This is a genomic window from Salipiger sp. PrR002, assembly GCF_010500775.1.
Classification (GTDB): Bacteria; Pseudomonadota; Alphaproteobacteria; order Rhodobacterales; family Rhodobacteraceae; genus Salipiger.
Genome location: NZ_JAAGOU010000042.1, coordinates 1 through 42,400, shown reverse-complemented (window position 1 = coordinate 42,400; position 42,400 = coordinate 1). Strand labels below are relative to the sequence as shown.

Genomic DNA, 42,400 nt, shown 5'->3' with positions numbered 1-42,400 from the left:
CCGTCATCCACCTGCGATGTCGCTCAGCACTCAACTGCGATGTCGCGCCACAATCGCCTCCGCTTGGCAGATCAACGCATGGATGGCAGCCGCAGCATGGTCAGGCAACCGTTCCTGGTTCTCTCGGAAGGGGAGTGGACAAAACATGGGGGTCATGCGGCGCGTTTTCTGTTTGCGACGGTCAGCCGACCATCGAGAACTGCGGCCCTTGTGACGGCTACTCGGTGAGCCCCTTTGGGCGACCACCGCATCCTTCTGCGCTTTCCCATGCGGGCATTGGCAATGTCATCGACTGATCCTTCGGCACGAGATGACGAGATGGGCAGCCCGTTACGGTACCGTCGGCCATAGTCGACAAGGGATTCCATGTTGTTCGCGAGATAGGTGTACAGTGTCCCGCATCGGGCCTGCACACGAGCGGCAGCGGTGCGGACAGCCAAAGGTTCTTCCGCAAGGCGGGTGCAATCGTGCATGAGCCCTTTCAGATAAGTTTCCGCGACCCGTGCTCTGCCATGCCACAGCCACCAGCGAAGGCTTTTCGCGGGGCGCTGGAACAGCACCGGAATTCCAGTGAATCCCGGTATCTGGACCAGACCCTGAACGGCGGCCTCGACATGTCGAATACGCATCGAGATGTGCCACCAGTCGAGGATATGCTTCACCTGGCCGTCGCCACCCATGGCATTCCGTATGAGGTTCGGGAGAGCAAGCTCGCCATCAGAGATTACCGTCAACAGACGGCCCGGCTTCCATCCAAAGTCTGACAGCTCTTCTCGCATCCGGCTGCCTGGCGATGCCGTCGCATTGGCGACCAAGCCAAATCGTCGGCACATATTGCGACTTTCAATCTTACCGACCACAAGATCCAGGTGTCGCTGCTGATACTCCGGTCGACAGCGGATATGCGCACCGTCCAGAAAAACCGTCAAACCCCCTTTGGGAAGTGCTTCAGCGGGATCGCCTGATGCCCTTCGACTTTTCTCGAGCCCCGCGGCTACTCTTCCCAACCGGTCACGCACCGTGGTGTGATGGGGCGGATGGCAGGGGAGGAAGCTTTTCATCAGCCGCGCGGCTTCGCGAAAGGAATGCCGGGACCCGAGTTCCGCATGGAGCCGCTGCAGCTCCGGGGTAGCCCGGTCAGGAAAGAAATAGGCCAGCGGAGAAATAGGTCCGCCGGGCATCGCCGCTGACCTGGCATCACACGAACAGCGGCGCAAGCGCGCGGCTTTGACCCGAACCCGCCCAAAGAGCGTGTCGAGATCGCGCGTGCGATAGTCATGAATGGCACGAACCGAGGCGCAATCCGGGCATACGCGGCTTTCTCGGATGATTTCCTCAACCTGATCGCAAAGAATTGCCCGCTGAATCTGTTCGACAACCCTCTTCCCATCCTCGAGGCGCAACCCGATCCCGTCTGGACAGGTCACCCGGTAGGGTCGTGAAATGCCGTCAAGCTGATGAGTGCGCTTCTCCCCGTTGTCGAAGGTAGTTTCGATTGTAATCCGTACGTCCATGGCAGCCCCACACGCAAAGAACTCACCTTAGCACGGGCCGCAACGACGAAGATGACCCCCATGTTTTGTCCACTCCCGGCCTGCCCGGGGCAGGTCCGCACCCGATCATCTTGCACCTGTGACGGTGCACCGAACCCAAAAAGGGAAACGACGCCAGACCGAAAAGCCTGACGCCGCGCTAGAAGAACCCGTGAACAAGGATCTTCTAGCGCACTGTCCGAACCGCCGCAACCAGCAAAGTTGTTTTGCTGGCAAGAATGTTGTTTGCTCTCGGCATGGGGTCCTCTCTTATAGGAGACACCAACCATGGAACCCACGACCGGCCTGATCCTGAGACGGATCACCCAGACAGAGCTGTCTGTTTCCGCCCACAAGCTGGCGACCGTCATCCTCGACGCCATTGCGTGGAAGGAGGGTTACAACGGGCTGCCGCGCGGGACGGCCGCCTTCACCCTCGCCGACCTGGCGTCGAAGATGGGCATCTCCCGCCAGTACCTGACCGAGCTGCTGGCTGAACTCGAGGCTTCCGAGCTGGAACTGAGACGCGAGAAGCCCAACGGCAAGTTCGCCCCCTGGCTGTTTCGCTTCACGGCCTTCGATGCCGAGGACGGAGTTCAGGATGTTGCGTCAGGCACAGGCGACACATCACTATCTAGAGAAAGAAATAACAAAACTATTTTCTCGGGACAGATCACTATTTCTGAAGCCCCCAACGTCTTCCAGACTTGTTGGGCGGAGATGATCAAAGCTGCGAAAAGGGCCCTGCCCTGCTGGAACGTTGATACGCAGGTGATCTGGGACCGGTTCCTCGCTTTCAACCGGGCGCGCGGGAACGACAGTGTTCCCGCCGGCTACCTGCTGGGGTTCATGCGTCGGTGGCGAACCTCACCCGGTTCGGTAAGCCGACCAACGGAAGCGCCAACTCCGCAACAGGCGGCTGACCCACGGAAGCGGGAGTTGCACGCTCAGATCAAGGCCGCACCCAGCGGCAACCGGCAGTTTCACGCGTCAGACCTGTGTCGGCTCATCGGGCAGGCTGCCTACGACGCGCGGGTCGTCGATGTCATCCGGCAGTTCGGCTGTCCGAGGTTCACGGCTACGCTCGCCGTTCATGGGAGGGCCGTGATGGCTGGCGAGATTTCGCGATGACTTTGCGGTGCTCCTGCGACACCGCCTGTGCCGGCTCGCGTCATAGACCAGAGACGATTTCCTTCAGGCATCGGACGCATGGGCGTTGAGCAGATGGCCCTCGTGCGAATAACATCACGCTAAATATCGACCGAATGGTCACAATCACGTTCATCAACCAGGAGAAGCCATTGAACCTTCAACGCGCCATCGAAATCGCTGCGGAAGCCCATCGGGAACAAACTGACAAGGCCGGCGCGCCGTATCTGCTACATCCGCTCCGGGTGATGATGTCATTGGACACCGACGACGAACGGATCGTGGGCATTCTGCATGACGTGGTCGAAGACTGTCCAGGCTGGACATTCGATCGCCTTGAGGAAGAAGGGTTCTCGCCGATAGTGCTAGACGCCTTGCGTCTTGTTACGAAGCGGCCCGAGGATGAAGGCGACAGCGAGGCTGTCTACGTGGCCTTCGTTCGGCGCGCCAAGGGCAACAAGATCGCGCGTCGGGTCAAGACAGCCGACATCCTCGACAACCTGAATGCGTCGCGCTTGTCCGCGCTGACCGAAAAAGACATGCGCCGCATGAACCGCTACCTAGCTGCTCTACGGGAGCTGCGGGATGCAGACGCCTGACAGCGCTGTATTCGGGTGTCACTGGCGCCCGACCAGCACATCGTAGAGATCCTCGGCCAACTGGTCCTCATGCCTGTCGGGGATCGACCTGGCCTCTGTCGCCCGTGTCTCAACGATCCGCCACATGCGATAGCGCCCCTGCCCCGTGACCTCCCGGATCAGGCCCCGCTCCTCCATCCAGTCGATGTTGCGCTGAACCGTCGCCCGGTGCGCCCCCGTTAGTTTCTCGGCCATCTGTACTGAGACCAACGGCCAGCTTGTGAAGAGGTGCCGCAGCATCGGTGGAGTCTTGCCCGAGAGCGGCGCCATCGTTCGCTCCGCCGCCGCCGCCCAGGCTTCGATCTCCTCCAGCCTGCGCAGGGCTGCGAATGTCGCGCTCTCCATCGCACTCAGCCAGCGCGCTAACCGGGCGGGCGGGTCCCCGACTGCGCGGAAGCCCCCTCCCCCGCCCATGGCGATGGGTGCGAAGATTGCGCCCGGTGCGCTCCCCGACGGCGCGAGATCGGCGATCGCGACACGCGCAGCCGTCACCGCAGCCTCGAGCGGATCGTCGACCGGCGAAAGCTCCGCGACATGCCAGAGGTGGAACCCCATGCAGGCCCGCGTGACGGGGTGGAGGTCTTCGGCCTGATCCATCATCGCGAGCCATCCGGCGGCCCGGTCCTCGAAGGCTTCGCGCTCTGCCATCTCGACCAAGCGCGAGGGAGCCTTGGCATCTTCGAAACGCTCCCCCTGCCCCGTGCAGTTGCGCCGATCGAGAAAGGTTTCGAGGTCGCCAACACCCGACCGACGCGCCAACGGCGCGGGTCCGCCCGTCAGCCGCCGCACGGTCCAGCCGATCCGATACAGCGCCTGCGCATCATCCGTTACGGTCGAAACCCGCAGCGCCATGTAAAGGGACAACCGGTCGAGGCCGATCCGGTCCTGTGTAAGCCAGCTGAGATCCGATGCCTCGATCAGGGCGAGCCGTTGCCGCCAGCCAGCCGGGCCGCGGCGCAGGCGTTCATCGAGGACCCCCAGGCGCGCCGCAACACGGGCGAGCTGCGCCGCCTGCCCGGCCTCGGCCGCGCGCCAAGCATCGACGACTTCGAATTCCTTCGCCTCAGGCGCAGGTCCGGGAGGCAAGTAATCCGGTTCGTCCTCTATCGGCCCGGGCAGGAACCAGAGGTCAGCATCATCCGTGCCCTCGGACGCCTCCATGTCTTCGAGAGGCACCCCGTCGTCGTCCTTGTATGTTTGGCGAAATCGGTTCATGCGCGCATTATACGGCCATTATGCGCGCTTAGCGATGGACTTTGATGGCCTGCGTTTTCCTTCTACGATAGAGGCGGCCGAGGATCCTGTCTTCTTCATAGCGATGGAGCACCTCTCGTGGGCTTCAGCCCAGAGATACAAGGCTTCCCGAACTAAGCGCGACGAGGGAGACACCCCTTGCGCGCGTTTACAAACGGTCGTTTAATACCGGTATATGAAATTGCAAACGGCCGATTTTCATGCCCCTGATGGGCTATGCGCGCGTATCCACAGAGGATCAGACCCCCCTGCCCCAGTCTGAGGCCCTGCAAACTGCGGGATGCGTCGAGATCTTCGAAGAGCACGCCTCAGGCGGCAATCGTGCCCGGCCGGTGCTTGCCCGCTTGCTGGAGCGCATTAGCAAGGGCGACACGCTGGTTGTCGTACGGATCGACCGCCTCGCGCGGTCCCTGTCACATCTGCTGGAGGTGATCGAGCGGCTGGAGGCCAAGGGTGCTTTCTTTCGTTCCATTCAAGACCCCATCGACACCGGATCCCCGCAGGGCAAGTTCACTTTGCAAGTGCTGGGGGCTGCGGCCGAGTTTGAGCGCGCCCTTATCCGGGAACGAACCAAGGCCGGCCTCGCCAGCGCGCGCACAAAGGGCCGCGTGGGCGGGAACCCTGGGCTGCGGGCCAAAGACCCAGCCGCTCTTCGCAAGGTGCGGCTGGCGCGACAGGACGGCTACATGGAGCGTCTGAACGAGACGGCACAAGATTGGGTGCCCCATGTGCGCCGGTTACGCCCCGACTTGGCTTGGGAAGACGTGGTGCGCATCGTCAACGGCCCCTTGCCCGAGGCGCGTCGCTGGACCCAAAGCCGCCTGCTGCGCGCTGTGAAGGCCTATGTCCGCGACGGCTTCCTGCCTGCCGAGGTGCTGGCCCGCGCCGGGCGCCGCGAAACCGACGACCGCCTGCCCGCAATTATTGCTGGCATCAAGGGCGCAGATCCCGACATCACGCTTCAAGCGATCTGTGAACGGCTGGAATCTATGCGCGAACGCACGCCTCGTGGCCGAACAAGATGGCGGCCGTCTTCGGTGAAGATGCTGCTGGAACGGGCTGAGAGACTGGGAATGATTTAAGAGACTCAGATTCGTTCTTTGGAAGCAAAACCGCCTATGTGAATCGGGTACATCTTGCGTTTAAGTGATGGCAGCGACACAAGCACTTGACGCGCTGGATCCGCGAAATAAGATAAGTCATTGTAAATAAATGATTTCACCGGATACCGGCCCACCATCTGAAAAAATCCTTGCCTGTCAAACGCTTTCCTGACATTTTTGCGGAAGAACGCTAACCATCAGTTTCCGGCGGTTTTGCGTTCCTTCTCAAGATAGACTCGGAAGACGGGCGGCGGGACGGGCATGAACGAGCAGCGGATCAGAATGGATCAAAAGATCCAGACGATGGCGACACGTCTAAGCAAATCGCTTGATGTGAATATGCGCAAGTCGTTTCTACCTGATGAACGAAAGGCTCTCAGACGCTTCTCATCCACGGAAGTTGCCCAGATCCTCGGCGTAAGCCAAGATTTTTTGCGGAAGATGTTTTTCGAGGACAAGCTCGATCTCGGTGAAATCGAGACAGACGCCCGCGGCCGCAGGTTCTACACTGCAGAGCAAATCGATATAGCGCGCCACGAAATAGCCCGGTCAAGCACCAAGTTCCAGCATATCGTTCCTCGTCGTCGGGATGGGGAGCATATCCAGATCATTTCGATCGCCAACTTCAAAGGGGGCGCAGGGAAGACGACAACAGCGATCCATCTGGCCCAAAAGCTTGCCCTTGATGGTTATCGGGTTCTGGCAATTGATCTCGACCCACAAGCCTCAATGACCACCATGTTCGGTTTCCGGCCGGAAATCGACTTCCCTGAGGCCGGAACGGTGTACGATGCCCTTCGGTACGAGGACCCTATCCCCTTTAGAGACGTTGTGCGCAAAACGTATTTCCACAACCTCGATCTAGCCGCGGCCGGCTTGCTGCTCTCTGAGTTCGAGACCGAAACCGCACACGCCCTTCGAAACAATATCAGGCCGCCGTTCTATCAGCGGCTTGCCCTTTGCATTAATGAAGTCGAGACAGACTACGACATTGTCGTCATCGACTGCCCACCGCAACTCGGGTTTACCACACTATCGGCTTTGGTAGCGTCGACATCCCTAGTCGTCACTGTCATTCCAAGCATGCTTGACGTCGCCTCGATGGCCCAATTCCTGCAGCTCACATCCAGCCTCATGGCAACAATTGCTGATGTGGGCGCATCGCCCGACTGGGACTTCATGAGATTTCTAATCACTCGTTTCGAGCCCAATGACGGCCCCCAAACCCAGATGGCGGCATTCCTGCGGACCATGTTCACGGATGACGTTCTTACTCAGCCTTTCCTGAAATCCTCCGCAGTCTCTGACGCTGGGCTCACGCAACAGACACTGTTCGAGATCGCCAGAACGGATTTTCATCGCCAGACGTACGATCGGGCTATCGAGTCCATCAACGGGGTTGTGGCGGAGGTCGAAGGGCTCATCAAAACGGCATGGGGGCGCAAGTAATGGCCCGCAAAGTCACATTCGACATTCCCGAGGATGAAGAAAAGCAGCAGAGCTCGTCGATTTCTCCGACTCGAACCCAGTCACGAGCCCCTGCCCTTTCGGGAATGGCCCGTTCTCTTCAGGATGCGGCACAATCTTCAATTCAAGAAATCAGTACCGACCTTATTGATGATTCCGAGTTCCAGGATCGTCTGGCCCTGGATGACGAAGATGACATCAGGGAGCTGGCTGAAAGCATTGACAAGCAGGGACAGCTTATCCCGATACTTCTGAGCCCCGAAGGGGGGCGGTACAGGATCATCTATGGGCGCAGGCGATTAGCGGCCCTTCGACTTATTGGCAAGCCCGCAAAGGCTCTCATCAGAGGCTTGGATGAGGATCAAGCGATTCTTGCACAAGGCCAAGAGAACAGCTTCCGAAAAGACCTCAGCTGGATCGAGAAAGCCCTTTTTGCACGTTCTCTCATAGAGTCCGGCAAGGATGAGGGACTGGTCTGTGACGCCCTCAACATCGATCAGAAAGCCAGGAAAGCCGGTGACAAGCTCACGGGACTTGCTCGCATGAAACAAGTCACTTCCTGTATTCCGACTGAACTCATCCAAAAGATCGGGGCGGCACACGGGGTTGGACGGGATCGTTGGTATGCTGCCGCAAAGTCTTATGAGAGCCTTGGCTTCTCTGGAGGTGAAGGGTTTCCGGCCGGAAACCGAGAATTCCATGATGCTCTCATGGAATCCAGAGGTTCAGGCAAGACCTCCGACGAACGCTTTGCGATCTTCGAAGGGCTCCTGAAACAGCACAAGCCCCCTGCCCCATCGGCGATCAAGACAAAACTCGGGATGGTGAAGGTCACCAAAAGAAACGTGATCATCACCGTCAAGAACGGAGATGACGGGCTTCATAAGTGGATCTCTGAGAATCCAGAGGCCGCTCTTCTAGCGTTGGCGAACGCGAAGGCCGCTGGTCCAGGGCAGATCATTACCCCAGAGAAAATGGAACCCATAGGTAACCCAGTCTCCGGCAGGGATCAGGATCTTGATGGTCCTGACATAGACGATAACAAAAACTGAGCAGAAAGGAGGACAGGCCAGAAAAGGAAAGACCCCCCGAAAGCAGTGCTTCCGAAGGGCCTCGATTAGCTTAGACACCTGATTGATACCCCGAAGCCGAATCGTTTTCAACACCGTTCGCGGTGAACGGGGAAGCTTTTTCAGCCGAAATCATCATGAGACAGGTATTTTCTCACACACCCGCCTTGGCGGAACGATCGTCTGTACCCAGTACGAACCCGTACAGGGTAATCGAGCCGATCCGAGCGCTTCGCAAAGAACTCGGTCTGACACCAAATGACCTGGTAACACTGCAGGCCTTGATCAGCTTCATGCCGAAGAAGGCCGGACAAACAGCTCCAATGACTATCGTCTTTCCCTCAAACGCATCATTGTCTGAGAGAACGAACGGCCTGAACGAGAGAACGATTCGACGGTGTATCGGACACCTCGTGGATGCCGGGCTGATCCAGCGCAGGGATAGCGCAACCCGCAAACGGTTCCCTCTTCGCTACGGTGGATTGATCAGAGATGCCTTTGGCTTCGATCTGCAGCCAATGTATGATCGGGAAAGAGAGCTCACCGAACACGCAGAACAGCTTGTGGGCGATCAGGAAAAGCTACGGTCACTCAAGGCGGAGGCACTGGCTCTTCGTGTCGAGGCTTTGCGCCAAGCAAAGGATGTTGAGACTGTCTCATTTCTCCAGAACGTACGAAACATCCTACGCCGTGCAACTCTCAAAGCCGACGAAATCATAGAGCTTATCAAGAGGCTGGCAGAGTTGGTCGGAGCGACCATCAGAGAGTTTCCGGCCGGAAACCATGACGCTCAGGAAACAATGCCCGACCAAATGTCCGGCGACGACGGACAAAATGTCCGGCACGTAGAACCCACAAGATTGAATATAAAAAAAGATAGAGCAGATGCACACTGCACCTCTGGTTTTCAGGAACGCCGAGATCCAACAATTATGGCATGGACGGACCTGAAAAACGTATCGGACTTCTTCCCGCATGAACCAAGAGATCATCAATCAGTTCTCGAAATATTGGCCGATGTCGGAAGATTGCTAAGAATAGAACAGGGCAGGATCATGAAACACCTTAGAGAACGAGGTCCAGGGCAGCTCCTTATTGCACTCGACGAATTAATTTTGAGAGCCAGCACAGGACAGGTGAAAAACAACAACGCCTACCTCGACGCTATGATGAGGCAAGGGACGTGATGGTCTTATCACGCTCACTCAACCAGTTTGTAATTGAGCGTAGTCTTCGATCCTCCGGCAAATTTTCCCGGATAGTTCCAACCCTAAGGTCATCGAGAGGGAAAGGAGTGTTGGTTTGAGGGTGACGGGAAGTGAGATCGGGAGAGTGGCTTCCGGCGCCCGTCGAGGAGAAGATCTGATGACGAAAGCTGTCCAGAAAATCACCCTGTCCCCTTCGCGGGATATCCCTTTTGATAAGCTGGTGCTGAGCCAGTCCAATGTGCGGCGCATCAAAGCTGGCGTGTCCGTCGAGGAACTGGCCGAAGACATCGCTCGCCGCGGTCTCTTGCAGAGCCTGAGCGTGCGGCCCGTCTTGGCTGACGATGGGACCGAGACCGGCAAGTTCGAGATCCCGGCTGGAGGCCGCCGGTTTCAAGCATTGTCCTTGCTGGTGAAGCAGAAGCGTTTGGCAAAGACCACACCCATTCCCTGCATCGTCCGCGATGCTGCGTCCGACATCCTGGCCGAGGACGATTCCCTTGCCGAAAACATGCAGCGCGTCGCCTTGCACCCGCTCGATCAGTTCCGCGCGTTTGTGGCGCTGCGGGACAAGGGTCAGAGCGATGCAGAGATAGCTGCCGCCTTCTTCGTGACGCCGCAGATCGTGAAGCAACGCCTAAAGCTCGCCTCCGTCGCCCCTGCCCTGCTTGAGATCTATGCCGAGGATGGCATGACGCTGGAGCAGCTCATGGCCTTCACCGTGAACCCCGATCACGCGCGTCAGGTTCAGGTCTGGGATGTGATCCATTCATCCTGGAACAAGGAGCCATTCCAGATCCGGCGCATGCTGACCGAGACCTCGGTTCGGGCGTCAGACCGGCGTGCGGTCTTTGTGGGTATTGAGGCCTATGAAGCGGCTGGTGGCACGATGCTGCATGACCTCTTTCAGGGCGATGACGGTGGCTGGCTCGAGGACCCTGCCCTGCTCGATCGGCTGGTGACGGAAAAACTCCAGGCCGAGGCTGGGACGGTTGCGGTTGAGGGCTGGAAGTGGATCGAGGTCGCGCTTGACCTGCCCTACGGCTACAACCACGGCCTGCGGTCCCTGTCCGGTGATCCGGCACCGATGACGGATGACGAAGGTGCAGCTCATGCCAAGCTGCTCGCCGAGTACCGAGCGCTCGAGGAGGAATACGCGGATCAGGATGACATCCCCGACGAGATCGACACGCGGCTTGGCGTATTGGAAACGGAGATGGAAAAGATCGAGACCCGGCCGTTGATCTTCGACGCGGAGGAGATCGGGCGGGCAGGGGCGTTCGTCACGCTCGACCGCTACGGCGCGCTGGCCGTCTATCGCGGCTATGTGCGTCCAGAGGATGAGCCCGTTGACGAGACCGCGGTCCAGGATGGTACTGATCCTGCGGTGGCGGGGCGGGGGGATGATCGTAATCTCACCGATAGCCATGTCAGTGCCGCTCATGGCGGAACCGTCATCATGTCGGGTGGTCAGCCGATCGGAGCTGACTTGCCGGAGGATGAGGACGACGGGGCGTTGAAGCCGCTGCCCGAGCGGCTGGTCATGGAGTTGACGGCCCACCGGACGCTGGCGCTGCGTGAAGCGATCGGGCGCTCGCCGGATGTCGCGCTGACACTCCTGCTCCTGAAGCTGGTGACGGACACCTTCCGCACCTCATCTGCTTCGGGCAGCTGTCTCGAGGCATCCGTGCGTCAGGTCTATATGTCAGCGCAAGCGCCCGATCTGAAAGACAGCGTGGTGGCGAAGCTGGTCGACGAGCGTCATGCGGAATGGGAAGCCGATCTGCCGCTTGGCGATGATGCAGCGCTCTGGGACTATCTGACGGTCCTCGATCAGGGCAGTCGGTTGGCCTTGCTGGCGCATTGCCTCAGCTTCGGCGTCAACGCGCTGCATGAGAAGGTGAACCCATACGGTGCAGGCATCTCCGCAGGCGGTCTGACCCGGCGGATGGCGCATTCCGATCTCGTGGCGCGTGCCACAGATCTCGACATGGTCGAGGCGGGCTGGGAGCCGACGGTCGACACCTATCTCAACCGCGTGCCCAAGGCCCGCATCCTCGAGGCCGTGCGCGAAGCGAAAGGGGAGGGGACTGCCCAGCTCCTCGATCACCTGAAGAAAAGCGAGATGGCCAGTGAAGCCGAGCGCTTGCTGAAGGGCAGCGGCTGGTTGCCCGAGGTCCTGCGCCGGAACGATCTCGTGGCGCTGGACGGTGAGGACCGTGCCGAAGGCCAGGGGGCGGATGCCGAAGTGGCTGACAGCGTCAGTGAAGCTGACCTTCCTGCATTCCTGACGGATGACCTGCCTGCTCAAGGCGCATCGATGCTGGCCGCGGAATAACGTGATCCAGTGGGGGGCGGAGATTCCGCCTCCAATCACCCTATAACGTAACAATATCAATAAGATGAATGCGATTACTCGCATTCAGAATGAGGAATCATGTCTGCAACAACCATCATCGACACCGCCCCCCTCGGGGCGCTCATTCGCTACACTGACGGCAGCCCCAAGCCACCGGCACGCTTCACCAAGAAGCTGGCGGCCTGGGAGCGCTCGAACGGCGTCGGCCGCCTTGTGAAAAAGGAACCACCCCGGCTTTACGCGACCTGGACGGCACCCGCGTCGTTCACGCTGCATGAGGGCAACTTCTCCTCGGACGGGGTGATCCTCGTGACCATCATGCGCAGCCATTCTGCTGACAGCACCCTCGTCTTCGAGGTGGCCGAGGAACCGAAGCCCGGGCAGGTCCGCGTGCTTCTCGACTTCGGCGGCAACACGGAGCTGCTGCATCTGGCGGAGTCCGTCGCTGCGGCCGAGCTCTGGATCGCCAAGGAAGGATACAGCAATGCGCGGCTCGAAATCGTCGGCGATGAAGATGGAGAAAGGGCAGGGGGCGCGGACCTGGCCGCCTGAGTCCACCTGAAACCGAGCGGCCCGCCCAAGCGCGGGCCTCTCAACCATCACAACCTTGTCCTTCGAGTTCGCGGGGCGCCAAAGGAACCATCCCCAAGGAAGGACGTCTTCAACCAAGAGCCTGCCCGGGAGGCTGGCGGCGTTAGAAGCATCAGCGGGACAATCGGCTCCTGACTTTGGGGGACCATCCCCCGCTCGCCACTCCCTTGCTTGCCCCGAATCCCGTCTTCGAGATCAACCCGCGAGGGGTCGGACTACGGGCAAGCCCGTGCCGCCGGCCGGATTCGGAGCAAGTCCGAACGCACCCGGTGATGTCAGCCAGTATTCGGGCCTTCGAGGTCCTGTCGCGCGGGGGATGGTCCCCCGCCTCCAAGACAGGAGCCAAACAGATGTCCCGCAAAGATGCTCACGCCTTCGCCGCCTCCCTCGCCGCCACGCTCATGGTCTCGATCGTCGTCTTCCAGGCAGGAGATGGCACCTTCGGCGCCGTCCCCGCCGATGAAATCGACGGCGACGAGGTCGTGATCGTCTCGGAGTACGATCCCTTCGGGTGAGGCTTTGGCCTCACTTCCCGAAGGCCCGGGCACGGCGCAGGTGCGCCTCCGGGCCTATCGCCGACCAAGTGATCGGCGATGCCGATCTGAGGCACGCCGGTGTGCCACCCTGGCGCAGATCGTGGTGCGCACAGGCCGCTGGGAGCCGACCTTCACCGCGAAGCGCACGAATGGCAGCGCAAAGCAGCGGGCTGACACTACAACCATCGAAGCATCGGGAAAATTTTACTTGCCTTTAAGAAACACAACATCGTATGATGTAGAAAATCTTAAAGGGGCTGAGCATTGCCGTCATTCAACACCGTGATAGTCTCCACGCTGGTGGACGTTGAAACCCGCCTTGAGGACTTTGGCGTCACTCGCCAGCAGATCATGGCTATCGGACAAACCGCCCGCGCCTATGCGGACGACGCCAGCCCCTCCATGCCGCTCAACGCGGCTGGAATGTTGTCTTACATTCACGGCGTTGGCGAACTCCGCCAGCAGCTTGTCGGTCCTGACTACGTGCCGGACAGAACTTGCGGCATTGAAGCGGTTGTAAAACGTGATCGCACTGTCCGCATTGGCTTCCAGAACGTTGATAAATGCTGTGTCAATATGCCGCCCCTGCCACGCTCCGAAAAGGGTAGCGGCGCGGAAAGCCTTTCTGGACCCGATTTGTTCGTCAACGCAGGTATGAAACCCGGCCCCCTCACCGCCGTATTGAAGGACGGTATCCGTACCTACTATGTCATGGTTGGCCTTGATGGCAGTGTGGAACTGTCTTGTCCCGTGATCGAAAAGGGTAAGTTTGTTCACTGGATGGAACGGATATACATCTATTCGCCTGACAGCGACTGGGAGGCAGACCCGCAAACCGATACCGGCCCCATTGAAGACTTCGACATCACCGTTTCCTTCAAACACTAATGTTCAACGCAGATCGTCTCAAAACAGCCCGCGAACGGCGGATGCTGACAGCGAAGGGACTCGCAGAGCGCGTAGGCGTGTCTGCGGTCACTCTCTCAAAGTATGAAAACGGGCATCCGCCCGATGAAGCGACAGCGAAGCGCCTCGCGTTCGCGCTTTCCTATCCAATTGATTTCTTTTACCGGGAAGCGCCAGAGCGTATTGATACCGACGCCGTTAGCTTCCGCAGTCTGTCGCGTATGAAGGCCAAAGAGCGCCGAGCTGCAGAAGCAGCGGGATCGTTGGGAATCGAGCTTTACGAGTGGATCGACTCCCGCTTCAACCTGCCCGCCGCCGACCTTATCGACCTGAGCAAAGAGCGCAGCCGCCCGCATGTCGCCGCCCGCCTTCTGCGCCAGCATTGGGGCATAGGCGACAGGCCTATAGGAAACGTTCTCAAGCTGATCGAGTCAAAGGGTATTCGCGTCCTTTCCCTGTCGGAAGCGACCAAGCATGTTGACGCTTTCTCGTTTTGGCGCGGGGAACATCCCTATGTTTTCTTGAACCAAGAGAAGACGGCGGAACGGTCCATCTTTGATACGGCACATGAGCTTGGACACCTTGTCTTGCATCACCACGCAGGGTCGAAAGCCGACAAAGAGGCAGAGACTCAGGCCGACAGATTTGCATCGGCATTCCTCATGCCCGAAAACGACATGATGGACTATGCGCACCTTTTCACAGTTGGGCAGATCATTTCGGCCAAGAAGCGTTGGAAGGTATCGGCCATGGCCTTGGCATACCGCCTCAATTCTCTGGGCTATATCAGCGAATGGAACTACCGTTCTTTGCTGATCGAGCTTGGGAAGCGAGGCTTTCGAAGCGGCGAGCCAGACGGAATCGAGCGTGAGGTTTCGACCGTGCTCGCAAAGGTCTTGGCCGCTCTTTGGTCAAAGGGCATGACTAAGGACGACATCGCCAAAGACCTTGGGATTCCTTTGGGGGAAATCGAGGCCCTTATTTTCCGACTGTCGCCAGATCAACGGGCCGTTAATGAGCCGCACAAACCGGCGCTGCGAGTGGTGAAGTAGCACTGCAAAGCCGGATCCATGAAAGTGTGAAGATCACCCGATTCGGCAGTTAATTGTCCGCTCTGTCTAGCCATGTCATTTCCCGATGCTGTTTAGAAAGGCGGTTCAGGGTCGATCGCGTCGCCCACACCCTCAACTTATGGCTAGGTCGCTCGCTGTGTTGCCCGCGTCTAACGCCTCCACGAACCACTGCGGTTTGCGCCCTCGACCGGACCAAGTGAGCGCCGGGTTCTTAGGGTGCCGGTACTTCGCCGCTCCAGGCACCCGCGTGGTTTTCATCTCAGTGCCGACAAGTTCGGCCAGAGAGTAGCCCATTTCTCTGGCCACAGCTTCGACCTTGGTGCGGGCTTCCGCCTTCTGTCGAGCCTCAAAGGTGGAGATCGCCTTGGCGATGTCCTTCTGCATTTTCTTCAGCTCGGGAAGCGACAACGCCTCGAGATCGTAATCAGCCATGCTATGCCTCGTGTCCTGAATGTTCCGGTATCGATAGCCCGCCGGGGCATGGGCCCGCAACTCCCGTAGGCAGGGAGGCAGGTGACGAGGGTTGGTTGAACCATAATCTTGGCCGCTAGTGGGGTGTTGGGCTTGGATTCAGGTAGTCCCGATTGGCAGGATGACAGGGTCTGGCATGGGCTCCCCGCGCCTCTCTGACTTCTGGGCCATCCCTTCGACTGACAATCCCCTAATCCCGTTCGGCCTCCTACGCGCAACCCCGCGTCAGCCCGGGCCGTGTTGGCCGCCTATGGCGTCCTGCCCGCTCCACCCCGGTCCTTTGGGGGTTTCCGGTGTCCATGCTGTCCACCGTGCACGCATCACCCGACGGGCTTTTTCCGGGTCTTGTCGAAGGGACGGTCCCGAAGACAGGAAACACAGGAGCTAATCATGCAGAACATCGTCATCCTCGCCGGCAACATCGGTCAGAAACCCGAAACCCGCACCACCCAGGGCGGCACCAACATCACCAACTTCAGCCTTGCCACCTCACGCCCCCGCCTCTCGGAAGGTCGCGTCCTGCGCGACGAGAACGGCTACCGGGTCATGGACACCGAATGGCACCGCATCACCTGCTTCAACGGCCTCGGCAAGACGGTCGCGGAGCATTGCGAAAAGGGCATGAAGGTCCTCGTCCATGGCCGCATCCACTACAGCAAGTGGATCGACAGCATGGGCAACGACCGCTACGGCTGCGAGATCATCGCCGAGAAGGTCGACTTCCTGAGCCGCCCGAAGTCGGCCGAGAACGAGAACCCCGAGCTGGTCGACCGCGACGACGAGATCCCGTTCTGAGAACGGGGTCTCCCCCTCGGGCCCGGCGGGACAACCCGCCGGGTTCGGGGCGATCTCGGCCTTTGGCGGCTGGGCAAACTGCTTTGCACTCTTCCTGGAGTCGGGTGCCTCTATCCGGCATGTCGACGACATCATGTCCAGCCAAGGGCAGCGAGCGCCATCCCTGCCAGCGCACAGCCAGTTAGAACCGTCACTGGGCCAAGCTTGAACTGGAACACCGCCAGAACGGCGCCAAGCACCAGCGCCGCAGCCGCCAGATTGATCGAGGACCAGACAGGCACATCGAGATCGGGCCCGAAGGATGCGATCGTCCTTACCTCGTCGAAAACCACATGAAGCCCAAACCAGACAGCGAGGTTCAGGATGACGCCGACCACGGCTGCGGTGATGGCGGTCAGCGCGGCTGTCAGGAGCGCGTTGTCGCGCAGGCGCTCGATGAAGGGGGCCCCGAGGAAAATCCAGAGGAAGCAGGGCGTGAATGTCACCCAAGTCGTCAGAAGCCCGCCCAGTGTGCCGGCCGCGAGGGGCGACAGCCCGGTCGCCTCGCGGAACGCGCCCATGAAGCCCACGAACTGCGTGACCATGATCAGGGGGCCGGGCGTGGTTTCCGCCATGCCGAGACCGTCCAGCATTTCACCTGGGGCGAGCCAGCCGAAATTCTGCACCGCTTCCTGCGCGACATAGGCCAGCACCGCATAGGCGCCGCCGAAGGTGACGACGGCCATGACGCTGAAGAAGCCTGCGATCTGAGAAAAGACATTGGCAGGGCCGAGCAGGACGAACAGAAGGGCAACCGGGGCCAGCCAGAGCATGAGGAACACCGTCGAGATGCGAAATGCCCAAGCCCGATTGACCCGTGTGTGTTCGGGAGACGCCTCGCCCAGCAGCGTATCGGCGTCATCGACCTGGACCTTGCCGACCTTGCCGTGTCCGCCGCCCCCATGGAATGCTGGCAGGCCCGCCCGCGCGCCGAAGAAGCCGATGAGGCCAGCGAGCAGGATGATCAGCGGAAACGGCACCGCGAAACCGAAGATCGCCACGAAAGACGCGGCGGCGATGGCGACCATTGCGCCGTTCTTGAGTGCGCGCGAGCCGATGCGGATGACCGCCTGCACCACGATGGCCAGCACCGCGGCCTTGAGCCCGAAGAACAGCGCCTCGACAGGTCCGACATTGCCATAGAGCGCATAGATCCAGCTCAAGCCCATGATGGCGATGACGCCGGGCAGCACAAAGAGGACGCCCGCGATGATGCCGCCCAGCGTGCGGTGCATCAGCCAGCCGATATAGACGGCAAGCTGCATGGCCTCCGGACCCGGCAGCAGCATGCAGTAGTTCAGCGCATGCAGGAACCGCTTCTCGCCCAGCCAGCGCTGTTCCTCGACAAGTATGCGGTGCATCAGCGCGATCTGTCCGGCGGGGCCACCGAAGCTCAGAAGGCCGATGCGGGCCCAGATGCGGGTGGTCTCGGCCAGGGTGGGATAAACACGGTCCTGCATCAGTCTGCCTTCGGCTTGTTGGTGGGCCAGTTGTGGGTCTCGTCAGTTGCGTCCCGCGCCCATCGGTAGAAGGCGTCGTAGAGCAGCATCCCGGCCTCCAGCTGCTCCAGATCGTCGGAGAACATGCGCGACAGACCGAGCGAGGCGGCCAGCAGCCCCGCAGCTTCGGGCGCGAGATCGAGCCGGGCGGTATCGGCTCCGCGCACGATTGTCGCGAGCCGGTCGAGGGCAGGGATGTTCAGGCCGAACTCGGCAAGCAGGACGTCAAAGGTGCAAAGCTCGCCCCGATGGCTCCAGAACACGTCTTCGATGTCGAAGGGCGCGGCGTTATAGCGTTCGGCGACGCCCACCACCTCGGCGGGTGCCACAAACAGGATGACCGCGCGGGGATCGAGAAACCGCCGGATCAGCCAGGGACAGGCGATGCGGTCGATCTTGGGCCGTGACCGCGTCACCCAAGTTGTGCGGCCCTGCGCGTCGCGCGCGGGCAGCCTCAAAGGATCGATCAGCGGCAGCCCGGCCAAGCGCCAGGCCTCGAACCCGCCATCGAGATACTCCGAGGCGCAGCCTTCGGCGCGCAGGATCGCGGCTGTGCCCTGGCTGCGCCGATGGCCCGCCTGACAGACGGCGATGGACGTCTGCCCGCCAAGCTGCACGGCAAGTGTAGCAAGATCCCGGTCGTCAGTCCTTATGGATCCGGGTAACAGGCGCGGATCGGTGGCGAAGTCTTCTTCGGACCGCACATCCAGCAAGAGCGGCGCGCGTGGGGTCCCGATGATGCGGGCAAGTTTTTCGGATGAAATAGCGTTAGGCGCAGGCATCTGCGTTCCTCCTAAGGTCAGGATATGCGGGAACGCGATCTTCGGCTGGCGCCTCGTGGGGCGGTCGCAAACCCCATATCACCACGTTTCAAGAAATTCTGCGAAATGTCAATCACATGAACCTGTAACATCAACTGTAGCTTCGCCAGACGGCAGACGCTCGCTCTCGAGTTGCCCATGCAAAAAGAACCCAATCAGTCGAAGGTCCGCTCTCCGCCATGGCCCGCCTACGAGAGTAAGAGGAGTGCCGGTTTCCCGGTGACAGGTTGAGGGTTGGGAGAGTGGCTTCCGGCGCCTGTCACGGGAGATATCCGATGGGTGTTGTAGAAGTTCTGGATCCGGTCGCACCGGCGCGAGCAGGTGGCTGGAAGGTGGACGTGAGCCGGGGTGAGCGGAATGGGCGGGTGTCGTCCGAATGGTTCAACCGGCCCGATGACGAGCGATATCTGTCGCTCGACGATCTCTGGGCCAATGTGAAAGGCCGGTCCGAGCGCAGCCGCAGCCGGGTCGTGCAGACCGCCGACATCCGCGTCGAGGCCGCGCGTGATAATCCCGAACGGTTGCACTTGATGCTGCCGAAAGCGCATGAACCGGTCGCGCCCACGCACTGGGCCTTCGGCCAGCTTGCCAGCATCGTCGGCGCACCGGCCTCCTACCTGCGGCAGCTGCCCGCGCCGCTGGCGGGCATCAACCTGCAATACGGGCTGACCAACCACCGCGCCGAGCAGGTGAAGACTTTTGAGACCGAAGATGGCCGCACGGAACTGCGCGCGGTCACCGGCCCCGACTATGGCCGCATCCATGACCACGAACTGGTCGAGGCCGTGCAGCGCATCGCGGGCAATGGCACGGGCGACACGCGCTGGAAGGTGCCGGGCGTGCTCGACTGGTCGACCGGGGTCTACAACCCCGATGTCGAGATCAGCCGCGACACGACCACGCTCTATGCCTCGGACCGCGACGTCTTCCTGTTCCTTGTCGACGATCGCAACCCGATCGAGGCGGGCAAGTTGGCGGACGGCTCTCCCGACCTCTACTTTCGGGGCTTTTACTGCTGGAATTCGGAGGTGGGCGCCAAGACCCTCGGCATGGCGAGCTTCTACCTGAGGGCAGTGTGCCAGAACCGCAACCTCTGGGGCGTCGAGGATTTTCAGGAGATCCGGATCCGGCATTCGAAATACGCCGCCTCCCGCTTTGCCCATGAGGCGGCCCCGGCGCTGACGCGTTTCGCCAATTCCTCGCCGCAGGGGTTTGTGAACGGCATCAAGGCCGCGCGGCAGCAGATCGTGGCGCGCAGCGATGATGATCGCGCGGATTTCCTGCGCAAGCGGGGCTTCTCGAAGGCGGAGTCCGGCAAGATCATCGAGAAAGTGCTGATGGAAGAAGGCCGCCCGCCCGAGAGTATCTTCGACTTCGTGCAGGGCATCACGCGGCTTGCGCGCGAGAAGACCCAGCAGGATGCCCGCCTCGACATGGAAGGGCGCGCCAAGAAGCTCCTCGACCGGGTCGGCTGACAGAGCCCCCACGCAGCGATCGCCCGACACCGGGGCGGTCGCTGTAGCCTTTTTCTCAACATGCACGCCGCTGGCCATGCCCCGAAAGGGCAGGGGGCTTCGGTGTGCGGATTTCAGCGAGACCCTCATGACCCCCCAGGAAGAAACCGTCATTCTCGAGGCCCGCGATATCCTCGGCCGCTACCTCAGCCAGAACCCGGTCATCGGCAGCTGGCAGGCGCTGATGGACTATTGCGCTCTGACCGTCCGAGGTCCCATCGAGCGATTCCATGTCCTCTATCTCGACCGCAAGAACCGCATCATCGCCGATGAGCTTTTGTCGACCGGCACAGTCGATCATGTGCCTGTCTATCCGCGCGAGGTGATCAAGCGGGCGCTGATGCTGAACGCCAGCGCCCTGATCCTGATCCACAACCACCCGTCGGGTGATCCGACGCCGTCCGAGGCTGATCTCAGCATGACCAAGGAGATCCAGAAGGGCTGCAAGTATCTCGGCCTGACGCTGCATGACCACATCATCGTGGGTGCCGGGACGGAGCTGAGCCTGCGGGGTCTCGGCAAACTCTGATGCTGTGGCCAGATCCATCACCGTCGCCCCTTCGAGGAAGAGGGTGGCGGTTTGGTCTTTGACGGATGAGGCGGGGAGAGTGGCTTCCCGCGCCGTTGGAGACATTGCCATGTTTGACCTTCCCCTGCCGATCCAACCGGGCCCGCGTCCGATGGGCCCCATCCCAAATGGCCCAATTGTCGCTCCTGATCCCAGCCTGCCTTTCGCGCTGACGCGGATGCACCGGACGCCTGCAGCCCTGATGTTGGGCACCGCTGCCCCCGTGGTCGTTGAGCGTTTTGCGACGCTGGCCGATGCCATGCAGGGGGCGTTTGAGCTTGCCGAGGACAACGGCTCCGATGCAGCGCCGCAGCTTCTGGCCATCCTTGATTGCGACCAGCGCCTGGTTCTTGCCGGGGCCGCCAGTCATGGCGCTGTGGCTTGGTGCCACCCTGTCGCCAATGCTCTTGAGGCGCGGGCCGTCGTGACCGAGGCGGTTCAACTTCGCGCTCAGGCTGGCCGCGCCACTGACTGGCACGAGCCTGAATTGGCGCAGCGGCTGCGTCACCGTGCTGATCTGCTGGATGCGCGTCTGGTCGATCCGCTCTGGCGCGCCTTTGCCGCTCGCGCGCTGCAGATCGCGGCGTGATGCCCGAGAGACAGAGGAGGGATGGGAAGGGTTTGAGCCTTCGGGGGGCAGAGGAGTGCGCCACCCGGGGGGTCTGACCTGTCCTCACCGAACGGAGTCATCCATGACCCAGACTGAACCCACTCTGGCCGCCCCGCTGCGGCCTTCCACCGTCGATTTTGGGGCGATCCTTGCCGCGCATGCCGAACGCACCGCCCGGATCCTCGCCCTGCGCCCCGGCAACAAGGACCGCCTGTTCGATGGCCTCATGGCCGCCGGCATCACCCATGTCACCGTGACCTTCGACGGTGCCGGTGACAGCGGCCAGATCGAAGGCATCGGCGCCTGGGCGGGCGAGACGGCTGTCGATTTTCCCGCGACCGAAATCCCCTATGCAGCTCTGACCTGGGACGACCCCGAGGTCGAAATGCGCAGCCTGCCACTGGAGGATGTTGTCGAGCAGCTCGCCTACGACTTCCTGTCTGACACCCATGGCGGTTGGGAGAACAACGACGGCGCTTACGGCGAGTTCTGCTTCGACGCTGCGGCCCGCTGCATCCATCTCGAGTTCAACGGGCGCTTCACCTCTTCCGAACTCTACACGCACGATTTCTGAGGGGGCGACGATGGCACATCCCTACCACCACGCCCTGTCCTCGGTGAAGAAATGGGGCGGCACGGTCGATGATTTCATCGCGGTGCACACATGGTTCGACCAAAGCAAGGAGATCACGGCCGATTTTCGGCACCGGGCCCTGCGGCACCATGCCGAGGGCATATTCATGGCCGAGACGATCTTCGGCCAGACCCTCACGCTCTCGACCGGGCGCATCATCCCGACCCGATGGGTTGGCGAACAACATGTGAAAGAGGATCTCGGCTTCATCCCGAGCTTTGCCGATTGGGTGAAGGCCATCAGGCCCGAACCCTGGATGGGCCGGTCCGAGCGGATCGAGGCGCAGGTCGATCCGCATCTCGCCTCGCCCGTGGTCGAGGTTAGTTGACATGACCGACCCCGCATACTTGCGCCTCGGTCTGCCCTCGACGGCATCGCCCCAGACAGTTCTGCGCGCGGCGGTCCGGGCGCTGCACCCCGACACGCGCGCCGTGCGCAGCTTCCGGACGGCGCGCAAGCGCTTCTACCGGCAAATGCTCTGCGCGCATGCCGCGCGGCAGGCATCGGGCGACAACCCGACCGGCTGATCGCTTCCAACCAACCCTTCATCTCAATCCAGCGCCCGGCCCCACGGCCCGGGTTTCTCAATCTCAGGAGGTCCCCATGGCGGATTACTTCACCCATTTCTCATGCCTGATCGACGTCGGCAGCCCCGACAAGGCCGCACGTGCCCTTGCCCTGTTCCAGGGCTTGCGCGCCGCGGATCAGGACGCCGATGACCCGGAGGTCTCGGGCTTCACTCTTGCGCGCCAGGACGCGCCCGAGGACAGCACCCTCTGGATCCATGACGACGAGCACGGCGATGTCGAGGCGGTCATCCACTTCGTGCTGCGCCTGGCAGAAGACCTCGATCTCACCGGACTCTGGGGGTTCCAGTATGGTCTGACCTGTTCCCGGCCTCGCCTCGACGCTTTCGGCGGCGGCGCGCATGTCATCGATCTTGGTGCCCGCAAGTCCATCGGCTGGACCAGCACGCAAGAATGGCTGGCCGCCGCGCTGAACGGGGAGGACGCACATGCCTGAGGTCATTTGCACAACAGTCTACCAGTTCCCTGAACTCTCCGACATCGCCAAGGACAAGGCACGCAGCTGGTATCGCGAGCTCGGGCCCCACGACGATTGGTGGGACACGGTCTACGAGGATTTCGAGCGGGTCTGCGAAATCGTCGGCATCCGCCTGAAAACCACGCCCGTCCGCCTGATGGGTGGCGGCACGCGGGCCAAGCCCTGCATCTGGTTTTCCGGCTTCTGGAGTCAGGGCGACGGGGCCTGCTTCGAGGGCTACCTTAGCCATGCCAAGGGTGCGGCCGCGCGCATCCGCGACTACGCGCCCCAAGACGCGACGCTCCGTGGCATCGTCGACCGGCTGCAGACCATCCAGCGGCGGAACTTCTACCAGCTCGCGGCCGAGGTCAGCCATCGGGGCCGCTACTACCACGAATACACCATGTCCGTGGACGTCACCCGCGACAGCCCGACCTGGCAGCCGCCCACCGAGGACGCGGAAGAGATCGTGACCGAGGCACTTCGCGACCTTGCCCGCTGGCTCTACCGCCAGCTTCAGAGTGAATACGACCACCTTACCTCGGACGAGTCCGTTGAGGACGGCATCATCGCTAATGAATACACCTTCACCGCAGGGGGGCGGCGGTTCGGGTAAGAGTGCGAGAAGTTCATTTGAACTTTACAATGAGGCCATATGATCTATATTCAGACCAATGGAGGACGCCATGTACGTTGCTGAGAAAATCCGAGAACCCGCACAGATCAACGCCGTCGCGTTGAAGGCCTATGCGCGCGTGGTCGATGCTTGGGGCCTTAACCTGAACGAAGCGGCTGGCCTTGCCGATATGACGGTGAGCACGTGGAAGCGTGCCAAGAAGCCGGATTTCGCGGGGGAACTGACCAAGGATCAACTGTTGCGGCTTAGTGCGGTGATCGGCATCTACAAATCGCTCGAACTCTATTTCTCCGAGCCGCTCGCGCGAAGCTGGTTCACCCGGCCGAACACGGGGCCGCTGTTCGGGGGCAGCCGTCCGGTTGACACGGCGATCGACGGCGGCTTGCCGCAAATTCTCGCGGTTCGGACCTATCTGGATGCGCTGCGTGGTGGGGCATGAAGCAGACCGAGATTTCCGATCGTGGTCTCGTCCGTCTTCTGCCCGCCACTTACCACAAGCCGCCATCTTTGCGCGGTCTAGTCGATGCCGATGACGAGATGGAGATTCTGGCGGAGATCGAGGGCCTGACCAGCGGCCGCCTTCTGGCGGAACGTGGCCGCAACCCACATCTGGACCCGCGCGAGCTTGCCTGGCAGCGCCGCAGCCGTGATCTGCGCATCTATGGCGACAGTCATGTCAACGCTGCCTTCACCTACACCCGCGCCGGCGGAAACCGCTTCAACACTGAGGAGCGCGGCGCGTGGTATTGCGCATGGGATGTGATGGTGTCCGTCAGCGAAGTGGCCTGGCACCGCACACGTGAACTCGGCTTTACCGGCAGCTTCCATGACAGCGCCCGCTATGTGGAATTGCTGGCCGACTTCATCGGGATCTTCGATGACATGACCGACGAGCCGGGCCATCCGGCTCTGCATCCTGATCCGGCTGTCGGATATCCCGAGGGCCAAAGCCTCGCCCAACATCTGCGCCGGGCTGGATCGCGGGGCTTGATTTACCCCTCGGTCCGGGCTCCCGCGCCGGGCGGGAATTGCCTCGTCTGCTTCGAGCCCCACGCCATCCAGAATGTCCGACCTGGCGCGTCCTGGGATCTTGTTTGGGATGGGACGCCGCACTACTCGATCGCGGCTGTCGCCTGACGAGTCATGGCGCATTCGCTTTTTTGGGGGGCCGAAGACATGAAACCGGCAAACGGCAACAGGCCGGACGTCACAAACCTGAAGCAATGCGACCATCAGGCATTCTTCGAGGTTTTGGACTCTCCGCCCCCACCGACGGAAGCGTTACGGGCAGCATTTCGCCGGACGAAAGAGAGGTCATTCCGGCGAAACACATGGCTTCCAACCATGGACTGAGTCCACCGGCCTTCAGGGGTTTCCATAGTCGCGTTGAGGACGGCGACGTCTCTGCCCCAAGAGACCACTATAGTTTTCTTCGATGAGGTTGCTTTTCCAGCGTTATGGACGCTCCAATATCACCATTTCCAAAGAATTGATGGACTAGCCCCACGTGGAGCGAGATCTGAAGACGCTGGGTCGAAAGACGGCAGCGACTTGCGGTGGTTGCCGAAGGTCGATGCGATGTACCTCCCGGTGTGCCGCCGCGACCAGACCTTGGTCCTTCGGACAGGAGTTTGACCGAGGCTGATGTCCCGAAGGGCTAATCTGCCAATCTACAGGTTGGCAACTACGCTCGATTTTCCAAGCCACGGTATGGCAAAAGCTCCGGAAGGCCGGAGCTAGCTGAGCCAGCCAGTGCCGTTCTCACTTGTTCCCGTCGATCCACTTCGACATCAGCCCCTTGTCGCGGAAGCATTCATCCGGAACGGCGCGGCGCTTGATGCGGGCGAGGCGCTCGGCAAAGGCGACCTGCTTTGATGTCGGGCGGCTGTCCTGCGCTGTCGCGGGTGTGAGCTTGGCCTGCGCGTCGATCCAGGCGCTCAAGGATCGCCGATCTTGCTGAACTTCCCATGGCAGAAGCGTCTGGTTGCGCAGGGCTAGCGATCGCGCATAGGCAATCTGCTTTGGCGTCGCGGGCAGGGCGTAAGTGGTGCTTTCCATCGGGGCTCTCCCTTCTTAGCTCGGTTTCAAAATAGAACATAACATGAACAAATACAAGCCACCTGCGGAAATCATGGGGTTTGAGAGGAAGAGGAGGGCCGGGGGAGGTCAGGCCTGAGGGTGCCCGAAAGAGGGCGTCCGGGCCTGATCCTGTCCCTCATTCCGGAGTTTCCCGATGACCCATCTCGCCCCCTTTGCGACCGAGCGCGCCCTTGCGCCTGTCGCCCCTATCCCGTCCCTCGATACGGCCGCTGCGATCTTGAGCGTGGCCAAAGCGCTGCAGACTGATCTGGCGCAAGGTTTCCAGATCGACGCGCTGCGCCTGCGCCTTGAGATGGAGCGCGCCTTTGGCGGCTCTGACGCGACCGGCGCCTGGGACTGGAAGCTGGCCTATGAAGCAGGCGAGGCAGCGCTGGTCTTGTTCCTGCGGAAGTTTGGCCGCGCGCTGTTGGCGCGGGCGGGCTCGCCCGCAGCGCTGCTGCCGATCCTTGCCAAGGTGTCCGGCCTTTTGCCGACCCATACGCGGCGGTCCGAGGAGATGGAGCGGTTCCAGCAGTTCTCGACGCCGCTGCCCATGGGGCTGGCCGCAATGGCTGCAGCACAGATCACCGCGCGCGATTTGGTGCTGGAGCCATCGGCTGGGACGGGCCTTCTGGCGGTCCTCGCGGAAATCGCGGGCGGCAGCCTCGCGCTGAACGAGCTTGCCGACACCCGCGCTGATCTCCTCCGTCGCCTGTTTCCGGGCCGGCCTGTCACGGGCTTTGACGCAGCCCAGATCGACGATCATCTGGACGCAGGGTTGCGCCCGAGCGTGATCCTGATGAACCCGCCGTTCTCGGCGGTGGCCAATGTCGACGCCCGCACCACCGAGGCGACAGCGCGGCATCTGCGCTCTGCGCTCGCGCGCCTGGTCCCCGGCGGACGGCTGGTCGTCATCACCGGTGCCAGTTTCGCGTCCGATTCCCCGGCTTGGGCCGAAACCTTTGGCCGCCTGACCGAGACCGCGCATCTGGTCTTTACAGGTGCCGTATCCGGTGCCGCGTTTGCCAAACATGGCACCAGCTTCGAGACGCGGATTTCGGTCTTCGACAAATGCCGCGGTGGCGAGGCGGGCGGCATCACAGCCGATCTGGCGCGTCCGATTTCGCCTGATGTCGCCAGCCTGCTGTCGCTGATCACTACCCATGTCCCCCCGCGCCTCGAACTGGCGCAGGTCGCTCCAGCCGGGCAGGGCCCCACTTCCCCCTTCCCGGGAAATCCTGCCCGCACCACGCGCACAGGAATCAGCTCGTCGCGCGCCACGCCTGCAACAGCCCCCACCAACACCGTGGTGCAGATCGAGGCCGCAGACCTCGCCTATACCCTGCGCGATGCAACCGAGGACGGGGCCAGCACGCGCCTGTCGGATGCCATTTATGAGACCTTCCGCCTGCAGGCGATCGACATCCCCGGCGCTACACCGCACCCGACCAAGCTGGTGCAATCGGCGGCCATGGCCTCGGTCGCGCCCCCAAAACCCAGCTACCGGCCCAAGCTTCCAACCGCCATCCTGCACGATGGCCTTCTGTCCGACGCGCAGCTTGAGACCGTGATCTACGCGGGCGAGGCGCATGGCGCGTATCTCGCGGGGTCTTGGACTGTCGATGAAACCGGCGACATGGTCTCGGCCGCGCCCGAGGATGCCGCGGACGCCGTCCGTTTCCGCCGCGGCTTCTTCCTTGGCGACGGCACCGGGGCGGGCAAGGGCCGCCAGTCGGCCGGGATTGTGCTCGACAACTGGGCTCAGGGTCGGCGCAAGGCGCTCTGGATCTCGAAGAGCGACAAGCTTCTCGAGGACGCGCAGCGCGACTGGTCTGCCCTTGGCCAGGAGCGGCTGCTGGTCACGCCGCTGTCGCGTTTTGCACAAGGCCGCGACATCCCGCTCTCCGAGGGCATTCTGTTCACCACCTATGCCACGCTGCGCTCCGAGGAGCGAGGCGCAAAAAAGTCCCGCGTCGACCAGATCGTGGACTGGCTCGGGGCGGATTTCGACGGGGTGATCTTGTTCGACGAAAGCCATGCGATGGCCAATGCCGCAGGAAGCAAGGGCGAGCGTGGCGATGTCACCGCCTCGCAGCAGGGCAGGGCGGGCCTGCGTCTTCAGCACAAGCTGCCCAATGCCCGCGTGGTCTACGTCTCAGCCACGGGGGCGACGACGGTCCACAACCTCGCATATGCGCAGCGGCTCGGCCTCTGGGGTGGCGAAGACTTCCCCTTCGCAACCCGGGCGGAATTCGTGGAAGCCATTGAGGCTGGCGGTGTCGCGGCGATGGAGGTCCTCGCCCGCGACCTGCGGTCCCTCGGTCTCTACACGGCCCGCTCGCTCTCCTACGACGGCGTCGAATACGAGATGCTCGAGCATGCGCTGACCCCTGAGCAGCGCGGCATCTACGATGCCTATGCTGGGGCTTTTGCCATCATCCATAACAATCTCACCGCCGCGATGGAGGCCGCCAATATCACGGGGGATACTGGCACGCTGAACCGCCAAGCCAAATCCGCCGCGCGCTCTGCCTTCGAGTCCGCCAAGCAGCGCTTCTTCGGCCATCTGCTAACCAGCATGAAAACCCCGACCCTGATCGCCGCCATCGACGCCGATCTGTCGGCGGGCCACGCAGCGGTGATCCAGATCGTCTCGACCGGCGAGGCGCTGATGGAAAGGCGCCTGTCAGAAATCCCCACCGACGAATGGAACGACATCCGCGTCGACATCACCCCGCGGGAATATGTCTTGGACTACCTCGCCCATTCCTTCCCGGTGCAGCTCTACGAGCCCTTCACTGACAGCGAGGGCAATCTGTCCTCGCGCCCCGTCATGCGCGACGGCCAACCGGTCGAATGTCGCGAGGCCGCGCGCAGACGCGACGCGCTGATCGAGAAGCTGGCATCACTTCCGCCCGTGCCCGGGGCTCTCGACCAGATCGTCCAGCGTTTCGGCACCGACCTCGTGGCCGAGGTGACGGGCCGGTCGCGTCGGATCGTGCGAAAGGGCGAAGGCCCTGCCGCGCGCCTCGTCGTCGAAAGCCGGGCGGGGTCTGCCAACCTTGCGGAAACCGCCGCCTTCATGGATGACCAGAAGCGCATCCTGATCTTCTCCGATGCCGGCGGCACGGGACGCAGCTACCACGCCGATCTCGGCGCGAAGAACCAGCGCCTGCGGGTCCACTACCTTCTCGAGCCGGGCTGGAAGGCCGATGCTGCAATTCAGGGCCTCGGGCGCACCAACCGCACCAATCAGGCGCAGCCGCCGCTCTTCCGGCCCGTCGCCACCGATGTGAAGGCTGAGAAGCGGTTCCTGTCGACCATCGCCCGCCGCCTCGACACGTTGGGGGCCATCACGCGCGGCCAGCGCCAGACCGGCGGGCAGGGGCTGTTCCGACCCGAGGACAACCTCGAGTCCCCCTATGCCCGCGACGCCCTGCGCCAGCTTTACCGCCGCCTCTATCGCGGCGATGTCGTTGGCTGCTCGCTCGGGGCGTTTGAGGATGCGACCGGTCTGAGCCTGACCGATGACAACGGTTTGAAGGATGACCTGCCGCCTATCACCACCTTCCTCAATCGCCTGCTGGCGCTGACGATCGACATGCAGGCCGTGCTGTTCTCGGTCTTCGAGGAACTCCTCGACCAGCGAATCGAGGGCGCCATCGCTGCCGGGGTCTACGACCTCGGGCTCGAGACGCTGCGCGCCGAGAGCTTTCAGGTGACGGATGCGCGTGTGATCTACACCCATCCCGGCTCGGGCGCAGAAACCCAGCTCCTGACCATCGCGCAAAAGCAGCGCAACACGCCGACCGCGCTCGCTGATGCGCTCCACTGGCTGGACGATCCGAAGGCGCGTTTGCTAGTTAACAGCCGCTCAAACAGGGCTGCCGTGCAGGTGCCCGCGACCAGCCTGATGCTAGACGACGGCACCATCGAACCGCGGCTGAGGCTGATCCGGCCAACGGAGGCCAGCACCGTGCCGGCAAAGCTGATGGACGACACGCATTGGCTCGAGGCTGACCGCACGGCTTTCACAGCCGCCTGGACCACGGAACTGGCCGAGGTGCCGGAATTCACGGAAACCACGCTGCACATCGTGGCGGGCCTCTTGCTGCCGATCTGGAAGCAGCTCCCGCAGGACGAGACCCGCGTCTACCGACTGCAAACCGACGATGGCCAGCGCATCATCGGTCGCCGTGTCTCGCCCGCCTGGGTCGCGACGACGCTGGCGGGTGAAGCGCCGCAACTGTCCGCCGCGCAGGTCCATGCCCTCGTTCTGGAGGGCAAGACCGTGGTGCGGCTGGCCGAAGGGATGGAGCTGCACCGGTCCCGCGTCATGGGGGTGAACCGGATCGAGCTGTCGGGCTTTTTGGGTGCCGCCAAGGACCGGCTCAAAGCGGATGGGTTCTTCTCGGAGATCATCGCCTGGAAGCTGCGGCTCTTCTGCCCAGCAGACTCCAGCGGCATCACAGTGCTTGATCGTCTGCTTGCACGTTGTCCCGTGACAGGACTACATGCGCGTGGAGGGTGCTGAGCCATGTATTCCGAGACTGAAGATCTGATCCGCGCTCTGGCGGAAAATGCCGAAGGCGTGTGTCGCGCCTACCTTCCCGCCGGACGGCGGGAAGGGTCCTACTGGATCGTGGGTGACCTGCAGAACAACCCCGGCCGGTCGCTCTTTGTGCGGCTGACTGGACCCGCCTCAGGGCCGGGCGCGGCCGGCAAGTTCACCGATGGCGCCACAGGCGAGCATGGCGATCTCCTCGACATCATCCGCGAGCGAACCGGGATCTCGCGCTTTCCCGATCTTCTGGCCGAGGCCCGGGCGCATCTTGGCCGTCCCCAGCCGGTCCTCCCGGATAGGCCAGTGCCGAAGAAGGCCCAGGCCCCCGGCGGCACACCAGCGGCGGCGGCGCGTTTGTTTGCAGCCTCTATGCCAGTCGCAGGCACGCTTGCTGATACCTACCTTCGCGCCCGGGGCCTGACCCAAGGCGGCATGACGAGTGCGCTGCGCTTCCATCGGAAGTGCTGGCATCGGGATGAGGGCCAGACCAGCAGCATCCCCAGACCGGCGCTGATCGCCGCGGTCACCGATGGGGCAGGGGCCTTGCAGGGCGTGCATCGAACCTGGCTGGCACCTGACGGACAGGGGAAGGCGGCTGTCGAGACGCAGCGGCGTGCCATGGGTCACCTCCTCGGCAATGCCGTCAGGCTGACCCCGTATGACGACATCCTCGTTATCGGCGAGGGCATCGAGACCATGCTGTCCCTGTCCGAGGCGGCCCCCGGCCTTCCCGTCTGGGCGGCGCTCTCGTCGGGTCACCTCGGGGCGGTCCTGTTGCCGGAGGGGCTTCAGCGCCTCTACATCGCCATCGACCGCGATCCTGCCGGCCAACGCGCGGCAGAGAGGTTGAGCGCCAGAGCCACAGAGGTCGGGATTGGGTGCCATGTGCTCGAGCCACAACTCGGGGATTTCAACGATGATCTCCGGGCGACCGGCAAAGAGGCGCTGCGCCAGTATCTGGCAGGGCAGATCGGGCTTGAGGATCGGCAGCGCCTGTCAGGCTGAGCAGCATCGCGCAGGGGGCGGTCAGGGGCAGAGGGGGGTAAGGGTCCTGCAGTCCTGTCGCGGGTGTGGATCATCACCTTTGCCTCTTCCCGGGCAATCTCATCCACCCGTCACCCACACGGCCTTCAAGAGATGGGCAGGCGGCCGTCAAAGGGGACGCCCCATCAAGGGCGGCAGGCAAGCTATTTCCGCCGCGGGGGACGAGCCCCCGCTTTGCATCGCGAAACAAATAGCTTGCCTGCCGCCCTCCTCCACATGCGTTCCGGCCCCGAAGGCGGGGTGAGGGGGCGTCCCCAGTGACAGCTTTCGCAGCCCATGAAGGCCGCGCGGGTTGTCGCGCGGATGAGACAGGCCCGGAGGCAAGAAACTGATGACGATCCACACTCACGACGACACGTATGAACCCGCTCACACCGCATCCCAGACCGCCCATGCGCTCGACGAGTTGCAGCTTTACGGCTACCGCCCCTTTGACGAGCCCGATCCGCGCCCGATGCCCGATGGGCAGCGCCTTGCGGTCGCCGTCGCCGACATCTTCGATGCCCTCGTCGCGAGCCTTGAAGACACCCGCATGGAACCCGACCTCGAAGAGGTGCTCTGGGGCCAGGTCAACCTCTTTCACCGCGCCACGGCCCGTATCGAGCGGTCGCTCGACGAGAACGAGCAGGCGCAGCGCCGCCTCCAGCGCGAGCAGGACGGCTCCGAGGTGAAATCCACCGAACTCGAGCGCCTGACGGCCGAAGGCCTGACCCTGATCGAACGGCGCAACTGCATGGACATGATGCGCGATCACGCCGCCACCGAGTTCGTCCATCACACGGGATCGACCTGGCGCCCCCGCACCGGCTCGATGGTGAACCGCCAGCACATGACTGCCGCCCTGATCGACAGCCGCGATTTCCTGGCCGCCAAGCGCCGCGCGGAAACCGAGGTGATGTTGCCCGCAGGCCCCAAGGTCGCCCTCACCGGCGGGACCGACTTCAACGATCACCGCCTGATCTGGGGCAAGCTCGATCAGGTCCGGACCAAGTATCCCGACATGGTCCTTCTGCACGGTGGAAGCCCCAAGGGCGCCGAACTCATCGCCGCCAAATGGGCCGAGGCCCGGGGCGTGACGCAGGTGGCCTTCAAGCCCGACTGGAGCAAGCACGCCAAGGCTGCGCCCTTCAAGCGCAACGACGCGATGCTGGAGGTCCTGCCCGTGGGCGTCCTCGTCTTCCCGGGCAATGGCATCCAGGAAAACCTCGCCGATAAAGCCAAAAAGCTCGGCATCCCGGTCATGAAGTTCGAGAAGGGGGCGTGAGCCCCCTTTTCCCCTCGCGGGGAAATCGAGGTGGAAGCGCACTCTTCCACCTGATATTGTGTAGGAAACCTCAATTGATCACTACATGTACCATAGCCCGATCCAGCTCGATGTCTTCCCGACCGACGTGCAGATGCGCCGGATTGATCCGGCGCGCAACATGCGTCGCTTCTATCGACTTAGCGTTCAGCGCGATCTATTCGGACGCGCAAGCCTCGTGCGCGAATGGGGACGAATTGGTTTCCGTGGGCAGATGATGGTCGAGACGCACCTTGATGAAGGCAAGGCCATCACCGCGTTGATGAAGCTAGCAGCGGTGAAGAAGCGGCGCGGGTACGTTCAGTGAACGCTCTTGGACGCAGCCATTTTCCCCACTTTTTCATCGCATCAAGAGTTCTGCTGGATCAATCAGGAGTGAGGTCCAACGCCTCGCCCCGCTTCAGGATCTCGTAGATCACCCCTTCAAGGATCGGCAGTGCCTGCCGATCCTTGCTAAGGAGAAGCGTGGCGAGCGCGCTATGCGAGGACATGGCCCGGACCACTGCCGCCTGCACCGCGCCGGGGAGGTTCCCCTTCATCGCTTGATCCTTACTGTTCTTGTCGATCTGGGCCATCACAACCGGGTTCTGGCGGGTAATTGCGGCGACCTGGTTCACGAAAGCGACCTGGTCCTCGAGCGGGGTCGCCTCTCCGAAGAGGCTGTTCAGGCGCTCGATCAGCTCCTGCATGTAGACCGGTAGGGCACCGGGCCGTCCGCCGCCGCCGCCGCCCTTTATGGGGTCGAGGGTGGGGGGCTCCTCATCCTCGCCGTTGCTAGGCTCCTCTCGCTCCACGATGTCATAGCCGGTCAGCGCGATCCCGTGCAGGTCGATCTCGGACGCGGGCACCCCGTCCAAACGGTTTGCCAGCAGCTTCGAGAAGGCGGCGAAGACCTCAAGGTCCGGGTCACCGAGATCGATCAGCTGAGCGACATAGGCGTAAAGGCGGCCGAACCGCGACAGGCCTGCCTTGAAATCCGTCAGCGACACGATCGCCGTCTCGACCTGTTCGCGCTCGTGATCGGCGCGCTTCATCCCGTCCTCGTTCCCGACCGCTTTCGCCTTCTGCCAGGCGTCCTCGGCCTCTGTGGCCCGGTTTCGAAGCTCCGTGAGCCGATGGTTATAGGCGTCGGTCGGTTCCTGCGTCGCGGCGTACATCGCCTTGTGCGCCGCCTCGTCATCGGTGCCGCTGGCGGCGGCCGTCGCTGTCCGAAACCGGGCCTTCTGGAAGTCGAGGACGTGGGTCTCGTCATAGACCCCCTGATCGTCGAGGAACTCCTTCAGGTCATAGATGACGTTGAGGTCCTGCACTTCCTCGATCTTGGCGCCCCTGTCATACTGGGCAAAAGCGGCCCGGACCACGTCCGGATCGTTGATAAAGTCGATGATGAAGGTCTGGTCCTTCCCGGGAAAGGTCCGGTTCAGACGGGAGAAGGTCTGGACGATCTCGACCGCGTTCGCGATCTTCTTGTCCACATACATCGCGACCAGCTTCGGCTGGTCGAACCCGGTCTGGAACTTGTTCGCGACCAGCATGACCCGATATTCCGGCCGGTCGAAGACGTGGCGCAGATCCTTGCCGCCGGCGTCCGGGTTCATGTTCACCTCGGTAAACTCCGCGTCCTCCTCAACGACGAACGCGTCCCCCTGCAGCAGCTCGTCGTTCGGGTGCATCACCTCGCGCCCGGTCAGCTTGCCCGAGAAGGCGACGAGGGCGCGGATGTTGCCGTATTCCGGGTTCGCGGCGATGAAGGCGTCGAAGGCCCGCTTGTACCGGACCGCAGAGGCCCGGGAACTGGTGACCACCATCGCCTTCGCCTTCCCGTCAAGCAGGTGGGCCACGTTCTTCGAGAAGTGCTCGATGATGAAGCGGACCTTCTGGGTGACATTCGTCGGATGGAGGGTCATCCATTTCGCCAGGGCCCGCTTGGCCGCCTTCCCGTCGACCCGTTTTTCCTCGACGATCTCCTGACCGAGGTTGAACGCGGTCTTGTACGGCACGTAGCCCCGCAGCACGTCGAGAATGAACTTCTCCTCGATCGCCTGCCGCATCTCGTATTTGTGGAACGAGACCGGGAGGTTGTCGTCCGATGCGGGCCTCGTCGGGTCCGTCGGCCGTCCGAACAGCATCATGGTCGAATGTTTCGGGGTCGCCGTGAAGGCGAAATGGGACACGTTCGCCGGGCGTTTCCGGGCCCGCTGTATTTCAAGGAGGATGTCCTCGACCGTCATGTCCGCCGCGTCCTTCCGGGCCGACAGGGCCAGCGTCGCCTGAAGTTTTGACGCTGTGTTCCCGGTCTGGGAGTTATGCGCCTCGTCGATGATCACCGCGAAGTTCCGGTCCCGGAGGGACTTCTCCGTCAGGATCGCCTCCATAGCGAACGGGAAGGTCTGGATGGTCACCACGATGATCGGGGTGCCCTTCAGCATCGCCTCGCTCAGCTGCTCGCTCTTCGACTTCGACGAGGTCTCCCGGTCGATCGCTGCGATCAGCCCCTTCTGGTGGTCGATCTGCTGGACCGCGTCCTGCAGCTGCCCGTCCAGCACGTTCCGGTCCGTCACGATGATCACCGTGTCGAAGATCGGCGTCCCGTCGTCCCGGCGCAGCTTCACCAGGTCATGCGCCGTCCAGGCGATGGTGGAGGTCTTTCCGGACCCGGCGCTGTGCTCGCACAGGTAGGGGTGCCCCGGGCCTTTCTCCTTCGCGTCGCCGATCATCTTGTTGACCGCGTCGAACTGGTGGAACCGGGGGAAGATCAGGGTCTCCTTGACCGACCAGTTCCCCTTCAGGTCGACCACGTTTTTCTTCTCGACATAGACGAAGCTGTGGAAGATCCGCAGGAACGCGTCGGGCTGACAGATCTCCTCCCAGAAATAGGCGACGGGATATTCCCCGTCGGCCCGCGCCGGGTTGCCGGCCCGGCCGTTATCCCCCTTGTTGAAGGGCAGGAAGAAGGTGTCGTCGCCTGCGAGCTTAGTGGTCATCCAGATCTCGCTGTCCGACATCGCGAAATGAACCACGGCGCCCCGATGCTGCGTCAGGAGCGAGTGCGTGCGTTTCGTGATCGGATCGGCCGGGTGGCGGTCTGTCCGGTACTGGGCCTTCGCGTGCTCGACCGACTGAGTGAAGTCCGTCTTCAGCTCGACCGTGGCCAGCGGCAGGCCGTTCAGGAACAGGCCGAGGTCGATGGCGAGCTCGCGGCCCGGGTGATATTTCAGCTGCGGCACGACCCGCAGCCGGTTCGATGCGTAGCGGTGCAGGACCGCATCGTTACGCTGGTCCTCCGGGGCCGCCTCGGACAGGTCAAGGTGGCCGGCACCGGCGATCGAAAAGCCCCGGCGCAGCGTCTGGACCATCCCCTGTTTCTCCAGCGCCGTCTCTAGCCGGTCCATGACGACCGTCAGGGTTTTGTCGCCATTCATAGCTTGTAGGCGGTCCCATTTCTGCGGCTGGGTGGCCCGTAGCCAGGCTTCCAGATCCTCCGGGTACATGGCACGGTCCGCGTCGTAGGCGTCGGTCGACCCAACCAGCCAGCCCGACGCGGCGAGCTTCTGGACGATGTAGGACTCGAGGTGCTTCTCGTGATGCAGGTCGCTCATTCCGTCACCTCCGATCCGCCGGCCTGCGCCTGCTGCCACTCGTGATAATTCAACTTCGATCCCCGAACCTTCCACTCCAGCCGCCCGTTGCTGTTCCGGTCAAGCACCACCGCCGCGGCGGCCGACGGGCTGCTGAACGGCCAGGGTTTGGCGAAGCGCATGCGGTCCTCCGCGTGAGGGACCAACGCGCCCTCGGCGATCATCTTGTCCTTAAGGCCGCCATAGCTCTGCTGGACATACCCGGTCCCGATCAGGGCCTCGGAGCCTTCTAAAACAACGAATTCCCCGTCTTCTTCGACGGCGGTCGCCTGGACGCCGCTCTTGTGGCGGATCTCGAAATGGACCTCTTCGGCGGTCCTATCATCAGCGGGTTTCGCGACCTGAGTCACGGCGCGCGGTTGAGGTTTCAGCATGTCGAGCCCGATGACCGGCAGGATAATCCGCAGGTTCGCGAGGAACTGTTCCATGTTCGCTACATCCGCCTCAGGCAGGCGGCGTCGGCCGGTGTCGGGCTGGGTGCCGTTGTCAAGCGTCACCCGGCCCGCCTGCGTGGTAACCCGGATCAGCCGGGCCTCGAGGTATTCGGCGTGCCCCTTGGACAGGTCGTCGTCGCTGGTCGTGACGGTGATGGCGGTTTCCCAGAAGTCGCGCTTCTTCGCGCTCTGTTCGATCCTTTCGGACACTGAGTTGCCTGACCCGATATAGACCCGGGTCACGCCGGGCTTGTCCGGGTCCGGGCCGGACAGGATATAGACGCCGGTCCGGTCCACCTCGGACCGGGCGGTCAGGTCGCCGAAGGCCGAGGCGCCGCTGACAAACAACAGACCGGTCCAGCCGTGGATCGTCGCCTTGCGCAGGCCCGTGGGCTTCCCGTCGACCAGGAAAAGCTGGATGGTCCGCCCGAAGGGTTCGCCTGTGGTCATGCGGGTACCTCTTTCACAAGTCTTGCCAGCTTCGTTTGGGCAGAAACCGGCATCCTCATACCTTCCACACCGCTCTTGTGCGCCAATCCGCTGGAAAGCCCATGCTGGCAGGATCGGCCAACGGGCAGCCGTCGATCAGCGCAACAAGGCGCTGTTTCCATTCATTGCCCGGCGCGATCAGGGCCAAAAGATAATCAAGCGTCACCAGAGTGTTGTGCAGATAGCGCGGATCGGCATCTCGTATTGCAACGGGCAGCTTCGCAGGAAATCTTGGTGTGGTCATTTTCACCGTGAAGCGCTTGTTCCACAGCCTGCCATGGTGGGCGCATATGTTGCGCACATGGCTGATATGATGGGCGAAAGACGTGACCACCTTTTCGTCTAGCGCGAAGGGGGACGCGATCGCGTTTCTATCGCTTCGCAGTTTCAGGTCGCTATAGAATTTCGACAGCAACCCGAAGGACATGACCTCTGCCGCCATCCAGACCGGCGGCAGCTTGGGCGAGGTGTATTTGTCGCGATAGTGGGTCGCGAACGTGTCGCGCGAGCGGCTTCCTTGTTCAACTCGGCAACGGCGGACGCATGACGCCCGATATGGGCATAGTGGCCCTGTTCGAGATAGCCATGGGGCCCATAGGTCATCGCCATGTGATGCGCCCATTGCGCGCGCAAGGCCACCTCGACCCGCTCGATGGCGTCCAGAACCAGCAGCCGCAGTTCGCGGTCGAAGATGTAGAGCGTCAGCACATCCTCGAAGGTTGTCCCGTCGCGGAAGGCGTGATCGCCATTGTTCGCGGCGGGCACCTCGAAGGGCAGCCAATAGGCCCGCAGCCTGTAGTAGGAGATGAAGTTCAGGTAGTGCTGTGCCTGGGCTTCATCACCGACAGTCATGCCGCGACGTTTCAGCAGTTCGACCTGATCCGGGACGGAGACGGCGGGTTTTTCGAACTTCATGCGGCACTCCTGTGCCGCGAAAGCGATACCCTGAAAACAAGTAACCCGCCGGGGTGCGCAGTGCGAAACCGAGGTTTCGTCCGAGGCGTGGCGGGTCTTGTTGAGACATTAGATAGGGCAGGACTCCTACCAAAGCAATAAGAAACCGACCGGTCCGCGCCAAAAGTCATGCCGCCGCCCTCACGTCGATCTTGCCAGTGACGGCAGCGGTGATCAGGGCCGCGCGCTTCTCGCGCAGGAGGTCGATGCTGCTCTCGGTCAGGGAGATCAGGCCCCGGATGCGCTCAAGCTCGACGTCGATCCGCTCAGCGATGAGCCTCTGCTCCTCAATCGGCGGTATGTAAACAGGAAGTCCCAGAAATTTTTCGGGCTCCATGCGCCACTGGTCGGTCCGGATGCCGTTTGAAATGAGGCGATAGACCCACGGCATAGGTTGCGCCCGCAGGTAGTGATGCATGTACCGGGGGTCGTGTTCTCCGATGGGACGCATGACAACATAGTCCGGACTGGTAATCCCTTTCATGGGGGCGATACCCATTGACCCCTGCCAAGCCTTCATCTTGTTGATGACAAGATCATTCGGGTTGACCAACTGGTATTTGGACAGGTCTTCGGGCGTTTTGTTAATGTTGTCATCGCGGGATGATTTCTCGATCACGCCGAACTCGCGATAAACCGAAAGGACAGTTAGGTCCTCATACCCCTGCCGTTTCTCCTGCCTGAAGTGATCCTTCATCCGGCCCCGCACCCAATGTGCCGGAACCCGTCCTCGCCAATCCACTCCACTGTCAATGGTGGGCGCGTTCCGGTCGAGACCACGGCGAACGAGGCGGGATATGGCCGCCTTCTCCTTTTCCTTCAGCAGCGCGATGAACCGGGTCTTCTTCTCGATCAGGCCGTCAATCATGCCGGTTTCGCGGTCGAGGAAGCGGGCGATGGCGACCTGATCTTCGGGACTGGAAATATTCACGTGATAGTTGCGGACCGCCTCGGCACTCACGCGCTTGAGGCCGCCTGCGCCGGTCATGCTCCGTATCCCTTCGAACCGAAAGTCTTCCGAGCTGAGGAGATAGAGCAAGAAGTCCGGGTCGATCCGGGAAGCGTCAGGTCGCAGAACGTAGACCTCAGAGGTTGCAAACCCGACGCCGTTTATCAGCCCTTCCGCTCTTCCTTTCTTCCCATTCTCGAAACAGGGTGTGACTTTCGCGAGAAGAACATCATCGTTAGCAACGAAGTTGTAGCTCCCAGCTGTCATGACGTTCAGGGGTTCAGCCCTTGAACCATCGACCCCACCCAGACCGTCCTTGATGGCGTCCATGGGGATGAAAGAAACAGGATCGTCTGCTCGGAGGCGCCGTATCTTCGCTGACGGGGAAAGGGCCACCGAGAACTTCAGGCGGCTCATTCCGTCACCTCCGCCAGCACCGCCGCGATTTCCGCCTCGACCGCCTTCAGCTCGGCGTCGATCTCCTCCAGATCGCGGGGCGGCTGGTATTCATAGAAGTAGCGATTGAAGTTGATCTCATACCCCACGACGCCGACTTGGCCGTCGTACTCGTCGCGGAACGTCTCATCCACATAGGCGTCGGGCGCATGGGGCAGCACCTCCTGCGCCATGTAGTCCCGGATGTCGGTGCCGAGGGGGATGTTCTCGAAATCCGTCAGGTCGTCATCGGGGATGACCTCGCCCTTCTTGTCGAGGATCGGTTCGAGGTCCGGGTCCCGCACGCCGAAGGATTTCTGGAACGCTTTGACTAGGGCGGCGTTCACCTTGCCCAGACCCGCATCGCGCTTGGCCGCGTTCTTGACCCAAGCCTCGAACCAGTGCCAGCCATGCGCCTCGCCCATGTCCGCCTCGAACAGCTTGGTCCAGCCGCTCTGCACTTCGGGGGCGAGCTTACCCCATGCGGTTTCATCCGCCAGCGCCGCAAGTCCCTCAGGCGAGGTCACGATCTTCTTGCGCAGCGGGCGCAGGACCTTGACCCGGCGATAGCCGAAGTCGCGGCTGTCGAAGATCCGGCTCTCCTTCGTCTCGGCGAAGTCGGCATACATCTGGACAATCTGCCGGATCTGGTCGTTCCCGACCCGGCGGCGCTTGTTCCCCTCGCTCTTGCGCATGGGCTCGAACAGCGCGGTCGCGTCGATCAACTGGACCTTCCCCTTTCGGTGGGCGGGCTTCTTGTTGGACATAAGCCAGATGTAGGTGCCGATCCCGGTGCGAAAGAAGATCTCGGTCGGAAGCGCGATGATGGCCTCGACCACATCCTCCTCCAGCAGGTAGCGCCGGATTTCGGATTCCCCTTGCCCCGCGTTCCCGTTGAAGAGGGGCGAGCCGGACAGGACGATCGCCGCCCGCCCGCCGCCGCGCTCCGGCGCCTCCAGCTTGCTGAGGAGGTGGAGGAGGAACAGCATCGACCCGTCGCTGACGCGCGGCAGCTTGGGGCCGAACCGGCCCTCGAACCCCTTCTCCTGATGTTCCCGGACCACGGCGGCCTGATCCATCTCCCACTTCTTGCCGAAAGGGGGATTCGAGACGCAGTAATGGAACCGCTCGTTCGCGAGCTTGTCGTCGGACAGGGTGCTGCCGAGCTTGATGTTCTTCGACAGGTCGCGGCCGGGATCGGACTCGACGGTCTTGAGGAGCATCGAGGCGAGGCAGACGGCGTGGGTCTCCGGTTCCTGCTCCTGCCCGTAGGGCACGATGACCGGGGCGATGGAGTAGCGGTCGCGCAGGGCGTTTACATGCTCCATCCCATCCGACAGGAAGCCGCCGGTGCCGCAGGTCGGGTCATAGAGCGTCCGGATGAGCCCTGGGTTGTCGATGAACATCTGGTCGTCCGGGTCCAGCAGCAGCTCGATGGCTAGGTGGACCACGTCGCGCGGGGTCATGAAGTCCTCGGCCGCCTCGTTCACCTCTGCGCCGAAGCGGCGGATCAGGTGCTCATAGACGTTCGACATGACGCGTTCCGGAACCGCGTCCGGGTGCAGGTCGATGGCGGCGAAGTTTTGACAGATCTTATAGAGGACCCCGGCCTTGTCCATTCGGGCCAGCGTGTTCGCGAAATCGAACTGTTCGAAGATGACCCGGGCGTTGTCGGAGAAGGAGGCGATGTAATCCTCGAGGTTCTGGCGGGTCCGGGTCGCGCCGAGGCTGCGCAGGTCGTAGTTCGAGGTGTTGTAGAACGGGTAACCGGTCTGGGTCCGGAGGATCACGCCCAAGTCAATCGGGCTCTCCTTCATGGTCTTGACGGTTTCGCGCACCTGGTCCCGAGTCGGTTCCAGCACGCATTCCAGGCGGCGCAACAGGGTGAAGGGCAGGATTACCTTACCGAAATCGACGTGTTTGAAGTTCCCCCAGAGGTCGTCGGCGTTCTTCCAGATGAAATCGGCGAGAGAGGTGTTCGTCGTCTGGGTGTTCATCTATGCGCCTTCACTGTTATTCGTTTTCGTCTCAAGGTGCTGTTCCAATAATCGTGCTGCCAAACGGAAGCCGTCGACCTGACTCATCCGGTGCCGGACACAGAGCTCCTTGAAGGCCCACCGCTCATCCTCGGTGATCTTCAAATTTAGGTTCGAAAGCTTCGCGGCATCATCACCCATCGGGCATCTCCTCGCGGATAATGACTTATCTTCCATTCTTCCATTAAAGAATTCAATCACATTTGCTTGGACGGCCCCTTTTCAACCTGATCCACAGTTGGCAAGCGGATGCTTTAAGGGGCCTTCAGATCCGGTGCCTTGTTCAGCTCGATCTGTGTTCTTTCGGGTTTCGCCGTCAGCTGCGATGTCGTTGTTTCTGAGAGTATTAGCCAGTACCTCGTATGGCGTCGCTCACCGGTTCGGCTGAGCGCACCTTTCTCGACTAGATCCTGCAGATCGCGGGTTGCGGTTGCGCGTGAAGTTCCGGTGATCTTGAGATAGTTGTCGGCGCTGAGGCCGCCTTTGAAACCGCAAGGGCCTTCCCGAAACATTCGAGCGATGGCCTTGGCCTGGCGTTCGTTCAACTGGTCTCTGTGACGATCGTAGAAGTGTGCCTTGCTGATGAAGAAGCCGACGCGGTCGAGTGTTGTCTGTTGGGCCTTCAAGACAACTGCTGCGAACCAGACGAGCCAATCGGTCACGTCGAGCGTTTTTTGATGCTGCTGGAGCTGGTCGTAGTAAGCCTTGCGCTCCTTCTCGATGGTGAAGGCAAGCGAGATGAGGGTCGGCTGGCCAATGTTCTGCGCCAGAGACTTTTCAGCGAGGGCGCGACCCAAGCGGCCGTTGCCGTCTTCGAATGGGTGGATACTCTCGAAATAGAGGTGGCTTAGCCCTGCGCGCGTCAGTGCTGGAAGCGGCTCTGCTCCCCCCGGACCGGTCTTGTTGAACCAATCCGCGTATCGCTCCATCTCAGGCATGACCCGCTCCGAGGGCGGCGCT

39 protein-coding genes and 1 pseudogene are annotated in these 42,400 nt (G+C 62.0%); 27 read left to right on the top strand and 13 right to left on the bottom strand.

Translation table 11 applies throughout. The annotated features are described in order from the left end of the window. Positions 1 to 152: 152 nt before the first annotated feature. A complete protein-coding gene (locus G0A00_RS23985) occupies positions 153 to 1,514 on the bottom strand; it encodes an ISKra4 family transposase (protein WP_040182552.1) in 1,362 nt (453 codons plus the stop codon). Positions 1,515 to 1,820: 306 nt separating this feature from the next. On the opposite strand from G0A00_RS23985, the gene G0A00_RS23980 reads away from it, so the two are divergent. After that, positions 1,821 to 2,663 (top strand): hypothetical protein, encoded by an 843-nt coding sequence (locus G0A00_RS23980; protein ID WP_164184755.1) that lies wholly within the window; start codon positions 1,821 to 1,823, stop codon positions 2,661 to 2,663. A gap of 170 nt (positions 2,664 to 2,833) precedes the next feature. Further along, the gene (locus tag G0A00_RS23975) at positions 2,834 to 3,280 is read left to right on the top strand and encodes a hypothetical protein (protein ID WP_203595501.1); all 447 of its coding nucleotides are present in this window, start codon (positions 2,834 to 2,836) and stop codon (positions 3,278 to 3,280) included. 18 nt (positions 3,281 to 3,298) lie between these two features. Here the strand turns inward: G0A00_RS23975 and G0A00_RS23970 are convergent, their stop codons facing one another. Further along, the gene (locus G0A00_RS23970) at positions 3,299 to 4,480 is read right to left on the bottom strand and encodes a helix-turn-helix domain-containing protein (RefSeq protein WP_235953303.1); all 1,182 of its coding nucleotides are present in this window, start codon (positions 4,478 to 4,480) and stop codon (positions 3,299 to 3,301) included. 293 nt (positions 4,481 to 4,773) lie between these two features. Between G0A00_RS23970 and G0A00_RS23965 the strand changes: the two genes are divergently transcribed. The 9 genes from G0A00_RS23965 to G0A00_RS23930 all read left to right on the top strand — a co-directional run bounded on the left by G0A00_RS23965 (position 4,774) and on the right by G0A00_RS23930 (position 14,862). Next, a complete protein-coding gene (locus G0A00_RS23965) occupies positions 4,774 to 5,655 on the top strand; it encodes a recombinase family protein (protein ID WP_164184758.1) in 882 nt (293 codons plus the stop codon). A 282-nt stretch (positions 5,656 to 5,937) separates the two neighbouring features. Next, on the top strand, positions 5,938 to 7,125 hold the full coding sequence (repA, locus tag G0A00_RS23960) for a plasmid partitioning protein RepA (RefSeq protein WP_099828095.1): 1,188 nt from the start codon (positions 5,938 to 5,940) through the stop codon (positions 7,123 to 7,125). Then, a complete protein-coding gene (repB, locus tag G0A00_RS23955) occupies positions 7,125 to 8,195 on the top strand; it encodes a plasmid partitioning protein RepB (protein ID WP_164184759.1) in 1,071 nt (356 codons plus the stop codon). The genes repA and repB overlap by 1 nt, the downstream gene beginning before the upstream one ends. A gap of 155 nt (positions 8,196 to 8,350) precedes the next feature. Further along, positions 8,351 to 9,400: a helix-turn-helix domain-containing protein gene (locus tag G0A00_RS23950; protein WP_164184760.1), complete on the top strand. Its 1,050-nt coding sequence runs from the start codon at positions 8,351 to 8,353 to the stop codon at positions 9,398 to 9,400. Between the two features lie 178 nt (positions 9,401 to 9,578). Beyond that, a complete protein-coding gene (locus tag G0A00_RS23945; protein WP_164184761.1) occupies positions 9,579 to 11,756 on the top strand; it encodes a ParB/RepB/Spo0J family partition protein in 2,178 nt (725 codons plus the stop codon). Positions 11,757 to 11,855: 99 nt separating this feature from the next. After that, positions 11,856 to 12,329 carry a hypothetical protein gene (locus G0A00_RS23940; RefSeq protein ID WP_164184762.1) on the top strand — a complete coding sequence of 158 codons (474 nt, stop codon included), beginning with the start codon at positions 11,856 to 11,858 and terminating at the stop codon, positions 12,327 to 12,329. A gap of 389 nt (positions 12,330 to 12,718) precedes the next feature. Further along, on the top strand, positions 12,719 to 12,883 hold the full coding sequence (locus G0A00_RS26445) for a hypothetical protein (protein ID WP_007803240.1): 165 nt from the start codon (positions 12,719 to 12,721) through the stop codon (positions 12,881 to 12,883). Positions 12,884 to 13,168: 285 nt separating this feature from the next. Beyond that, complete coding sequence (locus G0A00_RS23935; RefSeq protein WP_067296441.1) at positions 13,169 to 13,792, top strand: hypothetical protein; 624 nt, start codon at positions 13,169 to 13,171, stop codon at positions 13,790 to 13,792. Further along, the gene (locus G0A00_RS23930; protein ID WP_109535021.1) at positions 13,792 to 14,862 is read left to right on the top strand and encodes an ImmA/IrrE family metallo-endopeptidase; all 1,071 of its coding nucleotides are present in this window, start codon (positions 13,792 to 13,794) and stop codon (positions 14,860 to 14,862) included. The genes G0A00_RS23935 and G0A00_RS23930 overlap by 1 nt, the downstream gene beginning before the upstream one ends. 132 nt (positions 14,863 to 14,994) lie before the next feature. Here the strand turns inward: G0A00_RS23930 and G0A00_RS23925 are convergent, their stop codons facing one another. Beyond that, complete coding sequence (locus G0A00_RS23925; protein WP_109535020.1) at positions 14,995 to 15,315, bottom strand: H-NS family nucleoid-associated regulatory protein; 321 nt, start codon at positions 15,313 to 15,315, stop codon at positions 14,995 to 14,997. Positions 15,316 to 15,744: 429 nt separating this feature from the next. Here G0A00_RS23925 and G0A00_RS23920 point away from each other — a divergent pair, with 429 nt between their 5' ends. Next, positions 15,745 to 16,149, top strand: a complete 405-nt coding sequence (locus G0A00_RS23920) for a single-stranded DNA-binding protein (protein ID WP_047998258.1) — start codon at positions 15,745 to 15,747, stop codon at positions 16,147 to 16,149. Between the two features lie 131 nt (positions 16,150 to 16,280). Here the strand turns inward: G0A00_RS23920 and chrA are convergent, their stop codons facing one another. Both chrA and G0A00_RS23910 read right to left on the bottom strand, forming a co-directional pair. Beyond that, positions 16,281 to 17,648, bottom strand: a complete 1,368-nt coding sequence (gene chrA / locus G0A00_RS23915; protein ID WP_109535018.1) for a chromate efflux transporter — start codon at positions 17,646 to 17,648, stop codon at positions 16,281 to 16,283. Beyond that, positions 17,648 to 18,469 (bottom strand): sulfurtransferase/chromate resistance protein, encoded by an 822-nt coding sequence (locus G0A00_RS23910; RefSeq protein WP_109535017.1) that lies wholly within the window; start codon positions 18,467 to 18,469, stop codon positions 17,648 to 17,650. Before G0A00_RS23910 ends, chrA begins: the two co-directional genes overlap by 1 nt. A 314-nt stretch (positions 18,470 to 18,783) precedes the next feature. On the opposite strand from G0A00_RS23910, the gene G0A00_RS23905 reads away from it, so the two are divergent. From G0A00_RS23905 to G0A00_RS26810, 11 genes are all read left to right on the top strand, one after another. Beyond that, complete coding sequence (locus G0A00_RS23905; protein WP_109535016.1) at positions 18,784 to 19,983, top strand: DUF932 domain-containing protein; 1,200 nt, start codon at positions 18,784 to 18,786, stop codon at positions 19,981 to 19,983. A 127-nt stretch (positions 19,984 to 20,110) separates the two neighbouring features. Then, positions 20,111 to 20,551, top strand: coding sequence for a RadC family protein (locus G0A00_RS23900; RefSeq protein WP_009827207.1), 441 nt, complete (start codon positions 20,111 to 20,113; stop codon positions 20,549 to 20,551). Positions 20,552 to 20,660: 109 nt separating this feature from the next. Then, complete coding sequence (locus G0A00_RS23895; RefSeq protein WP_109535051.1) at positions 20,661 to 21,179, top strand: DNA repair protein RadC; 519 nt, start codon at positions 20,661 to 20,663, stop codon at positions 21,177 to 21,179. Between the two features lie 103 nt (positions 21,180 to 21,282). After that, the gene (locus G0A00_RS23890; protein ID WP_164184763.1) at positions 21,283 to 21,774 is read left to right on the top strand and encodes a DUF6878 family protein; all 492 of its coding nucleotides are present in this window, start codon (positions 21,283 to 21,285) and stop codon (positions 21,772 to 21,774) included. A 10-nt stretch (positions 21,775 to 21,784) separates the two neighbouring features. After that, positions 21,785 to 22,162 (top strand): hypothetical protein, encoded by a 378-nt coding sequence (locus G0A00_RS23885; protein ID WP_109535014.1) that lies wholly within the window; start codon positions 21,785 to 21,787, stop codon positions 22,160 to 22,162. A gap of 1 nt (position 22,163) precedes the next feature. Next, entirely contained in the window at positions 22,164 to 22,361 is a 198-nt protein-coding gene (locus G0A00_RS23880; RefSeq protein ID WP_149884494.1) for a hypothetical protein, read from the top strand. 76 nt (positions 22,362 to 22,437) lie between these two features. Further along, positions 22,438 to 22,857 carry a hypothetical protein gene (locus G0A00_RS23875; protein ID WP_149884493.1) on the top strand — a complete coding sequence of 140 codons (420 nt, stop codon included), beginning with the start codon at positions 22,438 to 22,440 and terminating at the stop codon, positions 22,855 to 22,857. Continuing rightward, on the top strand, positions 22,850 to 23,494 hold the full coding sequence (locus tag G0A00_RS23870; RefSeq protein ID WP_149884492.1) for an antitoxin of toxin-antitoxin stability system: 645 nt from the start codon (positions 22,850 to 22,852) through the stop codon (positions 23,492 to 23,494). Before G0A00_RS23875 ends, G0A00_RS23870 begins: the two co-directional genes overlap by 8 nt. 58 nt (positions 23,495 to 23,552) lie before the next feature. Beyond that, positions 23,553 to 23,954, top strand: coding sequence for an MbcA/ParS/Xre antitoxin family protein (locus G0A00_RS23865; RefSeq protein WP_067297291.1), 402 nt, complete (start codon positions 23,553 to 23,555; stop codon positions 23,952 to 23,954). Beyond that, a complete protein-coding gene (locus tag G0A00_RS23860) occupies positions 23,951 to 24,652 on the top strand; it encodes an RES family NAD+ phosphorylase (protein ID WP_164184764.1) in 702 nt (233 codons plus the stop codon). The genes G0A00_RS23865 and G0A00_RS23860 overlap by 4 nt, the downstream gene beginning before the upstream one ends. A 6-nt stretch (positions 24,653 to 24,658) precedes the next feature. Continuing rightward, the gene (locus G0A00_RS26810) at positions 24,659 to 24,868 is read left to right on the top strand and encodes a DUF1778 domain-containing protein (protein WP_164184765.1); all 210 of its coding nucleotides are present in this window, start codon (positions 24,659 to 24,661) and stop codon (positions 24,866 to 24,868) included. A 408-nt stretch (positions 24,869 to 25,276) separates the two neighbouring features. Here the strand turns inward: G0A00_RS26810 and G0A00_RS23850 are convergent, their stop codons facing one another. After that, positions 25,277 to 25,573, bottom strand: a complete 297-nt coding sequence (locus G0A00_RS23850) for a hypothetical protein (RefSeq protein WP_164184766.1) — start codon at positions 25,571 to 25,573, stop codon at positions 25,277 to 25,279. A 175-nt stretch (positions 25,574 to 25,748) separates the two neighbouring features. Between G0A00_RS23850 and G0A00_RS23845 the strand changes: the two genes are divergently transcribed. The 4 genes from G0A00_RS23845 to G0A00_RS23830 all read left to right on the top strand — a co-directional run bounded on the left by G0A00_RS23845 (position 25,749) and on the right by G0A00_RS23830 (position 32,812). Then, positions 25,749 to 30,128 carry a bifunctional class I SAM-dependent methyltransferase/DEAD/DEAH box helicase gene (locus G0A00_RS23845; protein ID WP_164184767.1) on the top strand — a complete coding sequence of 1,460 codons (4,380 nt, stop codon included), beginning with the start codon at positions 25,749 to 25,751 and terminating at the stop codon, positions 30,126 to 30,128. A gap of 3 nt (positions 30,129 to 30,131) precedes the next feature. Further along, positions 30,132 to 31,163, top strand: a complete 1,032-nt coding sequence (locus G0A00_RS23840) for a toprim domain-containing protein (protein WP_107755210.1) — start codon at positions 30,132 to 30,134, stop codon at positions 31,161 to 31,163. A 370-nt stretch (positions 31,164 to 31,533) separates the two neighbouring features. Then, positions 31,534 to 32,466, top strand: coding sequence for a DUF2493 domain-containing protein (locus G0A00_RS23835; RefSeq protein WP_164184768.1), 933 nt, complete (start codon positions 31,534 to 31,536; stop codon positions 32,464 to 32,466). Positions 32,467 to 32,551: 85 nt separating this feature from the next. After that, the gene (locus tag G0A00_RS23830; RefSeq protein ID WP_164184769.1) at positions 32,552 to 32,812 is read left to right on the top strand and encodes a WGR domain-containing protein; all 261 of its coding nucleotides are present in this window, start codon (positions 32,552 to 32,554) and stop codon (positions 32,810 to 32,812) included. A 58-nt stretch (positions 32,813 to 32,870) separates the two neighbouring features. Here the strand turns inward: G0A00_RS23830 and G0A00_RS23825 are convergent, their stop codons facing one another. The 7 genes and pseudogenes from G0A00_RS23825 to G0A00_RS23795 all read right to left on the bottom strand — a co-directional run. Beyond that, a complete protein-coding gene (locus tag G0A00_RS23825) occupies positions 32,871 to 36,104 on the bottom strand; it encodes a type I restriction endonuclease subunit R (RefSeq protein WP_164184770.1) in 3,234 nt (1,077 codons plus the stop codon). Next, positions 36,101 to 37,027, bottom strand: coding sequence for a GIY-YIG nuclease family protein (locus G0A00_RS23820; RefSeq protein WP_164184771.1), 927 nt, complete (start codon positions 37,025 to 37,027; stop codon positions 36,101 to 36,103). The genes G0A00_RS23825 and G0A00_RS23820 overlap by 4 nt, the downstream gene beginning before the upstream one ends. 55 nt (positions 37,028 to 37,082) lie before the next feature. Further along, positions 37,083 to 37,918: pseudogene (locus G0A00_RS23815) on the bottom strand (Abi family protein). A 229-nt stretch (positions 37,919 to 38,147) separates the two neighbouring features. Continuing rightward, positions 38,148 to 39,386: a restriction endonuclease subunit S gene (locus G0A00_RS23810; RefSeq protein ID WP_164184772.1), complete on the bottom strand. Its 1,239-nt coding sequence runs from the start codon at positions 39,384 to 39,386 to the stop codon at positions 38,148 to 38,150. Next, a complete protein-coding gene (locus G0A00_RS23805; protein WP_164184773.1) occupies positions 39,383 to 41,401 on the bottom strand; it encodes a class I SAM-dependent DNA methyltransferase in 2,019 nt (672 codons plus the stop codon). Before G0A00_RS23805 ends, G0A00_RS23810 begins: the two co-directional genes overlap by 4 nt. Then, positions 41,402 to 41,581: a hypothetical protein gene (locus tag G0A00_RS23800; RefSeq protein WP_127109559.1), complete on the bottom strand. Its 180-nt coding sequence runs from the start codon at positions 41,579 to 41,581 to the stop codon at positions 41,402 to 41,404. Between the two features lie 113 nt (positions 41,582 to 41,694). Continuing rightward, on the bottom strand, positions 41,695 to 42,400 hold a 706-nt coding region (locus G0A00_RS23795), incomplete at its 5' end, for a Fic family protein (RefSeq protein WP_164184774.1).

Coding starts and splice junctions, on each gene's coding strand:
- G0A00_RS23985 (WP_040182552.1), bottom strand. CDS start 1,514: ATGGACGTACGGATTACAATCGAAACTACCTTCGACAACGGGGAGAAG.
- G0A00_RS23980 (WP_164184755.1), top strand. CDS start 1,821: ATGGAACCCACGACCGGCCTGATCCTGAGACGGATCACCCAGACAGAG.
- G0A00_RS23970 (WP_235953303.1), bottom strand. CDS start 4,480: ATGGAGGCGTCCGAGGGCACGGATGATGCTGACCTCTGGTTCCTGCCC.
- G0A00_RS23965 (WP_164184758.1), top strand. CDS start 4,774: ATGCCCCTGATGGGCTATGCGCGCGTATCCACAGAGGATCAGACCCCC.
- repA (WP_099828095.1), top strand. CDS start 5,938: ATGAACGAGCAGCGGATCAGAATGGATCAAAAGATCCAGACGATGGCG.
- repB (WP_164184759.1), top strand. CDS start 7,125: ATGGCCCGCAAAGTCACATTCGACATTCCCGAGGATGAAGAAAAGCAG.
- G0A00_RS23950 (WP_164184760.1), top strand. CDS start 8,351: ATGAGACAGGTATTTTCTCACACACCCGCCTTGGCGGAACGATCGTCT.
- G0A00_RS23945 (WP_164184761.1), top strand. CDS start 9,579: ATGACGAAAGCTGTCCAGAAAATCACCCTGTCCCCTTCGCGGGATATC.
- G0A00_RS23940 (WP_164184762.1), top strand. CDS start 11,856: ATGTCTGCAACAACCATCATCGACACCGCCCCCCTCGGGGCGCTCATT.
- G0A00_RS26445 (WP_007803240.1), top strand. CDS start 12,719: ATGTCCCGCAAAGATGCTCACGCCTTCGCCGCCTCCCTCGCCGCCACG.
- G0A00_RS23930 (WP_109535021.1), top strand. CDS start 13,792: ATGTTCAACGCAGATCGTCTCAAAACAGCCCGCGAACGGCGGATGCTG.
- G0A00_RS23925 (WP_109535020.1), bottom strand. CDS start 15,315: ATGGCTGATTACGATCTCGAGGCGTTGTCGCTTCCCGAGCTGAAGAAA.
- G0A00_RS23920 (WP_047998258.1), top strand. CDS start 15,745: ATGCAGAACATCGTCATCCTCGCCGGCAACATCGGTCAGAAACCCGAA.
- chrA (WP_109535018.1), bottom strand. CDS start 17,648: ATGCAGGACCGTGTTTATCCCACCCTGGCCGAGACCACCCGCATCTGG.
- G0A00_RS23910 (WP_109535017.1), bottom strand. CDS start 18,469: ATGCCTGCGCCTAACGCTATTTCATCCGAAAAACTTGCCCGCATCATC.
- G0A00_RS23905 (WP_109535016.1), top strand. CDS start 18,784: ATGGGTGTTGTAGAAGTTCTGGATCCGGTCGCACCGGCGCGAGCAGGT.
- G0A00_RS23900 (WP_009827207.1), top strand. CDS start 20,111: ATGACCCCCCAGGAAGAAACCGTCATTCTCGAGGCCCGCGATATCCTC.
- G0A00_RS23895 (WP_109535051.1), top strand. CDS start 20,661: ATGTTTGACCTTCCCCTGCCGATCCAACCGGGCCCGCGTCCGATGGGC.
- G0A00_RS23890 (WP_164184763.1), top strand. CDS start 21,283: ATGACCCAGACTGAACCCACTCTGGCCGCCCCGCTGCGGCCTTCCACC.
- G0A00_RS23885 (WP_109535014.1), top strand. CDS start 21,785: ATGGCACATCCCTACCACCACGCCCTGTCCTCGGTGAAGAAATGGGGC.
- G0A00_RS23880 (WP_149884494.1), top strand. CDS start 22,164: ATGACCGACCCCGCATACTTGCGCCTCGGTCTGCCCTCGACGGCATCG.
- G0A00_RS23875 (WP_149884493.1), top strand. CDS start 22,438: ATGGCGGATTACTTCACCCATTTCTCATGCCTGATCGACGTCGGCAGC.
- G0A00_RS23870 (WP_149884492.1), top strand. CDS start 22,850: ATGCCTGAGGTCATTTGCACAACAGTCTACCAGTTCCCTGAACTCTCC.
- G0A00_RS23865 (WP_067297291.1), top strand. CDS start 23,553: ATGGAGGACGCCATGTACGTTGCTGAGAAAATCCGAGAACCCGCACAG.
- G0A00_RS23860 (WP_164184764.1), top strand. CDS start 23,951: ATGAAGCAGACCGAGATTTCCGATCGTGGTCTCGTCCGTCTTCTGCCC.
- G0A00_RS26810 (WP_164184765.1), top strand. CDS start 24,659: ATGGCGCATTCGCTTTTTTGGGGGGCCGAAGACATGAAACCGGCAAAC.
- G0A00_RS23850 (WP_164184766.1), bottom strand. CDS start 25,573: ATGGAAAGCACCACTTACGCCCTGCCCGCGACGCCAAAGCAGATTGCC.
- G0A00_RS23845 (WP_164184767.1), top strand. CDS start 25,749: ATGACCCATCTCGCCCCCTTTGCGACCGAGCGCGCCCTTGCGCCTGTC.
- G0A00_RS23840 (WP_107755210.1), top strand. CDS start 30,132: ATGTATTCCGAGACTGAAGATCTGATCCGCGCTCTGGCGGAAAATGCC.
- G0A00_RS23835 (WP_164184768.1), top strand. CDS start 31,534: ATGACGATCCACACTCACGACGACACGTATGAACCCGCTCACACCGCA.
- G0A00_RS23830 (WP_164184769.1), top strand. CDS start 32,552: ATGTACCATAGCCCGATCCAGCTCGATGTCTTCCCGACCGACGTGCAG.
- G0A00_RS23825 (WP_164184770.1), bottom strand. CDS start 36,104: ATGAGCGACCTGCATCACGAGAAGCACCTCGAGTCCTACATCGTCCAG.
- G0A00_RS23820 (WP_164184771.1), bottom strand. CDS start 37,027: ATGACCACAGGCGAACCCTTCGGGCGGACCATCCAGCTTTTCCTGGTC.
- G0A00_RS23810 (WP_164184772.1), bottom strand. CDS start 39,386: ATGAGCCGCCTGAAGTTCTCGGTGGCCCTTTCCCCGTCAGCGAAGATA.
- G0A00_RS23805 (WP_164184773.1), bottom strand. CDS start 41,401: ATGAACACCCAGACGACGAACACCTCTCTCGCCGATTTCATCTGGAAG.
- G0A00_RS23800 (WP_127109559.1), bottom strand. CDS start 41,581: ATGGGTGATGATGCCGCGAAGCTTTCGAACCTAAATTTGAAGATCACC.